Here is a 54643-nt window from a genome sequence, read left to right as displayed (position 1 = left end):
GCGTACCTGCTGATCGCCCTGCTGCTGCGGGTGCTGCCCCGCACCCCCGTCGGCCTCGGCGTGACGGCCTTCGTCTCGGCGCTGGTCAGCGTCGTGGTCGCGTCCCAGGGCTTCGTGCTCCAGTACTGGCTGGGCGGCACCACCGACCTGGGCGGCAACCTCGCCGGCCTGGCCGGCACGATGGCCGGCGTCCACCTCCTCATCGGCATCGGCGAGGGCCTGATCACCGCCACCACGGTGGTCACCGTCGCCAAGGTCCGCCCCGATCTGGTCTACGCGCTGCGCGCCCTCAGGCCGGCCGCGCCGGCCCCCGTCGTCCCGGCTGCCGGAGGTGCCCGATGAGCAAGCGTCCCTGGGGATTCGTCGTCGGCGGGCTGCTGGTCGCCCTGCTGCTGGCCGGCGTGGTGAGCAACTACGCCTCGGCGCACCCCGACGGGCTGGACTCGTCGCTGCTGCGGGGCTGCACGGTCGACGCGGAGGGGGAGATCACGGGCGGCAGCTGCCCCGCCCAGCAGGAGCGCGACCACGAGCTGGTTGACAGCCCGCTCGCCGACTACGGCGTCCGTGGCCTCGACAACGACTTCCTCTCCACCGGGCTGTCCGGGGTGCTCGGCGTGCTGCTCACGTTCGCCGTGGGCGGCGGCGTCTTCTGGCTGCTGCGCCGCCGCGGCCCGCAGCAGCCGGCCGCCGGCGCGGCGACGGCGGAGGCGGGCGGGCGGGCCGCCGGGAGCCCGGCCGACGACGCGTCGCGCGCCGCGCGGTCCCGGTAGGCGGCCCGACGATGGGGGCCGGTCACGCGCACGTGCTCTACCGGGAGGCGACCTCCCCGGTGCACCGCCTGCCGCCGGAGGTGAAGATCGCCGCGATGGTGCTGTTCACCCTCGCCGTGGTGGCCACCCCCCGCACGGCGTTCTGGGCGTTCGGCGGGTACGCCCTGCTGGTCGCCGCCGTGGCCGCGCTGGCCCGGGTCGGGCCGGGCTGGCTGCTCAGCCGGGCGGCGATCGAGCTGCCGTTCGTGCTCTTCGCCGTCGCGCTGCCGTTCCTCGGCGCGGGCGAGCGGGTCGAGGTGGCCGGGCTGGCCCTGTCCGTCGACGGGCTGCTCGGCGGCTGGAACATCGTCGCGAAGGGCACGCTGGGCGTGCTCGCGTCGCTCCTGTTGGCCGCGACCACGACGACGCGGGACCTGATCGTCGGCCTGGACCGGCTGCGCTGCCCGCAGATCGTCACCCAGATCGCCACGTTCATGCTCCGCTACCTGGACGTCCTGGTCGGCGAGGCCCGCCGGATGCGGGTGGCCCGGGTCTCCCGCGGCGACGACCCGCGCTTCCTGTGGCAGCTGCGCGGCTTCGCCGCCGGGATCGGCGCGCTGTTCCTGCGCGCGTTCGAGCGCGGCGAGCGGGTCTACCTGGCGATGCTGTCGCGCGGCTACGCCGGCCGGATGCCGGCGGTGTGGCAGGGCGCGGGCGCGGCGAGCGCAGGGCAGTGGCTGGTCGGGGCGACGGTGCCGCTGGTCGCGGCCGGGATCGCCGCGACCGCCGTCGCCCTGACATGATCGGTGGCGTGCAGAACCCGGCCCCCCCCTCCCTGGACGTGCGCGGCGTCCGGTACGCGTACCCGGACGGGCACGTCGCCCTGGACGGGGTGGACCTGACCGTGGCGCGCGGCGAGCGGGTGGCGCTGCTCGGGCCCAACGGCGCGGGCAAGACGACGCTGGTGCTGCACCTCAACGGCATCCTCACCGCCGCCGCGGGCACGGTGAGCGTCGGCGGGCTGACGGTGGGCCGCGACCGGGACACCCTCGCGGAGATCCGCCGCCGGGTCGGGATCGTCTTCCAGGACCCCGACGACCAGCTCTTCCTGCCCACGGTCGCCGAGGACGTGGCGTTCGGCCCGGCCAACCTGGGCCTGCGCGGGGCCGAGCTGGCCGCCCGGGTCGACGAGGCCCTCGCGGCGGTGGGGATGGGCGGGCACCGCGACCGGGCCCCGCACCACCTGTCGTTCGGGCAGCGCCGCCGGGTGGCGGTGGCCACCGTGCTGGCCATGCACCCGGAGATCCTGGTGCTGGACGAGCCGTCGTCCAACCTCGACCCGGCGGCCCGCCGGGAGCTGGCCGAGATCCTGCGCGACCTGCCGGTGACCCTGCTGATGGTCACGCACGACCTGCCGTACGCGCGGGAGCTGTGCGACCGCTCGGTGATCCTCGACGGCGGGCGCATCGTCGCCGACGCCGACACCCGGGAGCTGCTGGCCGACCGGGAGCTGCTGGCCGCGCACCGCCTGGAGCTGCCCTACGGCTTCACCCCCTGACCGGCTCCGCCGGGGCGGGGACGGCCCGGTGGGCGGCGGCGCGGAGGCGGAGCAGGCCCGCCGCGGTGGCGCCGGCCCCGGTGGCCAGGACCAGGACGAGCAGGACCCGGGCCACCCCGCCCGGCCAGGGCAGCGGGGGGACCGAGCGGGCCAGGACGGCGACGTTGGTGACCCCGGCGAACAGGGCGAGGCACGCCCCGGCCAGCGCGAGGGCGAAGTCGGCGGCGGGGCGGCGGGCCAGCGCGTAGCCGCCCGCCGCGAGCGCGCCGAGGCCGGTGAGCAGCGCCCAGACCTGCCCGCCGAGCAGGCCCAGCAGCACCCCGCCGACGCCCGTGGCGCCCGCGTCCAGCTCCCGGCCCACGGTGAACACGATCGCGGCGACCCCGCCCACGGCCAGCGCCGCGCCGGCCCCGGCGAGCGCCCGCGCCCCGAGCGGGGTGCCGGCCGCCAGCAGCCCGGCGGAGCCGACCAGCAGGAAGCCGAGCGTGGCCGCCACCCACCAGGGGTACGCGTCGGGCGGCGGCACCCAGTCGAGGGTGCCCCGGATCTCCAGCGGCTCGACGCCGTCGCGCAGCGGCACCGCCCAGTCCCGGACCCGCTGCTCCCGGGTTGGGTCGGCGCGGACCACCGCCGGCGGGGCCGACTCCTGCCAGCGGGCGCGCCGGTCGTGCCAGCGGGCCGTCGGCCCGTCGCCGACGCGCCGCCAGTCCGGCGCGGCGGCCGGGTCCGCCCGGGCGGGCAGGGCCGTGTCCCCGGCGAGGGTCCGGTTGAGGTACGTCGCCGGGGAGCGGCTGTTCTCGTAGACCCCGTCCGGCCCGACGCGCAGGTAGGGCTCGCCGGTGTAGCCGATCACCTCGATCGGCCGCCCGGTGCGGTTGACCAGCTCCAGCCGCGCCCCGCCCTCCACGACGCGGGCGGTCAGCCCGGGCCGGGCCGGCGCGACGCCGGTCACCTCGGCCCGGTAGTCCGTGCCGTCGGGCGACTCCCCGCCGTGCGCGGCGGCCGGCGTCGCCGTGGCGAGGACGGCGGCCAGCCCGGCGAGCACGCCGACCAGCCGCGCGGTGACGGCCGGCCGGCCCAACCGGGCGAGGAAGGCGGAAAGCGGCGCGGCGGGGGTCACTTGCCGGCCGCCGCCACCGCCGCCGTGAGGCCCGCGGGCGACCGGTCGGCGACCTCCGCGCCGTTGACCTTGACGGTGGGCGTGCCGGTGACGCCGGCCCGGCTCGCGTCCTCGGTGACGTGCTCGGTCCACGCCTTGTACGTCCCGTCGGAGACGCAGGAGGCGAAGTCGTCCCGGTTCAGCCCGACGCCCGCGCCGATGTCGACCAGCTCGTCGTCGCTCAGCCCCGCGCCGCCCTCCGGCGGCTGCTTGGCGAACAGCGCCTTCGCGTACTCCTGGAACTTGCCGCCCTTCGCGGCGCAGCCGGAGGCGGCGGAGGAGCGGGTGGAGTATTCGGTCGTGGAGAACCGGTTGAGGTAGGCGACGGGGTGGAACACCACCCGCGCCTTGCCCTCGCTGACGAGCTGGTCGATCGTCGCGCCGCTGGTCTGCTGGAACTGGTTGCAGGCGGGGCAGAGGAAGTCCTCGTACAGGTCGATGGTGACCGGGCCCGTCCCGTACGCGATGCCGGTGCCGGCCTCGGTCGCGCCCGGCGGGGCGGTGAAGGTGTCGGAGCGTTGGCTGGACCAGACGGCCCAGCCGATCCCGCCGGCGATGACGAGCACGGCGACCGCCACCAGCGACGTCCAGAGGGTGCGCTTGCGCCGGCGCTCCCGGGCGAGCTGCTCGCGGACCACGCGGGCGGCGTTCCGCTGCCCCTTGCGACTACTCATCATCGTCCTCCACCGGTGGGCCCGCGAGCCAGCCGTCGACGGAGACGGGGGTGCGGGGCCAGGTCAGCAGGAACCCGGCCAGGGCCAGGAATCCCAGGTCCCGGAGGATCTCCGGGAGGTAGCTCGGCGTCTGCCCGGCGGCGAGCTGCCCGCCGCTGCCGAAGCAGCCGCAGTCGATGGCCAGGCCGCGCGACCAGGCCGAGGCGATGCCGGCGACGAAGACCACCAGCAGGGCCGCCGAGATCCCGGCGGCCAGGCGGGTGGCCAGGCCGACCAGCAGCAGCGCACCGAGGGCCAGCTCGACGAAGGGCAGCGCCGCGCCGATCACGGTCGCGACGTCGTACGGCATGACCTGGTAGGCGTTGACGGCGCGCCCGGAGGCGGCCAGGTCGCCGACCTTGGCCCCGCCGGCGACCAGCCAGACGGCGGCCAGGCCGAGCCGGGCGGCGACGCCGAGCCAGGGCCGGACGGCGGCCCAGCGGGTGGCCCCGGTGTGCGATGCGGTCACGCTCATTGGTCGTCCCGGCCCCGGCTGCGGTTCCCTGATCATCCGGCGAGCGCGTCGCCGGCCGACTCGACCAGGTCGTGCCGGGCCCGGGCCACCCGGGAGCGGATGGTGCCGACGGGCACCCCCTCCACGGCGGCGGCCTCGGCGTACGACAGGCCGAGCAGTTGGGTGAGCACGAACGCCCCGCGTCGTTCGGCGGGCAACCGGCGCACCAGGTCGACGGCGCCGAGCTGCCCGGCGGGGTCCGGGTGCGGCAGGTCGGTGTGGGCGTGGCTGGCCAGCCGCTCGGCGAGCCGGCGGCGGCGGACCACGACGCGCAGGTGGTCGGCGCAGGCGCGGCGGGCGATGCCGAGCAGCCAGGTGCGGGCGCTGGACCGCCCCGCGAAGGCGGGCAGCGCCCGGAACGCCCGCAGGTAGGTCTCCTGGGTGAGGTCGTCGGCGGTGTCGGGGTCGACCAGCGCGGCGGCGAACCGCCACACCTCGGCCTGGGTGGCCCGGACGAACGCCGCCTGGGCCGCCGGGTCGCCGTCGCGGGCGGCCAGCGCCCAGCCGGTCGCCGGGTCGGCCCCGCGCGGGGCCGCCGGGTCGGGGACACGACCACCCGCCGGGTCGGTGGGACCGTCGGCGGCGGGCTCGCGCGGCGCGGGGATCACGTCAGACCACGGTACGCGGCGTGCCGGTGACCGGCAGGGTCCTTCGACCCTTCCGATGACGTGGCCCACTCCGGGAACTTTTCCGGTGCCCCGCCCGACCATCCCCTCATGACTTGCGACTACGTCCGCGTGGCGCTGTCGGCGCGGCCGGACGGCGGGCACCCGCAGGCGTCGGCGACCCCGGGAAGCGCCGGCGGCGCGCCCGACCGCCGGGTGGGGCTCGCCGATCGGTCCGTTCATCGGCGAGCATGGCCGGCATGACTGCTGCCACTCTCCGGCCCCCCCGCCGGCTCGCGCGCCTCGGCACGCTCGCCGGCCTGCTGGTCACCGTCGTCGCCCTGTTGTTGGCCCCGGCCACCCCCGCGAGCGCCCACGCGGTGCTGGTGAGCAGCAGCCCGGCCGCCTCCGCCGTGGTGCCGAGCGCGCCGTCCGAGGTGGTGCTGACGTTCAGCGAGCCGGTGCGCAAGGTGGCCGGGAAGATCCGGGTGATCGCCCCGGACGGGGCGCGGGCCGACCGGGGCGAGCCGTCGTTCTCCGACACCGTGGTGACCATCCCGGTGGACCCGTCGGCGGGGCGCGGGACGTACCTCATCAGCTACCGGGTGATCTCGGCGGACAACCACCCGATCTCCGGCGCGTTCACCTGGTCGGTGGGCGCGCCGTCGACCCCGCCGACGGACAGTGGGTCCGACACCCGGGCCGACCCGGTGGTGGAGACCGGGGTCAAGGTCGCCAAGTACCTGGGCTACGCCGGCCTGCTCCTGCTGGTCGGCCCCGCGCTGGTGCTCGGCGCGCTGTGGCCGCGCCGGCTCGACCGCCGCGGCCCGGCCCGGCTCGCCTGGGCGGGGGTCGGCGTGCTGGCGTTCGCCACCGTGGCCGAGCTGTGGCTCCAGGTGCCCTACACCGCCGGCGGCGGGCTGTTCGACGTGACCGGCGCGGGCTTCGCCGACGTGCTCGGCGGCACGTACGGCACGGCGCACCTGGTCCGGCTCGGCCTGCTCGCGGCGGCGGCGTTCCTGCTCCGCCCGCTCTTCGCCGGGCCGGTGGGGCGCACCGACGCGATCATCCTGGCGGTCCTCGGCGGCGCGGCGCTGTTCACCTGGCCGCTGGCCGGGCACCCGGCGGCCTCGCCCGCGCCGGCGGTGTCGGTGGTGGTCGACGCGGTGCACCTGGGCAGCATGGCCGTGTGGCTGGGCGGGCTGGTGATGCTCGGCGGTTTCCTGCTGCGCCTGGCCGACGAGCGGGAGCTGGGCGCGATCCTGCCCGTCTGGTCGCGCTGGGCGGCGCTGTCGGTCGCGGCGCTGCTGCTCGCCGGCACGGTGCAGGCGCTGATCGAGGTGGCCACCCCGGCGGCCCTGGTCGACACCACGTACGGGCGGCTGGTGCTGGCCAAGATCCTGCTGTTCGCGCTGGTGATCGGCGTGGCGGCGTACTCCCGGGCGTTGGTGCGCCGGCGCACCGCCGCGGCCCACCCGGCCCCGGTGCGCCGGGCGGTCTGGGTCGAGATGGCGATCACGGCCGTGGTGCTCGGCGTGACGGCGACCCTGGTGCAGACCCCGCCGGCCCGCAGCGCCGCCGAGGTGGCCGGCACGCCGGACAACTTCTTCACCACCACGCTGTCCAGCCCGCTCTACTCGCTCCAGGTGGAGCTGGACCCGGCCCGGCGGGGCAACAACTCGATGCACCTGTACGCGTACACGTCGGACAACCGGCCGCAGCCGGTGGCCGAGTGGAAGGCGACCGCCGCGCTGCCGTCGGCAGGGATCGAGCCGATCGAGATCCCGCTGCTGCCGCTGACCGACAACCACGCGTCCGGGGAGATCAACCTGCCCGCCTCGGGCGACTGGCAGTTCCGCTTCACCGTCCGCATCTCGGACATCGACCAGGCCACGGTGAGCGCCACCGTGCCGATCCGTTGACGAAAGGTAGTCCCCCATGCTCCGTCACCGCCGTTCCGTAACCGCCGCCGCCCTGGCCCTCGGCGCTGTCGCCGCCGTGGTGCTCGGCGTGGCCGCGCCCGCCTCGGCGCACGTCTCGGTCAACCCGAAGGAGGCGACGCAGGGCGGCTACGGCCGGTTCGCGTTCCGGGTGCCGAACGAGAGCGACGAGACGTCGACGACGAAGGTCGAGGTGGTGCTGCCGGAGAACGCGCCGGTCGGTTCGGTGTCGACGATGCCGGTGCCGGGGTGGACGGTGGCGGTGGAGAAGCGCAAGGTCGACCCGCCGGTGCAGGTGCACGGCAGCGAGGTCACCGAGGCGGTGGCGAAGATCACCTGGACGGCGACCGGCGACGCGGCGGTGAAGCCGGGCCAGTTCCAGGAGTTCCCGGTGTCGATGGGGCCGCTGCCGCAGGTGGACACGATGGTGTTCAAGGCGCTCCAGACCTACTCGGACGGCACGGTGGTGCGCTGGATCGAGGAGCCGGCCGCCGGGGCCGAGGAGCCGGAGAAGCCGGCCCCCGTGCTCACCCTCACCGCCGCCGCCCCGACGGAGGGCGCCCCGGCCCCGGCCGCGCCCGCCGCGGCGGCGGACGATGACGACGACTCCGAGGGCGGGGCGGGCCTCGCGTTCGGCGTCGCGGGGCTGGTCGCCGGCCTGGCCGGGCTGGTCCTCGGCGGGCTCGCGTTCGCCCGTACCCGGCGGGGGCCGGCCGCGACGAGCTGATCCGGGAGCCCCCCGCCCGTCGGCCCGCCGGTCCACCCGGCGGGCCGGCCCGTTTCCGGCCCCCGTCGTACGCCGTTGCTGCTGATATCGGGTCGATTGCGCCTTTTGCGCCGGTAAGGTCGGCCGAGTACCCAGGCCACGGAAGGAACGACACGGATGCGGATCGCTCGCGCGCTCGTCGGCATGCTGCTGCTCACCATCGGTATCCCGGCGCTCCTGGCCGCAGGCGTGTTCGGCGTCCTGTCCCGGCACCCCGACGCCGCCGGCGGGTTCACCGTCGGAGTCGGGGCGGTGGCCCTCCAGGCGCGCGTGGCCGCCGACTGGTTCCCGGCCGCCGCCTGGCTGCTGGCCACCCTCGGCGTCCTGCTGGTGGCCTCCGCCGCGCTGCTGCTGCGCCCGGCGCGACCGCGCGAGGTGGTCTTCGTGGTCGAGCCCGACCAGGTCCCGGTGCTCGCCGACCGGCTCGGGGTGACCTCGCTCAGTGGGCTGGGCGCGCGTCCCGCGCCGGACCCGGCCGTGCCCGCCGACCGGCAACTGGTCGCGGTGGGCGCGGCGGCCGGGCGGCTCCGGCCCGCGTTGGGCCCGGCCCCGGCCCGTCGCCCGGCCACCCTCGCGGACCTGGCCCCGCCGCCCTTCCCGCCCGGCCCGTCGGCCCGCCCGGCGTCGTCGGGGTCGTCGGCGCTTGCGGGCCCGCCGGCCTGGCCGCCGGCGGCGCCGGAGGCCACCACCCGGCCGGTACGCGTCGAGCCGCGCCGCATCCGCCCCGCCGCGCCCAGCGCCCGTCGCCGGCACCCCTGACCCGGCGCCCCTGACCCGGCGCCCCTGACCCGGCGCCCCTGACCCGGCGCCCCTGACCCGGCGCCCCTGACCCGGCGCCCGGCGGGGCGGCCCGGTGCCCTGCGGGGCGGTGAGCGGGGAGCCCCTCTCGACCGGAGGCGTTAAGCGGGGGCCCTTCCTTGCACGGCAGGCGAGCGGCCCTCCGTGCTGCCGACACGGAGGGCCGCCTGCACCGGGGGATCGGTGCCACGGGGGATGCCCGAGGTATGGGTAAGATTAGCCGGTAACGACGCTACTCGGGACAACTGTCCATTTGGTGCGATTTCTCGCCCTGATGGGCGGATGCCGGGGCGGGGCGGGCGACGGGCAGGGCCGCCACCAGCAGCAGGCTCAGCAGCACGTAGGCGTTGCGCGCCAGGAACTCGCCGGGCGAGTCGGTGGGCACCGGGGCCACCCCCCAGTCGTGGAACGACACCACCCCGTAGCCGATCAGCGCGCCGGTGCCGACGGCCAGGCCGGTCAGCCACCGTCGGCGTCGGGCCCCGGCCGGCGTCGTCGGATCCGTGCCGAGCGCCGCGTCGGCCAGCAGCACCACCGCCGGCACGAACCAGTAGATGTGGTGGGTCCAGGTGATCGGGCTGACCAGCGCCCCGACCAGGCCGGTCAGCGTCAGGCCGGTCAGCGCGTCCCCGGCGCGGGCGGCCCGGGCGGCCCGCCACAGCCCGTACCCGGCGACCAGCAGGGCCAGCGCCAGCCACAGCGCCCGGCTCGGCTCGGCGGGCGCGGTGAGCCGGCTGAGCAGCCCGAACAGCGACTGGTTGCCGGTGTAGTCGGTGCGCCCCACCCGGTCGGTCGCCCACAGTTCGTGGGTGAAGAACCGCCACGAGTCCGCCGGCGCGACGGCCGCGGCGAGCAGCGTGGCGCCGGCGGCGGTCGCCGAGGCCACGGCCGCGTCCCGCCACCGCCGCGTGGCCAGCAGGTAGACGATGAAGATGCCGGGGTAGAGCTTCAGCGCGGTGGCCAGCCCGACGCCCACGCCCGCCCAGCGCCGGTGCTGCGGCACGGCGAACAGGAGGTCGGCCAGGATCAGCACGACCAGCAGCATGTTGATCTGGCCGAAGGTGATCGTCTCCCGGGTGCTCTCCACGGCGAAGACCAGCAGCACCCCGACGGTGAGGGTGAACACCCGGGGCAGGCCGTGCCGGGCCACGACCGGGGCGAGCAGCCACCGCGTGGTCACCACCACGCCGAGCACGGTGAGGACCGTGAAGACCGCGATCGTCAGCCCCAGCGGCAGCAGCGCGAACGGGCGCAGCAGCAGCGCGCTCACCGGCGGGTAGGTGAAGTACAGTTCGCCCTGCACCCGGTCCGGCTGCACGTAGTCGTAGAGCGGGTGGCCGGCGGCCCACCAGTCCATCGCCCGCATGTAGATCTTGAGATCGAGGAAGTCGTGCTTCAGGCCCGGCAGGTACAGCGCGGGCAGCACGGCCGCCAGGGCCAGCACCGTGACCAGCCGGCGGACCCGGCGGCCGCCCGGCTCGTCGGCGGTCACGGAGGGTGGCGCGATCGGTTCAGCTGGCACGGGGAAACCCTAGCGGTCCATCCCGCGTACGCCGCCGAGGCGCGAGGGTGCGGGCTGCGCGTAGGCTGTGCGCGTGGCTGATCTCCTCGTCTGGATCGACTGTGAGATGACCGGGCTGGACCTCGGCAGGGACGCCCTGATCGAGGTCGCCGCGCTGGTCACCGACCCCGACCTCAACGTGCTCGGCGACGGGGTCGACGTGGTCGTCCACGCCGACGAGGCGGCGCTGGCGGCGATGCCGGAGATCGTGCGCACCATGCACGGCAAGTCCGGGCTGACCGAGGAGGTCCGGCGGTCCACCGTGACCCTCGCCGAGGCCGAGGACCTGGTGCTCGACTACGTCACCAGCCACGTGAAGGACGCCCGCTCCGCCCCGCTGTGCGGCAACTCGATCGCCACCGACCGGGGCTTCATCGCCCGGGACATGCCGCGCCTCGACGCCCACCTGCACTACCGGATGATCGACGTCTCCTCCATCAAGGAGCTGTGCCGGCGCTGGTATCCGCGGGTCTACTTCGGGCAGCCCAAGAAGGGGCTGGCCCACCGGGCGCTGGCCGACATCCGGGAGAGCATCCGCGAGCTGGAGTACTACCGGCGGACGGTCTTCGTCCCGCTGCCCGGCCCGGACGTGGACAGCGCGAAGGCCATCGCCGCGCAGCTCTGAGCCCACCCGGCCCCGCGTCGGTTCGGGTCAGCGGGCCGTCAGGCCGCGCCGGGTGGAGCAGCCGGCCGGCAGCCGGTTCAGCTCCGCCCAGGACAAGGCCGGCCGGGCGCCGCGCGCGTTGCGGGCCTCCCGGTATGCCGGCTGTGCCGGGAACCACCCGCGCGTGCCCCGCCGGCGCCGCTCGGCGTCCTGCTCGTGTCGGTCCTCAGGCAGATTCGGCATGACCTTACCGTCCCAGAGAAAGTTGTACATGTATGGAAATAGATATGACGTGGTCGGAGCGCCCCGGGTTCCCGCCGCCGGCGGTGTGACGGCGCGCCGCCCGTCGTCGGCGGCCCCGCTGCCCGGCCGCCCACCCCCGGGCCCCCACCAACCCGCGCACGGCTGCGCGCCCACCGGCGTACCGTGATCATGTCGGCGCCCCCGGCGGGCGCGGCGGAGGGAGGCGACCGGTGGGCGACCGGCGGCTGTACCTGCACCTCGTGACCTGGCTCGGGCGGTGGCCGCCGGGGCCGGGGCTGCACGTGGTCGGCTCGTACCGGCGTGACCTGCCCGCCTGGGACGGCCGGCTCCGCCCGGCGATCGCGGTCGGCGACGGGCACGGCACGGTGCTCTCGGTCGCGCCCCGGCACGTCCCGGCCGTCCGGGCGCTCGCCGCCCGGTCGCACCGGCGGCTGCTCGCCGGCCTGCCGGGTGCCGTCACCCACCCCCGCTGGGTGCCCAACGACGACGTGTTCCGGTGGACCCTGGCCCCGGCCCCGCTGCCGGAGGTGGGGGAGTGGGTCGCGCCGACCGAGCCGGGGCTGCCCCGGTGGCTGGGGCTGTTCGACCGCGAGGTGCTGGTGGTGCGGGACGCCGACGGGCGGTACCTGGCCGGCGTGGCGATCAAGCGGCACGACGCGCACGGTCACGAGCTGGCCGTCGGCACGGTGCGGGCCGCCCGGGGCCGGGGGCTGGCCCGGCGGCTGGTGGCCCAGGCCGCCCGGCGGGTGCTCGACGAGGGGGCCGTGCCCACCTACCGGCACGACCCGGCCAACGGCGCGTCGGCGCGGGTGGCGGAGGCCGCCGGCTTCCCGGACCGGGGCTGGCGGTCGTACGGGGTCTATCCGCCGTAGGCGGGCGTCCCGGCCCCGGCCGGCGTCCCCGGTCAGCCCAGTCGGGTCAACAGCCCTGTCGCCCGCTGCTGATCGTGTACCGGTAACCCTGCCAGTCGATGTAGCCGACCGCGGCGACGCAGTAGTTCGCGGTGCCCGTGACGCCTCGCGGCCCGGCGTAGTAGGCGTAGTTTCCGAAGTCCTCGCTGGAACTGGCCGCCACCGTGCATGGCTGCCCCTCGCCGGACTGCTGCGTGCATCGGTACGCGCGTACGTAGGTCGGTGCGGCGACGCCGTACGCCGCGCCCTTGTGGTAGAAGCAGGCGCTGTTCGTGCCGCCGTTGGAGGTGTTGTAGAAGATCGTCAATTCGCCGGGACCGTAGCTCTCGCTGTAGGTGACAGTCCCGGAACAGGACACGGCGGCCTGCGAGGGTGACGCGAGGGCGACAACGAATGCGCCGCTCATGGTCACCGTGGACAGGACGAGTGCAAGCACCCTGCGGACGTGACGCACGATGGCTCCCTTCGGTCTGTCTTGCCGGACGGGACGGACCGGCAGGCGGACAGGACGATGCCAAAGCCTGGCGGGCCGGGGCCCCTTCCTTCCGCTCGCCGGAAACCAGCGGGATCCTGCGATGGGGAAGGATCGGGAACCGATGGATCAGAGCGTGTCAATGACGCAAAGCATCCCAAAGGTCAGCTCTCGCGTCGATGCCGAAAAGCTGTCGAATCAACGACAGCTATCCATAAAGGGTGGCAAGTTGGGGCGGTAGGGCGCGGCGCGGATCGTGGATCCCGGGCCGGATCCACGATCCGCGCGGCCTCCCCCCAGGCCCTCCCCATGGGGCGGCCGGTCGCTCCGCCGGCCGCTGTTCCGCCCATGACGCTACGTAACGAGATTGGCGGTGGGCAAGGGGTGTCGGCGGGTCGGGGGTGTCGTCTAGTGGACTTGACCTGCGGATGAGCGAAACCTGACGCCCGAGGGTCAGTGACGCAGCGTGCGGATCAGGGTGATCGCCTGGCGGGTGGCCGGGCGCAGCACCCGGAGCCGGGACAGGCCGACGAGGCGGTCGACCAGCGGCACCGCCCCGTCGACGAGCTGCCGGGTCTTCGCCTGCCCGGGGGAGCGGTCGTGCACCCAGTAGAGGATCATCCCCAGGTACGCCAGCCAGAGCAGCTCGGGCAGCTCCGGGCGCAGCTCGGGGTCGACCTTCGCGGTCGAGCCGTCGAGCACCTCGCGGAACAGCGCCACCGACGCCTGCCGGGGCGCGGCGGACTCGGCGGAGAACGGGCTCAGCGGCGACGTCGGCTCGGCCGCGGTCTTGAAGAACGTCCCGGCGAACTCGTGGTACGGGGTGAGCACGTCGAGGCCCGCGTGCAGCACCCCGGCCAGCCGTTGCCCGAACCCGGACTCCCGCGCCAGCACCGCCGCCGCGGCGGCCCGGTGCTCCACCTGCGTGCCCGCGTAGAACTCCTGGATCAGGTGGTCCTTGGAGCCGAAGTAGTAGTACGCGTTGCCGACCGCGACGCCCGCCTCCTGGGCGATGGCCCGCATGGTGGTGCGGGCGTAGCCGCGCTCCCGGAACATCCGCAGCGCGGTGTCCAGGATGAGCCGCCGCGTCTGCTCACCCCGGACGGTCGCCGCCTCGCCCGCAGCGGTCGTCGGCGCAGTCTGCTCGGTCATCGTCGTCACCGTATCCCGGTTCGGGGCCGGCCGATCCGTCCCACTCCTCGCGGACCAGCGCACGGATCGACGAGGCGGTCGCCACCACCCGCCGGGCCAGCGGCATCAGGTGCGGCCGGGCCAGCCGCTCGGCCGTGGCCCGGTGGTCCGCCAGCGCCCACAGGCAGGCGAACCAGGCCCCGTCGCCCGCGTACACCTCGCCGGTGTCGGCCACCACGGTCAGGTCCCGCAGCGTGGCGTCGTGGTCGAGGCCCGGGAAGCGCCGCCGGGCCTCGACCGACCCGGCCGGCACGAACTCCAGGGGTACGAGCTGGGCGCGCGTGGCCAGCCAGCGCCGGGCGGCCCGGCACAGCGGGCAGTGCGCGTCGTAGAGGACGGTGAGGCCGCCGGTCCCACCGCCCCCGTGCGCGGTGGGACCGGCGTCGCCCGCCGGAACGGCCGGGTGTCCGCTCATCGCGCCGGCGGGACCGGCCCGGTGCCGGGCGCGCCACCGTGCGGGGCGGCCGGGGGCCCGGCGGGCTGCGGGCCGGTGGGCTGCGGGGCGACCGGGTACGGCACGTGCGGCGCGTGCGGGCCGGGCCGGGCGGGTGGCGGGGCGAGCCGGGCGACGGGTGCCACCGGGGGGTGCGTGGCGAGCTGGCGCAGCCGGCCCCGGCGGTAGCGGCCGAGCGCGAACACGTTGAAGAAGTGCAGCGCGCCGAGCACCAGCAGCACCAGCCCCACCTTCAGGGACAGCTCCTCCATCGCCTCGCTGGTGCCGGTGACCGGGTCGCGGTGTCGCATCGCCACCGTGACGTAGCCGAGGTTGAGCAGGTAGAAGCCGACGACCAGGAGGCTGTTCACGGCGCGGGCCAGCCGCTCGTCGGCGAAGACCTCCTCCAGGAAGACCAGCCCGTTGCGGGACAGCGACCGCGCCACCCAGACGGTCAGGCCGATGCTGACCGCGAGGTAGACCAGGTACATCCAGACCTTGACGTCCATCCCGGCACCTTTCTTGAACACGTTCAAAATCAGGTCGTGCTCAGCGTAGGGCACGACTTGAACGCGTTCAAGAGTGGGTCGGCGGCGGGGTGCGCCCCGGCCGGCCCGAAGGCGGGCGGCGGGCGGTCAGGAAGTCGGGCGGCCGGCCGTCAGCCGGTCAGGCCCAGCGCCCGGGCCGCCGCGTGGCCGTTGGCGTGGCTCGCGCCGTACGTGGTGACGAACGCGCGCGCCCCCGCCGGCCGCCACCGCCCCGGCCAGCCCATCTCGACCACGACCACCGGGTGCGCGGCGGCCAGCGCGTCCACCAGCGCCGCGCCGCCCGGCAGCCGGTGCAGGTGCCGGCCGACCAGCACGATCGGCCGCTCCCCGGCGTGGGCGCGCAGGGCCGCCGCGTCCGCCTCGGCGGCCACCACCCGGATCTCCTCCGACCCGGCCAGGTGCGGGCCGAGGCCCCACGGCACCCGCCCCTGCGCGATCGTGGTCGCGGCTTCCAGCCGTACGACGAGGGGCCGGCCCAGCCCGACGACGTCGCCCTCCACCCGGACGGCGCGCCGCGCGGCGGCGTACCCCAGGTCGGTGGGGGTGGGCGCCGGCGTTCCGGCGGCGGCGTGCGCGGCGGCCCGCGTTCCGGCGGCGGCGTGCGCGGCGGCCCGCGTTCCGGCGGCGAGCGTGGCGGCGCGGCCGGCGGCCTGCTCGACCCGGGCCCGGCCCAGCCGGCCGTCGCGCAGCGCGGCGACGATCTCGGCGGCGACCCGCTCGACCAGGCCGGCGTCGACCCGCGCGCCGATGCAGAGCAGGTCCGCCCCGGCGGCGAGCGCCAGGACGGCGGCCGGGCCGACGCCGCCGGCGGCCAGCGCCGCGCCCTTCATCTCCAGCGCGTCGGTGATCACCGCCCCGGTGAAGCCCAGCTCGCGGCGCAGCAGGTCGACCAGGACCGGGCGGCTGAAGGTGGCCGGGCCGTCGCCGGTGAGCGCGGGCACCCGGATGTGCGCGGTCATGATCGACCGGACCCCGGCGTCGACGACCGCCGCGAACGGGGGCAGGTCGCGCTCGCGCAGCAGCGCCGGGGACGCGTCGACGGTGGGCAGCTCGTGGTGGCTGTCGGCGACCGTCGCGCCGTGGCCGGGGAAGTGCTTGGCGCAGGCGGCCACGCCGGTCGACTGGAGGCCGGCGACGGCGGCGGCCGAGTGAGCGGCCACCCGGGCCGGGTCCGCGCCGAAGGAGCGGGTGCCGATCACCGGGTTCTCGTCGGCGGTGTTCACGTCCACGGTCGGGGCGAGGTCCACGGTGATCCCCAGGGCGGCCAGCTCGCCGCCGATCGCCGCGTAGACCTGCCCGGTCAGCGCCGGGTCGTCGACCGCGCCGAGGGCGGCGTTGCCCGGGTACGGGCTGCCGGTCGCGTGGGCGAGGCGGGTCACGTCCCCGCCCTCCTCGTCGATCGCGACCAGCACGTCGGGCCGGGCGGCGCGCAGCGCGGCGGTGCTCGCCGCCACCTGGGCCGGGTCGTGCACGTTCGTGCCGAACAGGGTGTGCCCGGCGAGCCCCTCGGCGACCAGCTCGACGGCCCAGTCCGGCGGGACCGGCCCCGGGTACGCGGCCAGCAGCGTGCCCAGCGCGAGCCGGCGCAGTCCAGGATCGGTCGCCACGGAGGTCTCCCCTCTGCCGTGCCCGGTCGGGCGCGGTCGTCGTACCGGAGGCGTCGGCGGGTGCCGGGTCGTCCGAGTACCCAGGTCCGGGGCGGCCGTTACGCTACGGTCACCCGCGTGTCGGTTTGGTTAGCAAAGTTTACGAAAATTTGAGGACGTGGCATGAGTGCGACCCGCCTGCCCGGCACCCCCCGCCTGTTGCGGGCGCTCAACGACCGCGCGGCGCTGGAGCTGCTGCTGGAGCAGGGGCCGCTGACCCGGGCCCGGCTCGGCGAGCTGACCGGGCTGTCCAAGGTCACCGCCTCCCAGCTCGTCGAGCGGCTGGAGGAACGCGGCCTGGTCGCCCGGGTCGGCGAGCAGGCCGGCGGGCGGGGCCCGAACGCCCAGCTGTACGCCGTCCGGCCGGGCTCGGCGTACGTGGTGGGGGTGGACGTCGGCGCCGAGCGGGTGGTGGCCGCCTGCGCGGACATCACCGGTGCGGTCGTCTCCCGGGTGGAGCAGTCCACCCGGGACACCGACGACCCGGTCGGGGTGGTGCACAACGCCGTCGTCCAAGCCGCGAGCGGCGCGGGCGCGGAGCTGTCCAGCGTGCGCCGGGTGGTGCTGGGCACCCCCGGCCTGGTCGACCCGGCCAGCGGCGACATCACGTTCGCGTTCAACCTGCCGCGCTGGCACCGGGGCCTGCTCGCCGCGCTGCGCGAGGACCTGGCCACCCCGGTGGTCTTCGAGAACGACGTCAACCTGGCCGCCGTGGCCGAGGCGCAGTCCGGGGCGGCCCGGGAGAACCGCGACTTCGTGCTGGTCTGGGTGGGCGCGGGCGTCGGCCTGGCGATCATGCTCGGCGGCCGGCTGCACCACGGCAGCAGCGGCGCGGCCGGCGAGATCGGCTACCTGCCGGTGCCCGGCGTGCCCATCCCGCGCGACGTGTCGCGCCGCGCCAAGCCGGCGTTCCAGCAGCTCGCCGGGGCCGACGCGGTGCTCGCCGTGGCCCGGGAGCACGGGCTGCCGGCCGACTCGGCGGCCGACGCGGTGCGCGCGGCGATCGCCGTCGGCGGCCCGCTGCTCGACGAGCTGGCCCGCCGGCTGGCCCTGGGCGTGGCGAGCACCTGCGTGGTGCTCGACCCGCCGCTGGTGGTGCTCGCGGGCGAGGTCGGCCAGGCCGGCGGGGCGGCGCTCGCCGAGCGGGTGCAGCACGAGGTGGCCGCGATCACCCTGGTCCGGCCCCGGGTGGTGCCGACCGGGCTGACCGAGGAGCCGATCCTGCACGGCGCGCTGCGCACGGCCCTGGACGCGGTGCGCGACGAGGTCTTCGGCAGCACCGTGGGCTGACCCCGCGCGGCTCATGTGAAGGAATTCTTCACCACCGCGCGGGGTGCTGCAAGGTGTCGCCGTCCTGGCGGGCGGCCAGGCGAGGTGTGGCGCCCGGCGGTCGGCTCAGCTGAGGTCGCGGCGGTGGAACGCGCCGAACGCCGCCGCCGTCAGCGCGCCGACGAGCACCAGCAGCACCACCAGCCCGAGCCCCCAGCCGATCTGGTAGCTGCCGTCGCAGTAGCCGCCCACCCCCCGGCAGGCGGTCGCGTCGGAGAGCCGGGCCTGGCCCGTCAGCCAGGCGTCGAGATACGTGGAGAGCATCCAGTCCTCGCCGCGCGGCAGGCCCACCACCTCCACCACCACCCGCAGGCCCAGCTCCCACACCACCGCGTACGCGGTCACCGCGCCGAGCGCCGCCGCCGTCCGCCGGCCCAGCGTGGCCAGGGCGAAGCCGGCCGTCGTGACGAGCAGCACCAGCACCAGCCCGCGCAGCCAGACCAGCCCCAGCGACGGCCAGAAGTCCCCGCCCGTCGCCCCGGGCAGCCCGGCGCCCTGCCCGATCAGCCAGAACACCCCCAGGTACGCCGCCGACGCCAGCACCGACAGCAGCGTCACCGCCCCCAGCAGGGTGCCCAGCTTCGCGCCGAGCACGGCGAGCCGCCGGGGCCGCCAGATCAACAGGTTCACCACCCCGCCGGTGGACAGGTCCGCCCCGATGTACGACGCACCCACCAGGAACCCGAACAGCACCAGGAACAAGACGAGGAAGTAGAGCAGCGGCCGGGCCTGGTCGGCGAAGGTGAACACCCCGTGGAGATAGTCGGCGGTCACCGGCAGCCGGTCGCGCTGCCCCGGGTCGAACACCGAACAGTCCGGCGGGTAGTCCTGGGCCTCCTCCGGCGGCAGCGTCCCGCGTACGGCCGCCAAGCACTGCTGGAACGTCTCCTCCAACGCCTGCCGCTCCGCGGCGGCGCTCTGTCGCGCAGCGGCGATCTCGGTGAACGACGGCCGGTGCGAACCCACCAGCGCGGTCGCCGCCGTGATCGCGAACGCCAGCACCAGCAGCGCCAGCATGAGCCGCACGAACCGGCGCGCCGCCAGCCGTTCCCACTCGGCCCGGACCAGGTTCATGCCCCTGCCTCCCCGTCGTGCGTGCCGCCGTCGGTCAGCTCCAGGAAGACGCTCTCCAGGTCCGGCCGCAGCGGGACCAGCTCGCGCACCCACAGCCCCTGCTCGCCGAGCAGCCGGCTGACCTCGCCGGCGTCGGACACCCCGCCGACCACCAGGTGGTCGGGGCGCTCGTCCACCATCAGGTCGGCGGCGCGCAGCAGCTCCGCCGCCCGCTCGGGCTCCGGCACGCGCACCAGCCACTCGTGTCGGTCGTGGCCGGCCAGGACCTCCGCGACCGGGCCGGAGGCCACCCGCCGCCCCGCCGAGACGATCGTCACGTGGTCGCAGATCAGCTGGATCTCGCCGAGGATGTGGCTGGACAGCAGGACGGTCATCCCCGCGTCGGCCAGCGACCGCATCAGGTCCCGCATCTCCCGGATGCCGGCCGGGTCCAGCCCGTTCGCCGGCTCGTCGAGAATCAGCAACTCCGGCTCCTTGAGCAGCGCCGAGGCCACCGCGAGCCGCTGCCGCATGCCCAGCGAGTAGCCCCGCACGTCGTCCTCGCCCCGGTCGAGCAGCCCCACCTGCGCCAGCACCTCGTCGACCCGCCGGGTCGGCACCCCGCCGGCCAGGGCGAGCAGCCGCAGCGTGCGGTGCCCGGTGAAGTTGCCGAAGAACTGCGGGGTCTCCACGATCGCGCCGACCTTGGCGGCCACCCGCGCCTGCGCGCGCGGGACGTCCTCGCCGAACAGCCGCATCCTGCCGGAGTCGGCGCGGACCAGGCCGAGCAGGGCGCGCAGCGTGGTGGTCTTACCCGAGCCGTTCGGCCCGAGGAAGCCGTGCACCTCGCCCCGCCCCACCAGCAGGTCGAAGCCGTCCACGGCGACGTGCCGGCTCCGGTACGGGCCGTGGAACGTCTTGCGCAGCCCCTCGATCTCGATGACCGCGCTCATCCGACGTGCTCCCGGTGTGACATCCGCGCCTCCCCCGTGCGGTGACCAACGACACGGCGCCCCACCCTAGGGCGTGGACGCCGCCCGTGGGGGGCGGTGCGGAGGTGCGTGGTTGGATGGGCGGGTGACTGGTGACCTGATCCCCGGCGCCCCCGCCGCCGCCCCCGCCGCCAGCCCCGTGGACGCGGATCTGGTGGTCAGCCTGGACGGCGTCGCCGTACGCCGGTCCGGCGCCGCGCTGCTGCACGACGTGCACTGGCGGGTCGAGCTGGACGAACGCTGGGTCGTGCTGGGCCCCAACGGGGCCGGCAAGACCACCCTGCTGAACCTGGCCGCCGGCCGGCTGCACCCGACGACCGGCGTCGCCCACGTGCTGGGCGAGCGCATCGGCCGCACCGACATCAACGAGCTGCGCACCCGCATCGGCCTGTCGACCGCGGCCCTCGCCGGGCAGGTGCCCGCCGAGGAGCTGGTCACCGACGCGGTGGTCACCGCCGCCTGGTCGGTGGTCGGGCGCTGGCGGGAGAGCTACGACCCCGCCGACGAGGCGCGGGCCCGCGCCCTGCTCGGCCAGCTCGGCGTCGGGCACCTCGCCGACCGGGCCTTCGGCACCCTGTCCGAAGGGGAGCGCAAGCGGGTGCAGATCGCCCGCGCGCTGATGACCGACCCCGAGCTGCTGCTGCTCGACGAGCCCGCCGCCGGCCTCGACCTGGGCGGGCGCGAGGACCTGGTGGCCCGGCTGGCCGAGCTGGCGGCCGACCCCGACGCCCCGGCGCTGGTCCTGGTCACCCACCACGTCGAGGAGATCCCGCCCGGGTTCACCCACGCGCTGCTGCTGCGCGAGGGCGTCGTGGTGGCCCAGGGGCTGCTCGGCGACACCCTCACCGCCGACAATCTCGCCAAGACCTTCGGCCTGCCGCTGACGGTCGAGCGCCACGGCGACCGCTGGACGGCCCGCTCCGCCTGAGCCGCGTCCGTGCGGCCGCAGTGGCCGGAGCAAGGGAGGCAACCGTGCGGCAGACCCGCGTCGCCGTCGTGGGCAGCGCCAACATGGACCTGGTGGCCACCGCCGGGGCCCTGCCCCGCCCCGGCGAGACGGTGCTCGGCAGCGACTTCGTCATGGTGCCCGGCGGCAAGGGGGCCAACCAGGCGGTCGCCGCCACGCGGGCCGGGGCGTCCTGCGCCTTCCTCGGCGCGATCGGCTCCGACGCGTTCGGGGTGACCCTGCGGGCGCGGATCACGGCGGCGGGCGTCGACACCGGACATCTCCGGGTGGTCTACGGGGCGTCCGGCGTCGCCCTGGTGATGGTCAGCGCCGACGGCGAGAACGCCATTCTGGTCACCCCCGGCGCGAACGCCGCGTTCACCGGCCTCACCGAGGCCGAGCTTTCCGCCGTACGCGACGCGGACGTCCTGGTCGCCCAGCTGGAGATCCCCGTGGCGACGGTGACCGAGGCGGCGCTGGCCGCCCGGGCCGCCGGCACCCGGGTGATCCTCAACGCCGCGCCCGCCCGGCACGTGCCGGCGGAGCTGCTCGACGCCGTGGACCTGCTGGTGGTCAACGAGACCGAGGCGCGCATGCTCACCGGCGCCGGGCGCGACGACCCGGGCGCGCTGCTCGCGCTGGTGCCCCGCGCGGTGCTGACCCTCGGCGGCGCGGGCGCCTGGTACGTCGCGCGCGACGCCGCGCCGGTGCACGTCCCGGCGGTGCGGGTGGAGGTGGTCGACTCGACCGCCGCCGGGGACGCGTTCACGGCCGCGCTCGCGGTGGCCTGGGGCGAGGGGCGGGACCTGCGGGCGGCGGTGCACTGGGCGGCGGCGGCCGGCGCGGCCTGCGTACGCCGGCTCGGCGCGTCCGTGGCCCTGCCCAGCCGGGCCGAGATCGACCAGCTCTACGCCCCGCCGGCCTGACCCGTCCCGGCCTGACCCGTCCCGGCCTGACCCGTCCCGGTCGGCCCCACCCGCCGGGTCGGCTCACTCGTCGGTCAGCTTCTCGCCCCGGCGGCGGAGCATGCCGAGGCCGGGGATGCCGGCCACGGCGAGCTTCAGGTCGCGGGTGACGTCGAGCAGGTCGTGCAGGTCGGGGCCCACCCGGTCCAGCGTCGCCAGGATCGGCAGCACGTCGGCGGTCAGGTGCTCCCTGAGCTTGGGCAGCTCGTCGACGAGGCGGATGGCCGCGGTCACCTCCTCGTGGCTGAGCTGCTCGACGAACCGGGCCGCCATCGGCGCGCCCCGGCGCAGCGCCGGCTCGTACGCGGCCAGCAGTTCGGCCGCGGTGCCGGCCGCCGCGGCGGCGGCGGTCACGGTCCCCGCGGCGTGGTGGGCCACCGCGCCGGCCTCGGCGACCACGGTGCCGGCGGCGGCGGAGACCCGCTCGGCCTCGCCGACGACCACGGCCGCGGCGGCGGCGACCTCGGTGGCGGTGTCGATCGCGGTGGTCGCGGCGGCACTGATCACGGCGACCTCCCGGACGGCGCTCTCGGCGTCGTCGAGCACCCGGTCGGTGCGGTCCAGCGTCCCCTCGATCCGGTCCACCACCCCGTTGACCCGGTGCAGCAGCGCCTCCACCCCGTCGAGCAGCGCGAAGGCGCGGGCCGGCAGGGCGGCGACGGAGGCCGCCGAGCCGAGCGCCTGGTCGAGTGCGGAGCGGGTGAGGCCGACGACGGCGGACGGCCGGGGGAGGGGAAGCACCATGCCCTCCAGTGTGCGCGGGGCGGGCCAGTGCCGCCCGGTCAGCCCCGGTCGCCCTGCTGCTCCACGGCCCGCTGCACGGCGCGGTAGATCTGCCCGAACCGCAGCGCGTCCGGCATGCTCAGCAGCATCACCTCCCGCCCGTGGTGCTGCACCCACAGCTCGTTGACCCGGTTGCCCCGCTCGTACGAGCGGTCGAGCCAGCCGAGCGGCACCTCCAGGAACGGGACCAGGGCCAGCGCGCCGACCGCGCAGGCGGCCAGGATGATCAGGGCGAGGGTCCAGTTGCCCCGGTCCTGCGCGGACCAGGCGAGCGACACCACGCAGACCAGCGCCACCAGCGGCGGGAGCGACAGCAGGAGCACCAGCACGCCCCGACCGATCACCCGGCCGCGCACGGCGAGGGTCGTGCGCCCGCGCGCGTGCCAGACGTAGGTGACGTCGGTGAGCAGGATGGTGTGGCCACCCACCCGGATCGACTCGGAGGTCACCTGCACCGCGTCGTCCTGGTAATAGATGGCCATCACCAAGCCTAACCGCCGCCGGGCGTGCCCGCCCAGCCCGGCGAGGGATGTTCGGCGCGCTAGGGAGCTGAGTCAGCTACGACATCGCCCGCCCCGGGCACGGCGTCCCCGCCCCGGTCCGGCCCCGCACCGGGCCCTCTCCCGGCTGGTCACTGCACCGGCCGCGCCGGGCCGGGCCGCGCCGGGCCGGGCCGGGCCGGAGCCTGATCCAGCTACGACATCAGCTCCCTAGTCTGGCTGAAGCCCTTGCTGGGCGGGGCCGCGCGGGATCCGCCTCCCTCGGGTCGCCGCGCACGGGCCGCCTTCCTCGGGCCGCCGCGCACGGCCGCCGGGCACGGGCCCGCCGCGCACGGGCCGGGGCGGGCCGGGGCGCCGGGCGGGGTCCGCGCCGGGGCGCTACGGCCTGACGGCGCTTCCCGGCGGGCGGCCGCCGGTCCGGCCGAACCGCTCCGCCTGCCCTGTCTCCGCCTGCCCCGCCTCCACCGCCCGCTGCACCGCCCGGTAGATCTGCCCGAAGCGCAGCGCGTCGCCCGTCTGCACCAGCCGCACCGGCTGGCCCCGCCAACGGGCCCACAGCTCCCACTGGCGGCTGCCCCGGGCGTACGAGCGGTCCAGGCGCTCGAAGAGGAAGTCGGCGACCGGCCCGACGGCGAGCCCGACCAGCACGGAGGCCCCCACGATGGCGATCGTGACCGTCAACGAGCGGTGCAGCCACAGGGCGAGCGCCACCCCCAGCGCGGCGGCGACCAGCGGGGCGGCGAGCGCCGCGCCGATCGCGCCCCGGCCGGCGAGGACCCGCCAGGACCGGCTGCCGCGCAGGTGCCAGACCACGCTGATCTCGGCCAGCGGGTACGTCCGGCCGTCCGCCCGCACCGCCGTGGAGGTGACCTGCACCGACCTGTCGTCGTAGTACGTGACCATGGCGGCCTCCGGTGGGGCAGGGGCGGACATCAGACTATCTGCCCCAACGATCCGGGCCGTAAGGTTGGCACGCGACTTCGACGAGGAAGTGAGGGCAGCGTGAGCGAGTTCGTGCGGCTGGAGACCAAGGACGGCATCGGCACCATCCGGTTGGACCGGCCGCCGATGAACGCGCTGAACAAGCAGGTCCAGGAGGAGTTGCGCGCCGCCGCTGCGGAGGCCACCGCGGACCCCGGGGTCCGCGCCGTCATCGTGTACGGCGGCGAGAAGGTCTTCGCGGCCGGCGCGGACATCAAGGAGATGGCCGTCATGTCCTACGTGGACATGGCGGAGCGGGCGGCGGACCTGTCCGGCGCGCTGGGCGCGTTCGCCCGGATCCCCAAGCCGGTGGTCGCCGCGATCACCGGGTACGCCCTCGGCGGCGGCTGCGAGCTGGCCCTGGCGTGCGACTGGCGGGTGGTGGCCGAGGACGCGAAGCTCGGCCAGCCGGAGATCAAGCTGGGCGTCATCCCCGGCGCGGGCGGCACGCAGCGGCTGGCCCGGCTCGTCGGCCCGGCCCGCGCGAAGGACCTGATCATGTCGGGTCGGATGGTGGACGCCCAGGAGGCGCTGCGGATCGGCCTGGCCGACCGGGTCGTGCCGGCCGCCGACGTGTACGCCGCCGCCGTCGAGCTGGTCACCCCGTACCTGAACGGGCCGGTGCAGGCGCTGCGGGCGGCGAAGCTGGCGGTCGACGCCGGCCTGGACATGGACCTCACCTCGGGCCTGGCCTGGGAGACCCAGCTCTTCGCGGCGCTGTTCGCCACCGACGACCGGCGCGAGGGGATGGCCGCCTTCGTCGAGAAGCGCAAGCCCGACTTCACCGGCCGCTGACCCGAGCCTGGTTCACATTCCGCCTACCGGCCAGTAGCGTGTGACTCCGGCCACGGCGAGGGGAGCGGCGATGACGGAGCGGGTCGAGGGTCACGGCGGACAGTTGGCGCTCGCGGCGCTGCGCGCGCACGGCGTACGCGAGATGTTCACCCTCTCCGGCGGGCACGTCTTCCCGCTCTACGACGCGGCGCACACCGCCGGCTTTCCGCTCTACGACGTGCGGCACGAGCAGTCGGCGGTGTTCGCGGCCGAGGCGGTGGCCAAGCTCAACCGCCGCCCCGGCCTCGCCGTGCTCACCGCCGGGCCCGGCGTCACCAACGGCGTCTCCGGGCTGACCAGCGCCTTCTTCAACGCCTCGCCGGTGCTGGTGCTCGGGGGCCGGGCCCCGCAGTTCCGCTGGGGCTCCGGCAGCCTCCAGGAGATGGACCACCTGCCGCTGGTCGCCCCCGTCACCAAGCACGCCGAGACGGTCTTCGGCGCCGACGACATCCCGCGCGCGGTGAGCGCGGCGCTGACCACCGCGCTCACCCCGCACCGGGGCCCGGTCTTCCTCGACTTCCCGCTGGAGGCGATCTTCTCCGTCGGCGACGCGGAGCTGCCCGAGGCGGTCGCGCCCGCCCCGATCGAGGCCGACCCGGAGGAGGTGGCCCGGGCCGCCGGGCTGATCGCCGCCGCCCACCGCCCGGTGCTCATCGCCGGCTCCGACGTGTACGCCGGGGACGCCGTCGACGCCCTGCGTGCCGCCGCCGAGGCGCTGCGGGTGCCCGTGTTCACCAACGGGATGGGGCGCGGCGCGCTGCCCCCGTCGCATCCGCTGGCCTTCGCCAAGGCCCGCCGGGCCGCCCTGTCCGGCGCCGACGTCGTCGTCGTGGTCGGCACCCCGCTGGACTTCCGGCTCGCCTTCGGCGACTTCGGCGACGCGCGGGTCGTGCACGTGGTCGACGCGCCCAGCCAGCGGGCCACCCATGTCACCCCGGCCGCCTCGCCCGCCGGTGACCTGCGGCTGATCCTCACCGCGTTCGCCGAGCACCCCGGCGACCGGGCCGACCACGACGACTGGATCGCGCGGCTGCGCGAGGCCGAGGACGCCGCGAAGGCCCGCGACGCCGAGGCGATGGCCGCCGAGACCGACCCGATCCGCCCCGCCCGCGTCTACGGCGAGCTGCGCCGGGTGCTCGCCCCCGACGCCATCACCATCGGCGACGGCGGCGACTTCGTCTCGTACGCGGGGAAGTACCTGGAGCCCGCCCAGCCCGGCACCTGGCTCGACCCGGGCCCGTACGGCTGCCTCGGCACCGGGATGGGCTACGCGATGGGGGCCCGGGTCAGCCACCCCGACCGGCAGGTCTGCGTGCTGATGGGCGACGGCGCGGCCGGCTTCTCGCTGCTGGACGTCGAGTCCCTGGTGCGCCAGAAGCTCCCCGTCGTGATCGTGGTCGGCAACAACGGCATCTGGGGGCTGGAGAAGCACCCGATGCGCGCCATGTACGGCTACGACGTCGCCGCCGACCTCCAGCCCGGCCTGCGCTACGACAAGGTCGTCGAGGCCCTCGGCGGGGCGGGCGAGACGGTCGAGAAGGCCGGCGACCTCGCCCCGGCCCTGGAGCGGGCCTTCGCCTCGGGCGTGCCCTACCTGGTCAACGTGCTCACCGACCCGGCCGACGCGTACCCCCGCTCGTCGAACCTGGCCTGAGCGCCACCGCTTAATTCGGGGGACTCGCGGCGTCTGTCGTCGTAACGTCAGCCGAGGCTCGGCAGTTTGTCAGTGCCGTCGGCCAGTTGGCGTGACACATGCACAGACGACAGGAGTTTCCATGACGTACGCGATCCGGGCGGAGGGCCTGGTGCGACGCTTCGGCGCCACCACGGCCCTCGCCGGAGTCGACCTCGCGGTCCACAGCGGGACCGTGTACGGGCTGCTCGGGCCCAACGGGGCCGGGAAGACCACCACCGTGCGGGTGCTCGCCACCCTGCTCGCCGCCGACGAGGGTCACGCCACCGTCGGCGGGTACGACGTGCGCCGCGACGCCCACCGGGTGCGCCAGCTCATCGGCTTGACCGGCCAGTACGCCTCGGTCGACGAGGCGCTCACCGGCACGGAGAACCTGCTGCTCATCGGCCGGTTGCTCGGCCTCTCCCGGGCGGACGCCCGGGCCCGGGCCCGGGAGCTGCTCGCCCGGTTCCAGCTCGCCGACGCCGCCGACCGGGCGGCGAAGACCTACTCCGGCGGCATGCGCCGCCGCCTCGACCTGGCCGCCAGCCTGGTCGGCCGGCCGCAGGTGCTGTTCCTCGACGAGCCGACCACCGGGCTCGACCCGCGCAGCCGCAACGACCTGTGGGACACCGTGCGCGGCCTGGTCACCGACGGGGTGACGGTGCTGCTGACCACGCAGTACCTGGAGGAGGCCGACCAACTGGCCAGCGAGATCGCCGTGGTCGACCACGGCCGGGTGATCGCCCACGGCACCCCGGAGGAGCTGAAGGCCAAGACCGGCGGCCAGGTCCTCACGGTCCGCCCGGTGGACCCGGCCGACCTGGCGACCGTGGTGGCCATCGCGGGGGAGGCCGCCGCCGCCAGCCCGGAGGTCGCCCAGAGCACCGTCACCGTCGCGGTCAACGGCCCCGGGGTGCTGCCCGCCATGGTCCGCCGCCTCGACGACGCCGAGATCCCCGTGGCCGAGCTGGCCCTGCGGGGCGCCAGCCTCGACGAGGTGTTCCTGCACCTCACCGGCCACCGCGCCGAGCCCGACAGCCCGTCCGGGGCCGACCTGGAGAGGACGCCGGCATGACCGCCGCCACCGTCAACACCCCGCTCGCCCCGGCCCGTCGCATCGGCGTGGGGGCCGGGCTGCGGCACACCCTCACCCTGGCCTGGCGCAGCCTGGTGCAGATCAAGCACAACCCGATGGAGCTGCTCGACCTCAGCATCCAGCCGGTGATGTTCGTGCTGCTCTTCACGTACGTCTTCGGCACGGCGATCTCCGGCTCGCCGGGGGAGTACCTCACCTTCGCCCTGCCCGGCATCATCGTGCAGAACGCCCTGTTCGCCACGATGACCACCGGGTTCGGGCTCAACACCGACCTCACCAAGGGGGTGTTCGACCGGCTGCGCGCCCTGCCGATCGCCCGCTGGTCCCCGCTGGCCGGACGGATCCTCGCCGACACCGTCAAGCAGGCCTGGTCGGTGTCGCTGCTGATCGGCGTCGGGGCGATCCTCGGCTTCCGGCTCGGCAACGGGCTGCTCGGGCTGCTCGGCGCGTTCGCCCTGCTGCTCGCGTTCTCGCTGGCCGCGGCGTGGATCTCGGTGCTGGTCGGGGTGCTGGTCAGCGAGCCCGACAAGGTGCAGATCTTCGGGTTCACGGTGATCTTCCCGCTCACCTTCACCAGCAACGTCTTCGTCCCCACCGACCGGATGCCGGGCTGGCTCCAGCACTGGGTCGAGGTCAACCCGGTGACGATCCTGGCCGACGCCCTGCGCGGCCTGCTGGTGGGCGGCCCGGTGGTCGGCCCGGCGATCCAGGCGATGATCTGGGCCGTCGTGCTCGCCGCCGTCTTCGCGCCGTTGGCGGTCCGGGCGCTGCGGCGTCGCGTCTGACGCCCGCCGGGGCGGCCCGGTCACACCTCGGGGCGGTTCTCCTCCCGGGGCGGGTCGCCCTCGCGGTGGCGCAGGTCGTCCTCGCGCCGGCGCAGGTCCTCCTCCCAGCGGCGGAACAGCTCGGCGTCCTGCCGCCGGGCGCGTTCGGCCAGGGAGTCGAGGAACTCCGGGTCGTCGTCCGGGGCGAGCGGCCGGCGCGGACCGCCGGCGGCCGACCGGGGCGTGCCCGGCCCTCCGGCGGGGCGCTGCCGGCCGGCGAGGAACCAGGCGATCGCGCCGACCAGCGGGAAGAACAGGATGACCAGCACCCAGGCGAACCGGGGCAGCCCCCGGATCGCCCCCTCCTCGGCGGAGAGGCAGCTGATCAGCGCGCACACCGCGAGCGCGATCTGGACCAGGAAGAGCAGGACGTACAGGCGGGCCATCTCCCCATCATGGCGCACCCGCGCCCGTCAACCCAGTCCGCGCAGGACCAGCAGCACGCCCAGCGTGGCCTGCCACGCGGCGGCGAGGGCCAGCGCCGGCATGGTGCGGGAGGTGGCGCGGACCGGGCCCGACCCGACGGCCCGGCCCCAGCACAGGGCGAGGGCGGCCGCCCAGCCGGCGACCGCCGCGCCGGCCAGCACCGCCCCCGTGGCGTCCCCGGTGAGCGCCAGCCGGACGGTCAGCACGGTGACGGCGGTGAGCGCGAGCAGGCTGCGCCGCCAGGCGAGGCGGGTGCGTTCGGGTTGCAGCCCCGGGTCGCCGGCCGGGGCGCGGCCGACGGTCACCGGCCGCCGACCGCGCGGGCCAGCACCGCGATCACCAGCAGCACCGCGCCCAGCCCCACGGCGAGGGCGAGCACGGCGGGGAAGCGGGACGCCGGCAGTTCCTCGCCGAGCCGGATGGCGCGTTCGGTGCGGGCCCAGTGGTCCACGGCCCGCACGGCGACGGTGCCGCCGAGCAGCAGCAGCGCGATGGCGATCGCCTCGCGCAGGTGCGCCAGCGGCAGCGGCGGGAGGAACTGGGCGGCGGCCAGCCCGCCGGCCACCAGGGCCAGCCCGGTGCGCAGCCAGGCCAGGAAGGTCCGCTCGTTGGCCAGGGAGAAGCGGTAGTCGGGCGTGCTGCCCACCGACCGCAGCTCCCGCGGGTCGAACCACCGCCGTACCGTCTCCCACACGCCGCCGATTATCCGCTTTGTCCAGGGCCTAGGTTGGACGGGTGACTGATCTTGATGCGATGACGCTGCGCGAGGCGTACGACAACCAGCTCAAGGCGTGGGCCCCGGACCCGCTGCCGGCGGGCGTGACGGTGGAGCGGGACGGGCCGCTGGTGCGCATCCTCGGCCTGGACCACGGGGGCTTCCTGACGTACCGCGACCTGGACGGCCTGACCGGGGCGGCGCTGGACGCGCTGATCACCCGCCAGGTGGAGCTCTTCCGCGCGCGGGGCGAGTCGGTGGAGTGGAAGCTGCACGGCCACGACGAGCCCGCCGACCTGCCGGACCGGCTGCGGGCCGCCGGGTTCGTGCCGCAGGAGCGGGAGACCGTCGTGATCGGCCCGGTCGTGCCGCTGGCGGCCACGCTCCCGGTGACCCCCGAGGGGGTACGCCTGCGCGAGGTGACCGCCCGCGCCGACCTGGAGCGCATCGTGGCCATGGAGGAGGAGGTCTGGGGCGAGTCCCGGGGCCACCTTGCCGACGGGCTGGAGAAGGAGATCGCCGCCGACCCGCAGTCGATCACGGTGGTGGTCGCCGAGGCGGGGGAGACGGTGGTCAGCGCCGGCTGGGTGCGCTACGTGGCGGGCACCGGCTTCGCGACGCTGTGGGGCGGCTCGACGCTCGCGCAGTGGCGTCGCCGGGGCATCTACCGGGCGCTGGTCGGCTACCGGGCGCGGCTGGCCGCCCAGCGGGGCCGGACGCTGTTGCAGGTGGACGCCTCCGAGGACAGCCGGCCGATCCTCCAGCGGTTGGGTCTCGTCCCGGTCACCACCACCACGCCCTACATCTACACTCCGTGACCATGGGGCAGCCGCTGACGGACGAGGAACGACTCACCCTGAAGACGGGCGCGTTCGGCGCGGTCTTCCTGGTGTCGAACGCCGACCCGGGCATGTTCGCGATGCTGCGGGAGAGCTTCGCCGCGTCGGGGGCGATGGCGGGGGCGAGTGGCCCGGTGAAGGAGGCGCTGACCACCGGCCCGCTGCCGAGGCTGCCCCGGGACTCGGCCCTGGAGGTCGAGGCGGTGGTGCTGCCGGCGCTGGGTCGGGCGGTGGGGATCCTGCGCGCGAAGTCGCCGGGGGACGTGGCGGCGTACCGGTCGCTGGTGCTGGCCGCCGCCGACCGGGTGGCGCGGGCGCACCGGGGGGTGACGCCGGCCGAGGCCGAGGTGATCGACCGGATCCGGGGCGCGTTGGCCGAGCCGGCCTGACCCCGTGCGGCGGCGCGCCCCGGCGGCCGGGCGCGCGGTGAGCTGTGTCACCCTGAGGCCCCCGGGGGTCGATGCTACTTGTGGGTAACATTGGCGCGTGGGCAAGTGCACAGCAGCCCGTGGTTGACCGATCGTTAAGTTTCGCGGGAGGCTGCGCCCGTGACCTGGCGAGGGATCGCCACACCAACAGGAGGGGTCGTCGAAGCGCGATGAACATCGTCGTACTCGTCAAGCAGGTGCCCGATTCGGGCGCGGACCGCAACCTGCGTCCTGACGACAACACCGTCGACCGCGGTTCGGCGAACAACGTCATCAACGAGATGGACGAGTACGCCATCGAGGAGGCGTTGAAGATCAAGGAGGCGCACGGGGGCGAGGTGACGATCCTGACCATGGGTCCGGACCGGGCGACCGAGTCGATCCGCAAGGCGCTGTCGATGGGGCCGGACGCCGCCGTGCACGTCGTCGACGACGCCCTGCACGGCTCCTGCGCCGTGGCCACCTCGAAGGTGCTCGCCGCCGCCCTCGGTCAACTCGCCGCCGACCTGGTGATCTGCGGCGCCGAGTCGACCGACGGCCGGGTCCAGGTCATGCCGCACATGATCGCCGAACGGCTCGGCGTCGCCGCGCTGACCGGCGCGCGCAAGCTCACCGTCGACGGGTCCACCCTGACCGTGGAGCGGCAGACCGAGGAGGGCTACGAGGTGGTCACCGCCTCGACCCCGGCCGTCGTCTCCGTCTGGGACACCATCAACGAGCCGCGCTACCCCTCGTTCAAGGGCATCATGGCCGCCAAGAAGAAGCCGGTGCGCACCCTCTCCCTGGCCGACCTCGGCGTCGCCCCGGCCGAGGTGGGCTTCGACGGCGCGACCAGCACGGTGCTGGAGCACAGCAAGCGCCCGCCGCGCTCCGGCGGCGCGAAGGTCACCGACGAGGGCTCCGGCGGCGCGCAGCTGGTCGAGTTCCTCGCCACCGAGAAGTTCGTGTGAGGGGTGCAGGTCATGTCTGAGGTTCTCGTCGTCGTCGAAGCCACCCGCGAGTTCGGCGTCAAGAAGGTCACCCTGGAGATGCTCACCCTCGCCCGCGAGCTCGGCACGCCCGCCGCGGTCGTGCTCGGCGGCCCCGGCGCGGCCGAGGCGCTGAGCGCGAAGCTGGGCGAGTACGGCGCGGAGAAGATCTACGCCGCCGAGAGCGAGGAGATCGACGGCTACCTGGTGGCCCCGAAGGCCACCGTGCTGGCCGACCTCGTCAAGCGGGTCCAGCCGGCCGCCGTGCTGCTCGCCTCCGCCCAGGAGGGCAAGGAGATCGCCGCCCGGTTGGCCGTCAAGCTGGACAACGGCATCCTGACCGACGTGGTCGCCCTCGCGGCCGACGGCACCGCCACGCAGGTCGCGTTCGCCGGCTCGACCATCGTCACGTCGAAGGTCACCCGGGGCCTGCCGCTGGTCACCGTGCGGCCGAACTCGCTGACCCCGGCCCCGGCCCCCGCCACGCCCGCCGTCGAGCAGCTCACCGTGACGGTGGGCGACGCCGACAAGCTGGCCAGGGTCGTCGACCGGGTCGCCGAGCAGAAGGGCTCCCGCCCCGAGCTGACCGAGGCGTCCGTGGTGGTCTCCGGCGGGCGCGGCGTCGGCAACGCCGACAACTTCAAGCTGGTCGAGGAGTTGGCCGACCTGCTCGGCGGGGCCGTCGGCGCGTCCCGCGCGGCCGTCGACTCCGGTTTCTACCCGCACCAGTTCCAGGTGGGCCAGACGGGCAAGACGGTCTCCCCGCAGCTCTACGTGGCGCTGGGCATCTCCGGGGCGATCCAGCACCGGGCCGGCATGCAGACCTCGAAGACCATCGTCGCGGTGAACAAGGACGGCGAGGCGCCCATCTTCGAGCTGGCCGACTTCGGCGTGGTGGGCGACCTGTTCAAGGTCGTGCCGCAGGCCGCCGAGGAGATCCGCAAGCGCAAGTGAGCCGCTCCCCGGGGCGACCCGGGCGAGACGCCGAAGGGGGCCACCCGGGATCGGGTGGCCCCCTTCCGCCGTTGTCGACGGGGAGCTGATCGGCGGGCCGGGGAGCTGATCCGGCCCGCCGATCAGCCCGTCAGGGTGCCCCTCAGCAGGCTGTCGCCGGAGTGGGCGGGCTTGTTGTCGTATTGCTCGGCGGAGACGTCCACCACCGAGTAGGTCCGGAGGTCGACGTTCGGCGGCAACGGTAGCAGCGCGTCCCCCGTGCCGGAGTTCAGCACGCCGACCGAGAACATCCGCATGGTCGCCGGGTCGATGAGCCAGACCTCGTAGTACCCCGGTACCGCCGGGAGATTCGCCACGTGCAGGTGCAGTTGGTTGTCGGTGAACACCCGGGCGTCCCCGTTGGCGTCGCGCGGCGTCGTCCCGTACGCGGACAGGGTCCCGCTGGCCAGCACCACGCGCTCCGGCGCCCGGGGCTCGTCGGCCCGGCCCGACAGCACGGCGAAGGTGCCCACCACGCCTACCGCTGCGGCGGCGGCCGCCGTGACCGCCGTGACCGCCCAGCGGGGCAGCCGGCGACGCCGCCCACCGGCCCGCCCGGGCCGCGCCGCGCCGCTTTCCGCTCCTGCGCCGCTTTCCGCTCCTGCGCCGCTGCCCGGCGTCGGGGCGGTCGCCGGCGGCCCGGCGGCGCGCCGGTCGCCGAGCGAGGGCAGCGCCTCGGCCGCCGCGACCTGCGCGACGATCCCCTGCCACACGTGCTCGGGCGGGTCGGGCAGGTCGCCCAGGCCCTGCGTGCCGGCACCGAGGCCGGCGACGTGCCGCAGGCCGTCCACCTCGGCCCGGCAGTGCGCGCAGGCGTCGAGGTGGCGGGCCTCACCGTCGTCCGCCTCGCTCTCACCGAGCGCCAGGAAGACCAGCCGGTCGTGGTCCAGGTGCTGCACCGTCCACCTCCCATCTGCGTTTCAGGCTCGCCATACCTCGGCGGATGTGGCTCTTGACCGTCCCCAGGGGCACCCCGGTCACCGTCGCGATCTGCTGGTGGGTCAGGTCGTCGTAGAACGCCAACTCCAGCATCCGGCGTTGCTCGTCGGGGAGCCGGGCCAGCTCGTCGGCCACCACCAGCCGGTCGACGACCGTGTCCGGGTCCGGGCCGGTCGGGGCCGGGTCGGGCAGTTGCCGCACCGTCTCCACCACGCGGGTCTCCCGCGCCGAGGAGCGCAGCCGGTCGACCACCTTGCGCCGGCCGATGCCGAGCAGCCAGCCGATCAGCGACCCCCGGGTCGGGTCGAAGGTGTCCCGCCCCAGCCAGGCCGCCACGAAGGTCGCCTGGGTCACGTCCTCCGCGTCGCTGCGGTTGGCCAGCGTGCTGGTGGCCAGGTGCAGCACCGCCCGGCCGTACCGGTCGTACGCCTGGCGCAGGGCGGCCTCGTCACCCGCGCGGAACCGCTCGGCGAGGTCGTCCTGGGGTGGTGGCTCGGGTTCCTGTTGCACCGCTGTCACCGGGCGGTTCGCCTTCCGTGGAGCATGCCCGACTGTAACTCCCGCGGTCATCGCGCCCACACTGTGACGAATCGAGGTTCCTGAAGGCCTCAGGTGGTGCAGGACCTGCCTCGCACCACCGCCCGCGCCCCGGGGCCTCCCCGCCCCGGGGCGCGGGCGACCTCCGGGGTCGGGCCGGCGCGGGGCCGGTCAGTAGGCTGAACGGCGATGGCATACCTGGATCACGCGGCGACGACTCCGATGCTCGACGAGGCACTGGAGGCGTACGTGGCCGCCGCTCGCGAGGTCGGCAACGCGTCGTCACTGCACGCGGCGGGCCGGCGTGCCCGCCGCCGGGTCGAAGAGTCCCGCGAGCGGGTGGCCGCCGCGCTGGGCGCCCGCCCCTCCGAGGTGATCTTCACGGGCGGCGGCACGGAGAGCGACAACCTGGCGGTCAAGGGCATCTTCTGGGCCCGCCGGGCCGCCTCCCCGGCCCGCCGCCGGGTGGTCTCCAGCGCCGTCGAGCACCACGCGGTCCTCGACGCGGTCGACTGGCTGGCCGGGCACGAGGACGCCGAGGTGGGCTGGCTCCCGGTGGACCCCGCCGGCCGGCTCGACCCGGAGGCGCTGCGCGCCGAGCTGGCCGAGCACGGCGACGCCGTCGCCGTGGTCACCGCGATGTGGGCCAACAACGAGGTCGGCACCCTCCAGCCCGTGACGGCGCTGGCCGCCGTGGCCGCCGAGCACGGGGTGCCGTTCCACACCGACGCGATCCAGGCGGTCGGCCAGGTGCCCGTCGACTTCGCCGCCAGCGGCGTCTCCGCACTGACGGTCACCGGGCACAAGCTCGGCGGCCCGGCGGGGGTGGGCGCGCTGCTGCTCGCCCGCGACGTCGCGGCCACCCCGCTGCTGCACGGCGGCGGCCAGGAACGCGACGTGCGCTCCGGCACCCTCGACACCGCCGGCATCGTCGCCTTCGCGGTCGCCGTCGAGGCGGCGGTGAAGGGCCAGCAGGAGTACGCGGCCCGCGTCGCCGCCCTCCGCGACGACCTCGTGCGGCGGGTCCGGCACGCCGTGCCCGAGGTCGTCTTCAACGGCGACCCCGACGACCGGCTGCCCGGCAACGCGCACTTCTCCTTCCCCGGCTGCGAGGGCGACGCGCTGCTGCTGCTGCTCGACGCCCAGGGCATCGCCTGCTCCACGGGCTCGGCCTGCTCGGCCGGGGTGGCCCAGCCCTCGCACGTGCTGATCGCGATGGGCGCCGACGACGACCGGGCCCGCTCCTCGCTGCGCTTCAGCCTCGGCCACACCAGCGGCCAGGCCGACGTCGACGCGCTCGTGGCGGCCCTGCCGGCGGCGGTGGAGCGGGCCCGCCGCGCCGCCGCCCTGCGCGCGCCCCGCTGACCGCGCCCGCTGCCCCGGGGCCGCCGCGCCGGGCCCGGTAGGCTCGGAGCGGGGAAGGGAGCGTGACGGGGTGAGGGTGTTGGCGGCCATGTCCGGCGGGGTCGACTCCGCCGTGGCGGCGGCGCGGGCCGTGGAGGCCGGGCACGATGTCACCGGCGTGCACCTGGCGCTGGCCCGCAACCCGCAGACCTATCGCACCGGGGCGCGCGGGTGCTGCACGCTGGAGGACTCGCGGGACGCCCGCCGCGCCGCCGACGTGCTCGGCATCCCGTTCTACGTGTGGGACATGGCCGACCGGTTCCACGCCGACGTGGTCGACGACTTCGTCGCCGAGTACGCGGCCGGCCGCACCCCCAACCCCTGCCTGCGCTGCAACGAGAAGATCAAGTTCGCGGCGGTGCTGGACCGGGCCGTGGCGCTGGGCTTCGACGCGGTGGTCACCGGCCACCACGCCCGGCTCGGCCCCGACGGGCTGCTGCGCCGCAGCGTCGACGCGGCCAAGGACCAGTCGTACGTGCTCGCGGTGCTGACCCGCGCCCAGCTCGACCGGTCGGTCTTCCCGCTCGGCGACTCGACCAAGGCCCAGGTCCGCGAGGAGGCGGCCCGGCGTGGCCTGGCCGTCGCCGACAAGCCCGACTCGCACGACATCTGCTTCATCGCCGACGGCGACACCCGGGGCTTCCTCGCCGGCCGGCTCGGCGAGGCGCCGGGCCAGGTGGTCGACGCGCTCACCGGAGCGGTGGTCGGCAGCCACACCGGCGCGTACGCGTACACGGTGGGGCAGCGCCGCGGCCTGCACCTGGACCGGCCCGCCCCCGACGGCCGTCCCCGCTACGTGCTCTCCATCACCCCGAAGACCAACACCGTCACCGTCGGCCCGGCCGAGGCGCTGGAGGTCTCCACGGTGCGCGCCGAGCGTCCCGTGTGGACCGGCGGCGAGCGCCCCGGCGGACCGATCGAGTGCGAGGTGCAGCTGCGCGCCCACGGCGACGTGGTCCCCGCCACGGTCGAGCTGACCGGCGACACGCTGCACGCCGAGCTGCGCCGCCCGGTGCGCGGCGTCGCCGCTGGCCAGGCCGTCGTCGCGTACCGGCCGGACCCGGCCGGCGACGTGGTGCTCGGCTCGGCCACCATCGCCGGCTGACGCGCCGCCCGACTCGACCAGCGCCGCGTGCGCGGTGCCTAGCTATGCGACCAGCGCCGTGGGCGCGGTGCCCGGCTGTGCGACCATCGCCGCGTGCCGCCGGCCGCCGACCGGTACCCTTCGCCCGTGACAGCTAGCGCATGGCCCTGGCCCCTCGGCGCGGCGACCGGCATCGGCTCGCTGCCCGGCACCGACATCGCCGAGGCGCAGCGGATCGTCCTCGGGGAGCTGCCCGCCCTGCCCCACCTGCCCGAGCTGCCGGCGCGCGGCCCCGGCGCGGACCTGATCGGCCGCACCGGCGGCCTGCTGGTGGAGCTGCCCGTCGAGCTGTACGCGGCCCGCTGGCGGATCGCCCCCCGCCCGGGGCGGGACCTGCGCCGGGCCCGGGACCTGATGGAACGCGACCTCGACCAGCTCGCCGAGCAGGCCGAGGAGTACGCCGGCCCGGTCAAGGTGCAGGCCGCCGGCCCCTACACCCTGGCCGCCGGCATCGACCTGCCGATCGGCGGCCGGATGCTGCGCGACCCGGGCGCGGTGCGGGACCTCACCGGCTCCCTCGCCGAAGGGCTGCGTGCCCACCTCGCGGCGGTCGCCCGCCGGCTGCCCCGGGCTTCGGTGCTGCTCCAGCTCGACGAGCCGTCCCTGCCGACCGTGCTGGCCGGGCGGGTGCCCACCGAGAGCGGCTTCGGCACGTACCGGCCGGTGGCGCAGCCCGACGCGGCGGACCTGCTGCGCACGGTGGTCGAGGCCGTCGGGGTGCCGGTCGTGGTGCACTGCTGCGCGCCGGACGTCCCGCTGGAGCTGATCCGCTCGGCCGGCGCGGCGGCGGTCGCGCTCGACCTCGCCCTGGTGCAGGATCTGGACCCGCTCGGCGAGGCGATCGACGCCGGGCTCGGGCTGCTGGCCGGCGCCGCGCCGGCCACCCCGCCGCCCGGCGGTCGCGCGCCGACCTCCGCCCAGGTCGCCGACCGGGTACGCCAGCTCTGGGACCGCCTCGGCTTCCCGCGTCGCCGGCTGCCCGAGCAGGTGGTGGTCACCCCTGCCTGCGGCCTGGCCGGGGCGACGCCGCAGCACGTCCGGGCGGTGCTCGCGGCGTGCCGGGACGCGGGCCGGCGGCTCGCCGAGGACTGAGGTTTCCTGTCGCACCCCGTGGGCAGGATGACGCACATGATCGGACAACTGCGCACCACGGTCGTCGACTGCCCCGACCCCCGTGCCCTCGCGGCGTTCTACGCCGAGCTGACGGGCCTGCCGCTGGCGGAGGGTGACTCCGACGGCGACGAGTGGGTGGTGCTCGGCGGCCCGGTGGGGCAACACCCCCGGCTGGCCTTCCAGCGCGCCCCCGACCTGCGCCCGCCGACCTGGCCCGACCCGGAGCGGCCGCAGCAGCTCCACCTCGACGTCACCGTCACCGACATTGAGGCGGCCGAGCGGGCGGTGCTGGCGCTGGGCGCGCGCCGGCTCGACGGCGAGGGGGAGGGGTTCCGGGTCTACGCCGACCCGGCCGGCCACCCGTTCTGCCTCTGCTGGGACTGACCGGCCCGGTTGTGTCCCGCCACATGGCGGGGACCGCCGGGGCGCGGCATGATCACACGGGTGATCGACTCCTCGCTCCGGCGGGCCTCCGGCTCGCTGCTCGGCCTGGCCTACGGTGACGCGCTGGGCCGCCCGACCGAGTTCCTGACCGTCGCCGAGATCCACCGCCGGTACGGCCCGTCCGGCCCCCGGGAGCTGGCGGGCGACCCGGCGCTGGTCACCGACGACACCCAGATGGCGCTCGCGGTGGGCTGGGCGCTGCACGACGCGCCCGCGTACACCCCGGCGGCGGTCGAGCCGCTGCTGCGCGAGCGCTTCCTGGCCTGGGCGGTCAGCCCCGACAACAACCGCGCGCCGGGCATGACCTGCCTGCGGGCCTGCGCGGAGCTGTCCCGGGGGGTGCGCTGGCAGGAGGCGACCGTGGCCGGCTCGAAGGGCTGCGGGGCCAACATGCGGGTCACCCCGGTCGGGCTGCTCGCCGTCGACCTGGACACCCTGGCCGGCCTCGCCCAGCTCCAGGCGGGCCTGACCCACGGCCACCCGACTGGGCTGGCCGCGAGCGAGCTGACGGCGTACGCGGTGCGCCTGCTGCGCGACGGCGCGGCGCTGGCCGAGCTGCCGGCGCTGCTCACCGACCGGGCCCGGGAGCAGCGCCGGGTCTACCGGTCGGACTGGCTCGGCGACCTGTGGCAGCGCCCCGGCGTCGACTCGCCGCAGGAGTTCATCGCCCGGGGCTGGGACGAGTGCCTGGGCGCGCTGGGCCGCCTGACCACCACCCTGACCCGCCCCGACGACGGCGACGACCCCTGCCGGCGTACCGGCGAGGGGTGGGTGGCCGAGGAGGCGCTGGCGACCGCGTTGCTCTGCGCGCTGTGGCACGCCGACGACCCGGTCGGCGCGCTGGCGCGCGGCGCGACCACCGCCGGCGACTCCGACTCCATCGCGGCCCTGGCCGGCGCGTTCGTCGGCGCGGCGTACGGCCTGCCGGCCTGGCCGACCGACTGGGCCGCCCGCATCGAGTACGCCGACCAGCTCGCCGCCCTCGCCGCCGCCCTCGACTGACTGCCCGCGTGGTCCAGCCGTGCCGGGGCGTGGACGACTCCCGCCGGCGCATAGGGAGCTGAGTCGGATACGACATCAGCGTCCTGCGGGGCAGCCCGGCTGCCGGGTGGCGACGCGCCCGACGGTGCGCCATCGGCCGGGCGGGGCGTGGGGCGGGTCGGCGGTCGGCGGCGGGCGGTGATGTCGTATCCGACTCAGCTCCCTAGCTGCCGCACGCACCCGTGTTCCCTCGCGTGACGTCGGCTGCGCCGCCCAGGCCGCGGATTGTCCCACCGTCCCGATACGGTGCGGGGGTAGCGTGAACAGGGAGGTCGACGCGGTGTCCGAAGCCGGCAGCATGTCCGAGGAAGCCGTTCCACAGCAGGTGAGCCCGGCGCAGGAGGCGGCGGCGGGCCCCGAGCCGACCCCCGAGGCGCGGGAGCGGCACGCCACCCTCAGCCAGGAGCTGACCGAACACCAGTACCGCTACTACGTGCTGGACGCCCCCACCGTCTCCGACGCCGACTTCGACCGGCAGCTGCGTGAGCTGGAGGCCCTGGAGGCCGAGTTCCCCGCCCTACGCACCCCCGACTCGCCGACCCAGCGGGTCGGCGGCACCTTCTCCACCGACTTCACGCCGGTCACCCACGCCGAGCGGATGCTCTCGCTCGACAACGCGTTCGCCGACGAGGAGCTGGCGGCCTGGGCCGAGCGGGTGGAGCGGGACGCGGGCGGCCCGGTGCCCTACCTCTGTGAGCTCAAGGTCGACGGGCTGGCGATCAACCTCACCTACGAGAAGGGCCGGCTGGTCCGGGCCGCCACCCGGGGCGACGGGCGCACCGGCGAGGACGTCACGGCCAACGTCCGCAGCATCCGCGACGTGCCGGCCCGGCTGACGCCGTCCGACGAGTTTCCCGAGGTGCCCGAGTTCGTCGAGGTGCGCGGCGAGATCTACTTCCCGATCGCCGGCTTCGCCGACCTCAACGCGAGCCTCGTCGAGCAGGGCAAGGCGCCCTTCGCCAACCCGCGCAACGCCGCCGCCGGCAGCCTGCGGCAGAAGGACCCCCGGGTCACGGCGTCCCGGCCGCTGCGGCTGGTGGTGCACGGCATCGGCGCCCGGCGCGGCTACACGCCGACCGCGCAGTCCGAGTCCTATGCGGCGCTGCGCGCGTGGGGGCTGCCCACCAGCGACCGCTGGCGGGTCGTGCCCGACCTGGCCGGCGTCGCCGGGTTCATCGCCTACTACGCCGAGCACCGGCACGACGTCGAGCACGAGATCGACGGGGTCGTGGTCAAGGTGGACCCGGTCTCCATCCAGGGCCGGCTCGGCTCGACCAGCCGGGCCCCCCGCTGGGCGATCGCCTTCAAATACCCGCCGGAGGAGGTCAACACCAAGCTGCTCGACATCGCCGTCAACGTCGGGCGCACCGGCCGGGTCACGCCCTACGCGATCCTGGAGCCGGTCCTGGTCGCCGGGTCCACGGTGGCCCAGGCCACCCTGCACAACGCGCACGAGGTCGAGCGCAAGGGGGTGCTCATCGGCGACACGGTGGTGATCCGCAAGGCCGGCGACGTGATCCCCGAGGTGCTCGGCCCGGTGGTCGACCTGCGCCCCGTCGACGCCCGCCCGTTCGTCATGCCGACCACCTGCCCCTCCTGCGGCACCGCCCTGCGGCCCGAGAAGGAGGCGGACGTCGACATCCGCTGCCCCAACAGCCGAAGCTGCCCCGCGCAGCTGCGCGAGCGGGTGTTCCACCTGGCCGGCCGGGGCGCGTTCGACATCGAGGTGCTCGGCTACAAGGGCGCGGCGGCGCTGCTCGACGCGCAGGTCATCACCGACGAGGGCGACCTGTTCGGCCTCGACGCGCAGCAGCTGGCCCAGTCGCCGTTCTTCGTCAACAAGGACGGCAGCCTCGGCAGCAACGCCACCAAGCTCCTCGACAACCTCGCCGTGGCCCGGGAACGCGACCTGTGGCGGGTGCTGGTCGGGCTCTCCATCCGGCACGTCGGCCCGACCGCCGCCCAGGCCCTCGCCCGGCACTTCCGGTCGATGGCGGCGATCCAGGCCGCCAGCGAGGAGGAGCTCTCCTCGGTCGACGGCGTGGGCCCGACGATCGCGGCCAGCATCGTCGAGTGGTTCACCGTCGACTGGCACCGCGAGGTGGTGCGCAAGTGGGCCGAGGCGGGCGTACGGATGGCCGAGGAGGCCGTCGACGAGGGGCCGCGCCCGCTGGAGGGGCTCACGGTCGTGGTGACCGGCACCCTCGGCGGGTTTTCCCGCGACCAGGCCGCCGAGGCGATCCAGGTCCGGGGCGGCAAGGTCACCGGCTCGGTCTCCAAGAAGACCGGCTTCGTGGTGGTGGGCGACAACCCGGGCTCCAAGGCCGACAAGGCGGCCACCCTGAAGGTGCCGGTGCTCGACGAGGACGGCTTCCGGGTCCTGCTCGACCAGGGGCCGGACGCGGCCCGGGAGGTGGCCCGGGTCGGCGAGTGACCCGAGCGGGAGCGCGGCGGCCCGCGACGGGCGGCCGCTCGTACACCTTGACCGGACCTGGCCGCGTATACCAAGTTAGTTACGACTAGGACCGATTCGCGGCTGTCATCTCTGAAAAGCGGCACCCAGAGCGTTTCATGGTGGTCACGGCGGGCGCAGGGCCCGCCGTGACCGCTGCCCGGGAGGTGCGATGGAGGCCGCCGATCCGCGAAACTCCGTCCCGCCGGGACGGGCGACGTCCTTCTTCGGCTTCGTCGCCGCCGTCGCCGCGCTGGCGGCGCTGCTCACCGTCGGGCCGCTGGCCGCGCTGGCGGGCCGGCTCAACGAGCTGCCGGCGGCGTTCTGGACGATGGCGGCGCTCGCCGTCGTCTGCGACGCGCGGCCGTTCGTGCCGCCCGGGCGGCGGCAGTCGTCGGCGGTCTTCCCGTCCACCTGCTTCACGTTCGCGATCCTGCTCGGCTGGGGGCTCGGGCCCGCGGTGGCCGTGCAGACCGTGGCGGTGGTCGTCTCCGGCTGGCGGATGGGGCACGCCGGATGGCGCTCCGGCTTCAACGCCGCCCAGTACGCCTGCGCCCTCGCCGCCGCCTCGGCGGTCACCGCGCTCGGGCCGGGGAGCATCTTCGCCGGCGGGCGGCTGCGCGCGGTCGACGTGCTCGCGGTGGGCGGGGCGACCGCCGTCTGGTTCGCGGTCAACTACGGCCTGGTCAGCACCGCCATCCGGCTGCGCTTCGCGGACCGCTGGTGGCCCGGTGTCCGGTCCGGCCTGGGCTACGAGCTGATCTCCACCGGGTCGCTGCTGCTGCTCGCCCCCGTGCTGGTGGCCGCCGCCCGGGCCAGCGCCGCGCTGATCCCGCTGGTGCTGGTGCCGCTGTTCGCGGTGTACCGGATGGCCCGGCTCGCCGCCGAGCAGGAACAACTCGGCGCGCTCGACCCGCTCACCGGCCTGCCCAACCGCAAGGCGCTGCTGGCCGAGGTCGCCGAGCAGGTCCACCTGCACGCCGAGCGGTCCGCGCGCAACGAACCGGACGCCCACCTCGCGCTGCTGCTGATCGACCTGGACCGGTTCAAGAACGTCAACGACGCGCTCGGCCACGCCGTCGGCGACCGCCTGCTGATCGAGGTCAGCGCCCGGCTGGCCGGCGCGGTGGGGGAGCGGGACCTGCTCGCCCGCCTCGGCGGGGACGAGTTCGCCATCGTCAGCACCGGGCTCACCGGCGTGGACGCCGCCCGCGCCACGGCCGAGCGGCTGGTCGCCGCGCTCGCCGAGCCGGTGTCGCTGGACGGGCTGCCGCTGGACGTCGGGGGCTCCATCGGCATCGCCATGTATCCCGAACACGGCGAGGACTTCGCCACCCTGATGCGCCACGCCGACGTCGCCATGTACGACGCCAAGCACCGCAACGACACCATCGCCGTGTATGCCGCCGAGTCCGACCACAACTCGGCCGAGCGGCTGGGGCTCCTGGCCGACCTGCGGCGCGTACTCGAGGCGGGGCCGGCCGGGGCGGCGGAGCGCGACGCGCCGGTCGGTGCGCGCGGCGGCGACGGGGCCGCGCTGCCGGCGGCCCTCCCCGCGGCGGCGGGCGGCCCGGTCGACGCGGGGCGGCCGACGCCCGCCGGGCCGGGCCGGTGGCGGGCCCGCCGGCACCGGCAACGCGCGGAGCCGGACCACCCCGACGACCTGATCAACCGGATCGTCACCGCCGCCGACCCGATCCGGCGGCGGGCCGCCGGGCCCGACGCCGAGCCGGGCGGGGCGGACGCCGTGGGGCCGGCGCCGCAGGCCGGGCCGGCGTGCGGCGACGTCGAGGGCGTCGGGCGGATCACCATGTACTACCAGCCGCAGGTCGCCATCGCCACGGGCGAGGTGGTGGGCGTCGAGGCGCTGCTGCGCTGGCGGCACCCGCGCCGGGGCATGGTCGACCCGGAGGAGCTGATCCGGGTCGCCGAGCAGAGCGCCGTGATGCGGCTGCTCACCCGCCGGGTCGTCGACGACGTGGTGGAGCAGCTGGCCAAGTGGGCGGCGGCCGGGATCACCCTGCGGGCCGCGCTCAACGTCAGCGTCCGGGACCTGCACACCGGCGAGATCGCCGACCAGATCGCCGACCGGCTGGCCCGCTACGGCGTCCGGCCCGACCGGCTGCAACTGGAGATCACCGAGGGCGCGCTGATGGCCGACCCCCGGCGGGTGCTGGCCACCATCTCGCGGCTGCACGCCATCGGCGTCGCCATCGCCCTGGACGACTTCGGCACCGGCTACTCCAGCATGCAGCACCTGCGCCGGCTGCCCCTGTCGGAGGTCAAGGTGGACCGGTCGTTCGTGCTCGGGATGGCCGACGACGCCGACGACGCCGCGATCGTCCGGTCGATGATCGAGCTGGCCGGGGCGCTCGGGCTGCGGGTCGTCGCCGAGGGCGTCGAGGACGAGCGCACCTGGCGGCTGCTGCACGCCGCCGGCTGCGACGTGGCGCAGGGCTGGTTCTACGCCCGGCCGATGCCCGCCGGGGAGCTGACCGACTGGCTGGCCCGCTACCGGCCGCTGCGGCCGGCGGCCCGCGAGGCGGAGAGCCGCCCCCCGCAGGCCCGCTGACCCCGCCGCCGCGCCGGCCGCAGGGGGAGTCGGGGACGCCCGGCCCGTGCCGGGCAATAGACTCGCTGCGGTCACCGCGCGTCATCGTCGTTGCCGGCGCGCGGCAAGCCACCGCCAGATGCAGCAGGACAGACAGCCAGAAGGGGGCACTGATGGCCGCCATCTCCCGCGAGGAGGTCGCGCACCTGGCGCGACTGTCGCGGCTCGCCGTCACGGAGGAGGAGCTGGACACCTTCGCCGGCCAGCTCGACACGATCCTCCAGGCGGTCGCCCAGGTCGGCGAGGTCGCCGCGGCGGACATCCCGCCGACGTCCCACTCCGTGCCGTTGACCAACGTGCTGCGTGAGGACGTGGTGGTGCCCGGCCTGACCCCGGCCGAGGCCCTGTCGGGCGCGCCCGACGCCGAGGAGCAGCGGTTCCGCGTCCCGCGGATCCTGGACGAGGATGTGGCGTCATGACCGACCTGACCAAGCTGACCGCCGTCGAGCTCGCCGGCCTCGTCGCCGACGGCCAGACCTCGGCGGTCGAGGTGACCCGGGCCCACCTGGACCGCATCGCCGCCGTCGACGACCGGGTCAACGCCTTCCTGCACGTCGACGCCGACGGCGCGCTCGCCGCCGCCCGCGCCGTCGACGAGCGCCGGGCCGCCGGCGAGGAACTCGGCCCGCTCGCGGGCGTGCCGGTCGCCGTCAAGGACGTGCTCACCACCAAGGGCGTGCCGACCACCGTCGGGTCGAAGATCCTCGAAGGCTGGCGTCCGCCGTACGACGCGACGATCGTGCAGCGGCTGCGCGCCGCCGGCACGGTGCTGCTCGGCAAGACCAACATGGACGAGTTCGCGATGGGCTCCTCCACGGAATACTCGGCGTACGGGCCGACCCGCAACCCGTGGGACACCGATCGCATCCCCGGCGGCTCCGGTGGCGGCAGCGCCGCCGCCCTCGCCGCGTACGAGGCGCCCCTGGCCATCGGCTCGGACACCGGCGGCTCGATCCGCCAGCCGGGCGCGGTGACCGGCACCGTCGGCGCGAAGCCCACCTACGGCGGCACCTCCCGCTACGGCCTGGTGGCGTTCTCCTCCTCGCTGGACACCCCCGGCCCGTGCGCGCGTACGGTGCTCGACGCGGCGCTGCTGCACGCGGCCATCGGCGGCCACGACCCGCGCGACTCCACCTCCGTCCCGCAGCCGGTGCCCGACGTGGTCGCCGCCGCCCGGCTCGGCGCGACCGGCGACCTGACCGGCGTGAAGCTGGGCGTGGTCTCCGAGTTCTCCGGCGAGGGCGCGGAGCCGGGCGTCGCGGCGGCGTTCCGCGACTCCGTCGACGCCCTGGCCAAGCTCGGCGCGGAGATCGTCGAGGTGTCCTGCCCCCACTTCACGTACGCGCTGCCGGCGTACTACCTGATCGCCCCGAGCGAGTGCTCCTCCAACCTGGCCCGCTTCGACGGCGTCCGGTTCGGCCTGCGCGAGGGCGACGACGGCAACCGGTCCCTCGAAGAGGTCATGTCGCTGACCCGGGACGCCGGCTTCGGCCCCGAGGTCAAGCGCCGGATCATGCTCGGCACGTACGCGCTCTCCTCGGGCTACTACGACGCCTACTACGGGCAGGCGCAGAAGGTCCGCACCCTGATCACCCGCGACTTCACCGCCGCGTTCGAGCGGGTCGACGCGCTGATCTCGCCGACCACCCCGTTCGTGGCGTTCCCGATCGGCGCGCGCACCTCCGACCCGTACCAGATGTACCTGGCCGATCTCTACACCATCCCCACCAACCTGTACGGCGGGCCGGGCATCTCGGTGCCGTGCGGGCTCTCCGAGGGGCTGCCCGTCGGCCTCCAGGTCATGGCCCCGACGATGGCCGACGACCGGATGTACCGGGTCGCCGCCGCGCTGGAGTCCGCGGTCGGCACGTTCACCCCACCGGCACTGTGAGGGGCGGGCGGGATGCTCACGCGAATCGAGATCGACGGCTTCAAGTCGTTCCGCGAGTTCTCGCTGGACATCCCGCCCTTCCTTGTGATCATCGGACGGAACGCGGCGGGCAAGTCGAACCTATTCGACGCGATTCAGTTCCTGAGCAGGCTGGCGGGTGACCCGGTCCTAGAGGCAGCCCAGCACATGCGGGGTGACGTCGTGGATCTCTTCCACAAGCACACCGATGGCACGGTGGTCGGCGAGATGTCCTTCGCTGTCGAGGTGTTGCTGGGCCGCTCGGTCACCGACGCGTTCGGCGACACGGCGGAGGTCAACCATTCCCGGCTCCGCTACGAGCTGAGGATCGAGCTGCGATCCACCGGTACCAGCGGGATGCAGCGCCCGTACGTCATCCACGAGGCGGTACGCCGGATCCGGCGCACGGACGACAAGTGGATGGACGACCGGTTCGCCATCGAGCAACGGAAGCGGCTGGCCGCCTACCGACCTGGTGCCGATCCGCTGGAGACCGAACGCGACGACCAGGGGCGGCCGGTCTTCAGCATCCGGCAGCAGGGCAACCAGGGGCGGAAGCGAAGGCTGCCTGCCACCGCCGCCACGGCGACGGTGCTGTCGAGCCTGGCGACCGCCACAGACTTCCCGTTGCTCTACGCGCTCAAGCGCGAGATGCAGTCGTGGCGTCTGCTGCATCTCGACCCCAGTGCGCTGCGAACCCCGGACTCGTACGACGATCCGGACAGCCTGGCAGCCAACGGCGGGCACCTGGCGAACACCCTCCGCCGGCTGGCGGACGAGACAGGCAGCGCGGAGCGGCTCGAGGGCGTTCTGAATGATCTCTCAGCCGACCTGGCGGCCGTCATTCCCGGTGTCGTCCGGGTCCGTCTGGCCGAGGACGATTCGCGTCGGCAACGACAGGTCGAGGTGGTCACCCGGGAGGAAGCACCCTTTTCGGCGAGGGTGGCCTCGGACGGCACGCTTCGTGCGATCGCTCTGTTGGCAGCTCTCTACGATCCACGAGGCGCGGGACTCATCTGCTTCGAAGAACCGGAGAACGGCATCTTTCCCCAGCGTCTCGCGCAGTTCGTGAGGTATCTCCGGAGCCTTGTCGACCGGGCCCTGTCAGCCGGTGCCGGCGACATCGCTCTGACCCAACTTGTTCTGAGCAGTCATTCCCCGGCAATCCTCCGTGCGCTGGAACCCGTGCAGGCGAGCCGGCGCGCCGACGCGGTATTCATGGACGTGGTGAGTCGCGTGCAACGCGGCAGACCGGGCAGCCGGGTCAGCCGATGGCGGTGGATCGCAGGTGCTCAGCAGATGACCATCGATGATGGGCTGGACGTCGGCTCCGTGGTGAGTCCTCGGGAGATCGCTGAGTTCGAGGTGATGGCGGAGTTGGACAACTGATGCGGTATCTCACCTCCGCGCTGGTGTCCGAGGGCGTCACCGATGATCAGTTCCTGCCGAGGCTGCTGGCCAGGGCACTGACCGAGCTGTGCCAGACGGAGTTCGAGGACGCGGTCGAGGTCGCCGATGTGCAGCCTCTGCGGGACCGCAAGGGCCCTTGCTCGACGGCGGATGTGATCAGGCTGGTCGAGCAGAACCGGGCCAGTTTCTCGCTCGTGTTCTTTCACCACGACCACGGTGCCAACGCCGACCGGGTCGTCGCCGAATGGCTGAATCCGCTGCGGCAGATGTGGGGAGAACGAGCGGAGCAACTGATCGCCGTAGTGCCGGTCCGCGAGACGGAAGCATGGCTGCTGACCGACGGCGACGCGTTGCGAAGCGCGCTCGGCGTCCGCTGGACTGACAGGGAGATGGGGCTGCCTACCCAGCCGCGACGTGTGGAGCGCATCGCCGACCCCAAGAAACTGCTCAACGACATCATGGGGCGGGTCAGCCGCTCCACGACTGATCATTTCGGGCAGTTGGGGGAGCTGGTCTCGCTGGCCAAGCTCGACGATGTTCCCGCGTACCGTCAGTGGTGGTCCGACACGCGGGACGCGCTGGCGCGGCTGGGCTACCGGCCGGCCTGATCTTCTCGGGCGGGCGCTTCTCGACCATCCCGCTCCGCCGCTCCGACAGCCGGCCGGCGGCGGGTCTGCAGCGCGGCACGGCGGTTCGCGATGGCCGCCACGAACATGGCGACGGCGAGCACCGCGCCGGTCGTCTGCGTCACGGCGCGCTGGCCGAAGAACAGCAGCGCGAGCCCGGCCACCATCGCGGTGAGCAGCGGCCACGCCAGCCAGCCTTGGCGAGCCTGCTCCCCGGTCTCCGCCCGCCTCGATGCGACCCCATCGCCGTGTACCGATCGGTCGTCCCTCGTATTCGTCATGGTCTACTCCTTCCCCGCAGCCGCCTGGCGAACGCCTTGCCGACGGGCCAGGATGGCGAAACCCGGGGAAGGGGCGGCCCGGCAACCCATTAGGCTGGACCGGTTCTGTCCGGATCGCGCCTGGAGCGTCTCAATGACCACGACGACCTTGCCCGCGTACGACGACGTCGTCGCCCGCTACGAGCCGGTGATCGGCCTGGAGACCCACGTCGAGCTGGGCACGAACACCAAGATGTTCTGCGGCTGCCCGACGGACTTCGGCGGCGAGCCGAACACCCGGGTCTGCCCGGTCTGCCTGGGCCTGCCCGGCTCGCTGCCGGTGGCCAACAAGGCGGCGATCGAGGCGACGATCCGGATCGGCCTGGCGCTCAACTGCTCGATCGCCTCGTGGTGCCGGTTCGCCCGGAAGAACTACTTCTACCCGGACATGCCGAAGAACTTCCAGATCAGCCAGTACGACGAGCCGCTCTGCGTCGACGGCTACCTCGACGTCGAGGTGGGCGGCGAACTGGTGCGCATCGGCATCGAGCGGGTGCACCTGGAGGAGGACACCGGCAAGACCCTGCACGTCGGCGGGGCCACCGGCCGCATCCACGGCGCGACGGAGTCGCTGGTCGACTACAACCGGGCCGGCATCCCGCTCGTGGAGATCGTCACCAAGCCGGTCCCCGGCACGGGGGCGCTGGCCCCCGAGGTGGCCCGCGCGTACGTCACCGAGCTGCGCGACGTGATCCGCTCGCTGGGCGTCTCCGACGTGCGGATGGAGGAGGGGTCGCTGCGCTGCGACGTCAACACCTCCCTCAACCTGCCCGGTCAGGAGTGGGGCACCCGCACCGAGACCAAGAACGTCAACTCGCTGCGCTCGGTGGAGCGGGCGGTCCGCTCGGAGATGCTGCGGCAGGCGTCGGTGCTCGACGCGGGCGGCCGGATCACCCAGGAGACGCGGCACTTCCACGAGGACACCGGCGACACCACCCCGGGCCGGTCCAAGGAGACCGCGACGGACTACCGCTACTTCCCGGAGCCGGACCTGGTGCCGCTCGCCCCGGACGCCGCCTGGGTGGCCGAGCTGAAGGCGGCCCTGCCGGAGCTGCCCCGGCTGCACCGCCGCCGCCTCCAAGAGCAGTGGGGCCTCTCCGACGCCGACATGCAGTCGGTGCTCAACGCGGGCGCGGTCGAGCTGATCGAGGCGACCGTCGCCGCCGGGGCGACCCCCGCCGCCGCCCGCAAGTGGTGGCTGGGCGAGCTGTCCCGCCGGGCCAACGAGACGGGCGTGGAGCTGGCCGACGTCGGGGCCACCCCGGCGCAGGTCGCGGAGCTCCAGGGCCTCGTCGACGCGGGCAAGCTCAACGACAAGCTGGCCCGGGGCGTCCTGGAGGGCGTGGTGGCCGGCGAGGGCTCGCCGACGGAGATCATGACCGCCCGGGGCCTGGAGGTCGTTTCCGACACCGGAGCGCTCACCGCCGCCGTGGACGAGGCGATCTCCGCCAACCCGGACATCGCCGAGAAGATCCGCAGCGGCAAGGTCGCGGCGGCGGGTGCGCTGGTCGGCGCGGTCATGAAGACCACCCGCGGCCAGGCCGACGCGAAGACGGTCCGCGAGCTGATCCTCTCCCGCCTCGGCGCCTGAGACGAAGGAAGGGCCCCTTCCTATACAGAAAGCGTTAGGAAGGGGCCCTTCCTAACACCCACACCCACCCCCACACCCCGCGCGGGGCGTCAACGGCGACGCCCGGATGGAGCAACCCCGTGAACCAGCACGACCTCGACGTCCTCGACGAGATCCAGCGGCGGGTGCTCTGGCTCGCCACCCGTATCGTCGACGCGGCCAACCACGACCGGGACACCGGCGACGGGGTGAAGGTCGGCGGGCACCAGGCGTCCAGCGCGTCGCTGGTCACGGCCATGACCGCGCTGTGGTTCGCCCACCTCGACGCCGCCGACCGGGTCGCGGTGAAGCCGCACGCCTCGCCGGTGTTCCACGCGATCCAATACCTGCTGGGCAACCTCGACCGGTCCTACCTGACGCGGCTGCGCGCCCGGGGCGGCCTCCAGTCGTACCCGTCGCGCACGAAGGACCCCGACGGCGTCGACTTCTCCACCGGCTCCGTCGGCCTCGGCGCCGCCGCGCCGCTGTTCGCCGCCGTCACCCGCCGGTACGTCGACGCGCACTTCGGCGCGCGCCCCCGCTCCCGGTTCGTGGCGCTGATCGGCGACGCCGAGCTGGACGAGGGCAACATCTGGGAGGCCGTCGCCGACCCCGCCACCACGGGCCTGGGCAACGTGATGTGGCTGGTCGACTTCAACCGGCAGTCCCTCGACCGGGTCGTCCCCGGCGTGCGGATCAACCAGTGGCGCGGCCAGTTCGAGGCCGCCGGCTGGCACGTCGTCGAGGTCAAGTACGGCCGCCGGCTCGCGCGGGCGTACGCCCGGCCGGGCGGGGAGGCGCTGCGCGACTGGATCGACGCGATGCCCAACGAGCAGTACCAGTCGCTGTTCGGGCTGGCCGGGCCGGCGCTGCGGGAGCGGTTCTGCGACGGCGCGCCGGCCGGCATCGCCGGGCTGATCGCCGACGTCGCCGACGACGAGCTGGCCCCGCTGGTCACCGACCTGGGCGGGCACGACCTGCAGGCGATGCTCGACGCGTACGCCCAGTGCGACGCGGTCACCGACCGGCCCAGCGTCGTCTTCGCGTACACCGTGAAGGGTTGGGGGTTGCCCATCGCCGGCAATCCCCGCAACCATTCGGCGCTGCTCACCACCGCGCAGGTCGACGCGCTGCGCGCCGCCCACGGCCTGACCCCCGCCACCGAGTGGGACCGCCTCGACCCGGCGTCGCCGGCCGGCATCCGGGCCGGCGCGCGCCGGGAGGCGCTGTCCCGACCGCCGGCCGGGCGGGCACTGCCGGTCGCCGTGCCGGAAACCACGAGGGTACGCGCGAGCAAGCCCGTCTCCACCCAGGAGGTCTTCGGTCGGGTGCTGGTGGAGCTGGCCCGCGACGAGGCCGTCGCCCCCTACCTGGTGACCACCGCGCCCGACGTGGCCACCTCGACGAACCTCGCCGGGTTCATCAACAAGACGGGGGTGTTCGCCCCGACCGAGCAGCGGTCCTGGACGGAGGACCGGATGCTGCGCTGGACCGAGAGCCCCGCCGGGCAGCACATCGAGCTGGGCATCTCGGAGATGAACCTGTTCCTGCTGCTCGGCCAGCTCGGCCTGTCGTGGGACCTGTCGGGGCAGCCGCTGCTGCCGGTCGGCACGGTCTACGACCCGTTCGTGCTGCGCGGCCTCGACGCGTTCCTCTACGGCACCTACTCGGGCTCCCGGTTCGTGGTCGCCGGCACCCCGTCGGGCGTCACCCTCGCTCCCGAGGGCGGCGCGCACCAGTCCACGATCACCGCGTCGGTGGGGCTGGAGCTGCCCGGGGTGACGTTCGTCGAGCCCGCGTACGCGGCCACCCTCGACTGGCTGCTCTGCGACGCCCTCGGGCAGATCGCCGCGGGTGGCACGCCGGCCAGCACGGCCGCGCCGGTGGAGGACGGGGCGTACTACTTCCGGCTCAGCACCCGCCCGATCGACCAGGCGCCCTTCGAGGCGGCCCGGGCCCGGCTGGGCGACGCGGTGCTGCGCCGGCAGGCGGTCGCCGGGGCGTACCGGCTGGTCGACGCGCACGCGGCGCACCCGGAGCTGGCCGACGCGCCGGTGGTGCAGCTCGCCGCCTCCGGCGCGGTGCTGCCGGAGGTGCTGGCCGCCGCCGCCGAGCTGGCCGAGGAGGGCGTGGCCGCGCACGTGGTGGACGTGACCAGCCTGGACCGCCTCTACCGGGCGTGGCAGCGCACGCTGCGCCAGGGGGTGCGGACGGCCACCGTGCCGAGCGTGCCGGGGGCGCTGCGGTCGGCGTTCGTCGACCGGGTGCCGGTGGTGACGGTGCACGACGCCGCGTCGCACGCGATGGCCTGGCTCGGCTCGGCCGTGGGCGCCCCGGCGGTGCCGCTGGGCGTGGACGAGTTCGGCCAGTCGGGCAGCGTCCGCGAGCTGTACGAGCTGCACGACCTGCTGCCCGGCAGCATCGTCAACGCGGCCCTGGCCGCCCTGTCGCTGCGCTGACCCCGCCCCCCGCCGCCCGCCCCGACCCGGGCCCGCCCTCAGCGGGTCGGGGTCGGGGTGACCGGCACCGGGTCGCCGGCCTTCGGGTTCTGCACCACGTGCCGTTCCAGGTTGACCTGCGCCTGCCCGGTCCCCCCGACGGTGATGTCGTCGTACGCCTGGAGCAGCTTGTCCTTGTCGAAGTAGAGCACCGTCATCGAGAGCGGGGTGGGCTTCTCACCCTCCAGGCCGCGCAGCCCCGCGCCGCCGGTGGACCCCTCCACCATCAGCTGCGTCGGCATCTGGCCCGGCACCTGCGGCAGCTTGGAGATCTGCCGGGCGTGGGTGTGCCCGGCGAGCACCAGCGGGCAGGTGCCCGACAGGGGGCCGGCCGACGCCGGGTCGTGCACCAGTGCGATGTTCACCGGCCTCGGCGACTTGCGCACGGTGGCGGCGAGCTGGTCGCCGGCCCCGATCACCTGGTTGGCGACCTCGCTGGTCAGGCCGCTGCCGGCCGGGGAGGTCTCCTTGTCGGGGGTGAACCGCGGGTCGCCGATGCCGGCGATGGTCAGCCCGGCGACGGTGGTGGTCGAGTTGTTCAGCACGATCGCGTTGGGCTGCTGGGCCACCGCCGCGGCCGTCTTGCCCGAGTCGTGGTTGCCCCGGATGTAGACGTACGGCTTCTTGAGCAGGCCGATCGAGCCGACGAACGACGCCTCGGGCTCGCTGCCCCAGTCGGTGATGTCGCCGGTGTCGATCACCACGTCGATGCCGAACTGCTCCACGACCGTGCGGATGAGCTGCCAGCCCGTCGGGTTGAGGTGCATGTCGGAGACGTGCAGGACCCGGGTGGTGCCGGGGGCTGGCTCGTACACCGGCAGCGCGGAGACGGTGGTGTAGAGCTGGCTGACGTTGCCGACGAGGCGCTGGAGCTGCTCGGCGTACTTGGTGTAGTCGTTGGCGATCCGCCGGGCGTCACCGACGATCGCGGGCGCGTTGACCAGCAGCCCCTCGTACCGGGGCTCCTCGATCGCCTGCGGCCGGATGGTGGAGGCGGCCAGGCCGAGACTGCCGGCGGTGACCAGCAGCGACAGCCCGCCCGCCCAGGCGGTGCGCCGGGTGTCGCGGAACACCAGCCCGGCGAGGACGAGGGTGACCAGCACCGCCGCGCCGACGGTGCGCAGCCCGAGGCGCAGCACCCCGTTGCGGACGTCGGTGACGGCGGACTGGCTGGCCCGGCTGATGCTCGCCGGGTCGTCGATCAGCGCCTCGGTGCGCCGCTGGTCGAGGGCCCCCAGGCCGACGGTGAGGTGGGTGGGCCCGTCGTGGCTGTCGAGCTGGAGCGCGCCCAGCGGCGGGATGTCGACGGTGGTGCCGCCCTCCAGCGAAGGCGTGATGCTCAGCTCCGCGCGGAACGGCCCGATGTCGGTGTGCACCCGCCCGCCGGCGAGGGTGCCGATGACCGCCCCGGCCAGGGCGATCACCAGGACGGCGAGGACCACCCCCGCCCGGCGGACCCGGCCGCGCCCGGCCCTGCGGGGCACGGCTTCGCCGGCGCTGCGCTCTTCGTTCTCCTGCCCGTCCATGCTGAGATTCTGACCTGCCCAGTGAAGGATCTTGGCAAACCCGGGATTCCGGCCCTGCTGGCGGCGGCGGGTCAGCTGCGGCCCGCGCCGCCGTCGGTGAAGACGAGCCGCAGGATCCGGTCGTCCTCGGGGGCCGGCTGGCCCCGCCCGTCGTGGTTGGAGGTGGTGACCCAGATCGACCCGTCCGGGGCGGCGATCGCGCCGCGCAGCCGGCCGTACCGGCGGGTCAGCAGCTCCCGGGGCTGGCCGAGCACGGCGCCGGTGTCGGTCAGCTCGACCAG

The 54643-nt window shown here is 75.1% G+C and carries 57 protein-coding genes (2 of these 57 cut by a window edge); 33 read left to right on the top strand and 24 right to left on the bottom strand.

Features of this window, described 5'->3' with window-relative positions; genetic code table 11:
* The 4 genes in view from HDA31_RS22575 to HDA31_RS22560 are tightly spaced (at most 11 nt apart) and all read left to right on the top strand, a layout consistent with a single transcriptional unit that may run on beyond the window.
* Positions 1–342 carry the 3' end of an energy-coupling factor ABC transporter permease gene (locus HDA31_RS22575; RefSeq protein WP_074473681.1) on the top strand. Its footprint begins 378 nt before the window's first position, so the window shows 342 of its 720 coding nt (coding positions 379–720); its start codon lies beyond the left edge, outside the window; the stop codon is at positions 340–342.
* On the top strand, positions 339–770 hold the full coding sequence (locus tag HDA31_RS22570) for a PDGLE domain-containing protein (RefSeq protein WP_178063681.1): 432 nt from the start codon (positions 339–341) through the stop codon (positions 768–770). The genes HDA31_RS22575 and HDA31_RS22570 overlap by 4 nt, the downstream gene beginning before the upstream one ends.
* 11 nt (positions 771–781) lie before the next feature.
* Positions 782–1552 (top strand): cobalt ECF transporter T component CbiQ, encoded by a 771-nt coding sequence (gene cbiQ, locus HDA31_RS22565; RefSeq protein WP_074473684.1) that lies wholly within the window; start codon positions 782–784, stop codon positions 1550–1552.
* Positions 1549–2307 (top strand): energy-coupling factor ABC transporter ATP-binding protein, encoded by a 759-nt coding sequence (locus HDA31_RS22560; protein ID WP_178063682.1) that lies wholly within the window; start codon positions 1549–1551, stop codon positions 2305–2307. The genes cbiQ and HDA31_RS22560 overlap by 4 nt, the downstream gene beginning before the upstream one ends.
* Here HDA31_RS22560 and HDA31_RS22555 read toward each other — a convergent pair.
* From HDA31_RS22555 to HDA31_RS22540, 4 genes are read right to left on the bottom strand one after another with little or no spacing between them, the layout of a single operon-like run.
* A complete protein-coding gene (locus HDA31_RS22555) occupies positions 2297–3427 on the bottom strand; it encodes a hypothetical protein (RefSeq protein WP_246384462.1) in 1131 nt (376 codons plus the stop codon). The genes HDA31_RS22560 and HDA31_RS22555 overlap by 11 nt on opposite strands.
* Complete coding sequence (locus HDA31_RS22550; protein ID WP_178063683.1) at positions 3424–4140, bottom strand: DsbA family protein; 717 nt, start codon at positions 4138–4140, stop codon at positions 3424–3426. Before HDA31_RS22550 ends, HDA31_RS22555 begins: the two co-directional genes overlap by 4 nt.
* Complete coding sequence (locus HDA31_RS22545; protein ID WP_178063684.1) at positions 4133–4654, bottom strand: MauE/DoxX family redox-associated membrane protein; 522 nt, start codon at positions 4652–4654, stop codon at positions 4133–4135. The genes HDA31_RS22550 and HDA31_RS22545 overlap by 8 nt, the downstream gene beginning before the upstream one ends.
* A gap of 32 nt (positions 4655–4686) precedes the next feature.
* Positions 4687–5301, bottom strand: a complete 615-nt coding sequence (locus HDA31_RS22540) for a sigma-70 family RNA polymerase sigma factor (protein ID WP_376701407.1) — start codon at positions 5299–5301, stop codon at positions 4687–4689.
* Positions 5302–5558: 257 nt separating this feature from the next.
* Between HDA31_RS22540 and HDA31_RS22535 the strand changes: the two genes are divergently transcribed.
* The 3 genes from HDA31_RS22535 (at position 5559) to HDA31_RS22525 (ending at position 8763) form a co-directional block, all read left to right on the top strand.
* Positions 5559–7220 carry a copper resistance CopC/CopD family protein gene (locus tag HDA31_RS22535; RefSeq protein WP_178063685.1) on the top strand — a complete coding sequence of 554 codons (1662 nt, stop codon included), beginning with the start codon at positions 5559–5561 and terminating at the stop codon, positions 7218–7220.
* 16 nt (positions 7221–7236) lie between these two features.
* Positions 7237–7965 carry a YcnI family copper-binding membrane protein gene (locus HDA31_RS22530; protein ID WP_178063686.1) on the top strand — a complete coding sequence of 243 codons (729 nt, stop codon included), beginning with the start codon at positions 7237–7239 and terminating at the stop codon, positions 7963–7965.
* Between the two features lie 156 nt (positions 7966–8121).
* Positions 8122–8763, top strand: coding sequence for a hypothetical protein (locus HDA31_RS22525; protein WP_178063687.1), 642 nt, complete (start codon positions 8122–8124; stop codon positions 8761–8763).
* A gap of 271 nt (positions 8764–9034) precedes the next feature.
* Here HDA31_RS22525 and HDA31_RS22520 read toward each other — a convergent pair whose 3' ends face one another.
* Complete coding sequence (locus HDA31_RS22520) at positions 9035–10324, bottom strand: glycosyltransferase 87 family protein (protein WP_178063688.1); 1290 nt, start codon at positions 10322–10324, stop codon at positions 9035–9037.
* A 67-nt stretch (positions 10325–10391) separates the two neighbouring features.
* On the opposite strand from HDA31_RS22520, the gene orn reads away from it, so the two are divergent.
* Positions 10392–10988 carry an oligoribonuclease gene (gene orn, locus HDA31_RS22515; RefSeq protein ID WP_178063689.1) on the top strand — a complete coding sequence of 199 codons (597 nt, stop codon included), beginning with the start codon at positions 10392–10394 and terminating at the stop codon, positions 10986–10988.
* 27 nt (positions 10989–11015) lie between these two features.
* On the opposite strand, the gene HDA31_RS22510 is transcribed toward orn, so the two are convergent.
* Complete coding sequence (locus HDA31_RS22510; protein ID WP_074473701.1) at positions 11016–11210, bottom strand: hypothetical protein; 195 nt, start codon at positions 11208–11210, stop codon at positions 11016–11018.
* A gap of 230 nt (positions 11211–11440) precedes the next feature.
* On the opposite strand from HDA31_RS22510, the gene HDA31_RS22505 reads away from it, so the two are divergent.
* Entirely contained in the window at positions 11441–12103 is a 663-nt protein-coding gene (locus tag HDA31_RS22505) for a GNAT family N-acetyltransferase (RefSeq protein ID WP_074473702.1), read from the top strand.
* Positions 12104–12149: 46 nt separating this feature from the next.
* Here HDA31_RS22505 and HDA31_RS22500 read toward each other — a convergent pair whose 3' ends face one another.
* The 5 genes from HDA31_RS22500 to HDA31_RS22480 form a co-directional block, all read right to left on the bottom strand.
* Positions 12150–12578, bottom strand: coding sequence for a hypothetical protein (locus tag HDA31_RS22500; protein ID WP_246384463.1), 429 nt, complete (start codon positions 12576–12578; stop codon positions 12150–12152).
* Between the two features lie 489 nt (positions 12579–13067).
* Complete coding sequence (locus HDA31_RS22495) at positions 13068–13766, bottom strand: TetR family transcriptional regulator (RefSeq protein WP_178063690.1); 699 nt, start codon at positions 13764–13766, stop codon at positions 13068–13070.
* Entirely contained in the window at positions 13708–14220 is a 513-nt protein-coding gene (locus HDA31_RS22490) for a thiol-disulfide oxidoreductase DCC family protein (protein WP_178063691.1), read from the bottom strand. Before HDA31_RS22490 ends, HDA31_RS22495 begins: the two co-directional genes overlap by 59 nt.
* The gene (locus HDA31_RS22485) at positions 14217–14747 is read right to left on the bottom strand and encodes a hypothetical protein (protein ID WP_178063692.1); all 531 of its coding nucleotides are present in this window, start codon (positions 14745–14747) and stop codon (positions 14217–14219) included. The genes HDA31_RS22490 and HDA31_RS22485 overlap by 4 nt, the downstream gene beginning before the upstream one ends.
* A gap of 149 nt (positions 14748–14896) precedes the next feature.
* Positions 14897–16393, bottom strand: coding sequence for a glycoside hydrolase family 3 N-terminal domain-containing protein (locus HDA31_RS22480; RefSeq protein WP_178063693.1), 1497 nt, complete (start codon positions 16391–16393; stop codon positions 14897–14899).
* Positions 16394–16555: 162 nt separating this feature from the next.
* Between HDA31_RS22480 and HDA31_RS22475 the strand changes: the two genes are divergently transcribed.
* On the top strand, positions 16556–17722 hold the full coding sequence (locus HDA31_RS22475) for an ROK family transcriptional regulator (RefSeq protein ID WP_178063694.1): 1167 nt from the start codon (positions 16556–16558) through the stop codon (positions 17720–17722).
* 105 nt (positions 17723–17827) lie between these two features.
* Here the strand turns inward: HDA31_RS22475 and HDA31_RS22470 are convergent, their stop codons facing one another.
* The gene (locus HDA31_RS22470; protein ID WP_178063695.1) at positions 17828–18835 is read right to left on the bottom strand and encodes an ABC transporter permease subunit; all 1008 of its coding nucleotides are present in this window, start codon (positions 18833–18835) and stop codon (positions 17828–17830) included.
* Positions 18832–19767 (bottom strand): ABC transporter ATP-binding protein, encoded by a 936-nt coding sequence (locus HDA31_RS22465; protein ID WP_178063696.1) that lies wholly within the window; start codon positions 19765–19767, stop codon positions 18832–18834. Before HDA31_RS22465 ends, HDA31_RS22470 begins: the two co-directional genes overlap by 4 nt.
* A gap of 124 nt (positions 19768–19891) precedes the next feature.
* Between HDA31_RS22465 and HDA31_RS22460 the strand changes: the two genes are divergently transcribed.
* Together HDA31_RS22460 and HDA31_RS22455 are read left to right on the top strand one after the other, a co-directional pair.
* Entirely contained in the window at positions 19892–20734 is an 843-nt protein-coding gene (locus tag HDA31_RS22460) for an ABC transporter ATP-binding protein (protein ID WP_246384464.1), read from the top strand.
* A 44-nt stretch (positions 20735–20778) separates the two neighbouring features.
* Positions 20779–21678, top strand: a complete 900-nt coding sequence (locus HDA31_RS22455; protein ID WP_074473715.1) for a ribokinase — start codon at positions 20779–20781, stop codon at positions 21676–21678.
* Positions 21679–21741: 63 nt separating this feature from the next.
* Here the strand turns inward: HDA31_RS22455 and HDA31_RS22450 are convergent, their stop codons facing one another.
* The 3 genes from HDA31_RS22450 to HDA31_RS22440 all read right to left on the bottom strand — a co-directional run bounded on the left by HDA31_RS22450 (position 21742) and on the right by HDA31_RS22440 (position 23903).
* Positions 21742–22461 carry a hypothetical protein gene (locus HDA31_RS22450; RefSeq protein ID WP_178063698.1) on the bottom strand — a complete coding sequence of 240 codons (720 nt, stop codon included), beginning with the start codon at positions 22459–22461 and terminating at the stop codon, positions 21742–21744.
* A 38-nt stretch (positions 22462–22499) separates the two neighbouring features.
* Positions 22500–22982 carry a DUF6232 family protein gene (locus HDA31_RS22445; RefSeq protein ID WP_178063699.1) on the bottom strand — a complete coding sequence of 161 codons (483 nt, stop codon included), beginning with the start codon at positions 22980–22982 and terminating at the stop codon, positions 22500–22502.
* Positions 22983–23378: 396 nt separating this feature from the next.
* The gene (locus tag HDA31_RS22440) at positions 23379–23903 is read right to left on the bottom strand and encodes a DUF6232 family protein (protein WP_178067145.1); all 525 of its coding nucleotides are present in this window, start codon (positions 23901–23903) and stop codon (positions 23379–23381) included.
* 99 nt (positions 23904–24002) lie between these two features.
* On the opposite strand from HDA31_RS22440, the gene HDA31_RS22435 reads away from it, so the two are divergent.
* The 4 genes from HDA31_RS22435 to HDA31_RS22420 all read left to right on the top strand — a co-directional run bounded on the left by HDA31_RS22435 (position 24003) and on the right by HDA31_RS22420 (position 28371).
* Positions 24003–24776 carry an enoyl-CoA hydratase-related protein gene (locus HDA31_RS22435; protein ID WP_074473722.1) on the top strand — a complete coding sequence of 258 codons (774 nt, stop codon included), beginning with the start codon at positions 24003–24005 and terminating at the stop codon, positions 24774–24776.
* 70 nt (positions 24777–24846) lie between these two features.
* Positions 24847–26469 (top strand): acetolactate synthase, encoded by a 1623-nt coding sequence (locus HDA31_RS22430; protein WP_178063700.1) that lies wholly within the window; start codon positions 24847–24849, stop codon positions 26467–26469.
* A 121-nt stretch (positions 26470–26590) separates the two neighbouring features.
* Positions 26591–27565, top strand: a complete 975-nt coding sequence (locus HDA31_RS22425; RefSeq protein ID WP_178063701.1) for an efflux ABC transporter ATPase subunit, DrrA-related — start codon at positions 26591–26593, stop codon at positions 27563–27565.
* Positions 27562–28371, top strand: coding sequence for an ABC transporter permease (locus tag HDA31_RS22420; RefSeq protein ID WP_178063702.1), 810 nt, complete (start codon positions 27562–27564; stop codon positions 28369–28371). The genes HDA31_RS22425 and HDA31_RS22420 overlap by 4 nt, the downstream gene beginning before the upstream one ends.
* Before the next feature lie 20 nt (positions 28372–28391).
* On the opposite strand, the gene HDA31_RS22415 is transcribed toward HDA31_RS22420, so the two are convergent.
* Genes HDA31_RS22415 through HDA31_RS22405 form a run of 3 tightly spaced genes read right to left on the bottom strand, consistent with a single transcriptional unit; the run spans position 28392 to position 29530 of the window.
* Positions 28392–28796: a PLD nuclease N-terminal domain-containing protein gene (locus tag HDA31_RS22415; RefSeq protein ID WP_178063703.1), complete on the bottom strand. Its 405-nt coding sequence runs from the start codon at positions 28794–28796 to the stop codon at positions 28392–28394.
* Positions 28797–28823: 27 nt separating this feature from the next.
* A complete protein-coding gene (locus HDA31_RS22410) occupies positions 28824–29141 on the bottom strand; it encodes a DUF202 domain-containing protein (protein WP_074473729.1) in 318 nt (105 codons plus the stop codon).
* Positions 29138–29530 (bottom strand): YidH family protein, encoded by a 393-nt coding sequence (locus HDA31_RS22405; RefSeq protein WP_178063704.1) that lies wholly within the window; start codon positions 29528–29530, stop codon positions 29138–29140. Before HDA31_RS22405 ends, HDA31_RS22410 begins: the two co-directional genes overlap by 4 nt.
* Positions 29531–29571: 41 nt before the next feature.
* Here HDA31_RS22405 and HDA31_RS22400 point away from each other — a divergent pair, with 41 nt between their 5' ends.
* The 4 genes from HDA31_RS22400 (at position 29572) to HDA31_RS22385 (ending at position 32740) form a co-directional block, all read left to right on the top strand.
* Positions 29572–30369: a GNAT family N-acetyltransferase gene (locus HDA31_RS22400; protein WP_178063705.1), complete on the top strand. Its 798-nt coding sequence runs from the start codon at positions 29572–29574 to the stop codon at positions 30367–30369.
* Positions 30366–30779 (top strand): hypothetical protein, encoded by a 414-nt coding sequence (locus HDA31_RS22395; protein WP_178063706.1) that lies wholly within the window; start codon positions 30366–30368, stop codon positions 30777–30779. Before HDA31_RS22400 ends, HDA31_RS22395 begins: the two co-directional genes overlap by 4 nt.
* A 209-nt stretch (positions 30780–30988) precedes the next feature.
* A complete protein-coding gene (locus tag HDA31_RS22390; RefSeq protein WP_178063707.1) occupies positions 30989–31768 on the top strand; it encodes an electron transfer flavoprotein subunit beta/FixA family protein in 780 nt (259 codons plus the stop codon).
* Between the two features lie 12 nt (positions 31769–31780).
* Positions 31781–32740 (top strand): electron transfer flavoprotein subunit alpha/FixB family protein, encoded by a 960-nt coding sequence (locus HDA31_RS22385; protein WP_178063708.1) that lies wholly within the window; start codon positions 31781–31783, stop codon positions 32738–32740.
* A 122-nt stretch (positions 32741–32862) separates the two neighbouring features.
* Here the strand turns inward: HDA31_RS22385 and HDA31_RS22380 are convergent, their stop codons facing one another.
* Complete coding sequence (locus tag HDA31_RS22380) at positions 32863–33678, bottom strand: anti-sigma factor (RefSeq protein WP_178063709.1); 816 nt, start codon at positions 33676–33678, stop codon at positions 32863–32865.
* Positions 33632–34288 (bottom strand): RNA polymerase sigma factor, encoded by a 657-nt coding sequence (locus HDA31_RS22375; RefSeq protein ID WP_178063710.1) that lies wholly within the window; start codon positions 34286–34288, stop codon positions 33632–33634. Before HDA31_RS22375 ends, HDA31_RS22380 begins: the two co-directional genes overlap by 47 nt.
* Positions 34289–34444: 156 nt before the next feature.
* Here HDA31_RS22375 and HDA31_RS22370 point away from each other — a divergent pair, with 156 nt between their 5' ends.
* The 11 genes from HDA31_RS22370 to HDA31_RS22320 all read left to right on the top strand — a co-directional run bounded on the left by HDA31_RS22370 (position 34445) and on the right by HDA31_RS22320 (position 48391).
* A complete protein-coding gene (locus HDA31_RS22370; RefSeq protein ID WP_178063711.1) occupies positions 34445–35620 on the top strand; it encodes a cysteine desulfurase family protein in 1176 nt (391 codons plus the stop codon).
* Positions 35621–35690: 70 nt separating this feature from the next.
* Positions 35691–36764 (top strand): tRNA 2-thiouridine(34) synthase MnmA, encoded by a 1074-nt coding sequence (gene mnmA / locus HDA31_RS22365; protein WP_074473737.1) that lies wholly within the window; start codon positions 35691–35693, stop codon positions 36762–36764.
* Between the two features lie 126 nt (positions 36765–36890).
* Positions 36891–37895, top strand: coding sequence for a uroporphyrinogen decarboxylase/cobalamine-independent methonine synthase family protein (locus HDA31_RS22360; RefSeq protein ID WP_178063712.1), 1005 nt, complete (start codon positions 36891–36893; stop codon positions 37893–37895).
* Positions 37896–37931: 36 nt separating this feature from the next.
* Positions 37932–38300 (top strand): VOC family protein, encoded by a 369-nt coding sequence (locus tag HDA31_RS22355; protein WP_178063713.1) that lies wholly within the window; start codon positions 37932–37934, stop codon positions 38298–38300.
* Positions 38301–38348: 48 nt separating this feature from the next.
* The gene (locus HDA31_RS22350; protein WP_178063714.1) at positions 38349–39362 is read left to right on the top strand and encodes an ADP-ribosylglycohydrolase family protein; all 1014 of its coding nucleotides are present in this window, start codon (positions 38349–38351) and stop codon (positions 39360–39362) included.
* Positions 39363–39699: 337 nt separating this feature from the next.
* Entirely contained in the window at positions 39700–41835 is a 2136-nt protein-coding gene (gene ligA, locus HDA31_RS22345; RefSeq protein ID WP_178067146.1) for an NAD-dependent DNA ligase LigA, read from the top strand.
* Positions 41836–42025: 190 nt separating this feature from the next.
* Positions 42026–44425 carry an EAL domain-containing protein gene (locus tag HDA31_RS22340; RefSeq protein ID WP_178063715.1) on the top strand — a complete coding sequence of 800 codons (2400 nt, stop codon included), beginning with the start codon at positions 42026–42028 and terminating at the stop codon, positions 44423–44425.
* A gap of 152 nt (positions 44426–44577) precedes the next feature.
* Entirely contained in the window at positions 44578–44883 is a 306-nt protein-coding gene (gatC, locus tag HDA31_RS22335) for an Asp-tRNA(Asn)/Glu-tRNA(Gln) amidotransferase subunit GatC (RefSeq protein ID WP_007075103.1), read from the top strand.
* Positions 44880–46355: an Asp-tRNA(Asn)/Glu-tRNA(Gln) amidotransferase subunit GatA gene (gatA, locus tag HDA31_RS22330; RefSeq protein ID WP_178063716.1), complete on the top strand. Its 1476-nt coding sequence runs from the start codon at positions 44880–44882 to the stop codon at positions 46353–46355. The genes gatC and gatA overlap by 4 nt, the downstream gene beginning before the upstream one ends.
* A gap of 12 nt (positions 46356–46367) precedes the next feature.
* Positions 46368–47762: an AAA family ATPase gene (locus HDA31_RS22325; RefSeq protein WP_178063717.1), complete on the top strand. Its 1395-nt coding sequence runs from the start codon at positions 46368–46370 to the stop codon at positions 47760–47762.
* Complete coding sequence (locus tag HDA31_RS22320; protein WP_178063718.1) at positions 47762–48391, top strand: DUF4276 family protein; 630 nt, start codon at positions 47762–47764, stop codon at positions 48389–48391. Before HDA31_RS22325 ends, HDA31_RS22320 begins: the two co-directional genes overlap by 1 nt.
* On the opposite strand, the gene HDA31_RS22315 is transcribed toward HDA31_RS22320, so the two are convergent.
* Positions 48376–48690, bottom strand: coding sequence for a hypothetical protein (locus HDA31_RS22315; RefSeq protein ID WP_178063719.1), 315 nt, complete (start codon positions 48688–48690; stop codon positions 48376–48378). The two genes, HDA31_RS22320 and HDA31_RS22315, sit on opposite strands and share 16 nt — an antisense overlap.
* 133 nt (positions 48691–48823) lie before the next feature.
* On the opposite strand from HDA31_RS22315, the gene gatB reads away from it, so the two are divergent.
* Together gatB and HDA31_RS22305 are read left to right on the top strand one after the other, a co-directional pair.
* Positions 48824–50320, top strand: a complete 1497-nt coding sequence (gatB, locus tag HDA31_RS22310; protein ID WP_178063720.1) for an Asp-tRNA(Asn)/Glu-tRNA(Gln) amidotransferase subunit GatB — start codon at positions 48824–48826, stop codon at positions 50318–50320.
* Positions 50321–50439: 119 nt separating this feature from the next.
* Complete coding sequence (locus HDA31_RS22305) at positions 50440–52797, top strand: thiamine pyrophosphate-binding protein (protein ID WP_178063721.1); 2358 nt, start codon at positions 50440–50442, stop codon at positions 52795–52797.
* Positions 52798–52835: 38 nt separating this feature from the next.
* Here HDA31_RS22305 and HDA31_RS22300 read toward each other — a convergent pair whose 3' ends face one another.
* Together HDA31_RS22300 and HDA31_RS22295 are read right to left on the bottom strand one after the other, a co-directional pair.
* Positions 52836–54362, bottom strand: coding sequence for a metallophosphoesterase (locus HDA31_RS22300; RefSeq protein WP_178063722.1), 1527 nt, complete (start codon positions 54360–54362; stop codon positions 52836–52838).
* A gap of 71 nt (positions 54363–54433) precedes the next feature.
* Positions 54434–54643 carry the end of a PQQ-dependent sugar dehydrogenase gene (locus tag HDA31_RS22295; RefSeq protein WP_376701461.1) on the bottom strand. The gene runs 972 nt beyond the window's last position, so the window shows 210 of its 1182 coding nt (coding positions 973–1182); the start codon falls outside the window, past its right edge; its stop codon occupies positions 54434–54436.

It is taken from the genome of Micromonospora carbonacea (assembly GCF_014205165.1).
In the GTDB taxonomy this organism is placed as follows: Bacteria; Actinomycetota; Actinomycetes; order Mycobacteriales; family Micromonosporaceae; genus Micromonospora; species Micromonospora carbonacea.
Note: the sequence above shows the minus strand (reverse complement) of the source record. Positions and strands in the feature narration are given on the sequence as shown.

Bases quoted from the DNA above. Each gene is read 5' to 3' on its own strand.
- HDA31_RS22370 (WP_178063711.1), top strand. From the start codon at position 34,445: ATGGCATACCTGGATCACGCGGCGACGACTCCGATGCTCGACGAGGCA.
- HDA31_RS22545 (WP_178063684.1), bottom strand. From the start codon at position 4,654: ATGAGCGTGACCGCATCGCACACCGGGGCCACCCGCTGGGCCGCCGTC.
- ligA (WP_178067146.1), top strand. From the start codon at position 39,700: ATGTCCGAGGAAGCCGTTCCACAGCAGGTGAGCCCGGCGCAGGAGGCG.
- HDA31_RS22425 (WP_178063701.1), top strand. From the start codon at position 26,591: ATGACGTACGCGATCCGGGCGGAGGGCCTGGTGCGACGCTTCGGCGCC.
- HDA31_RS22490 (WP_178063691.1), bottom strand. From the start codon at position 14,220: ATGAGCGGACACCCGGCCGTTCCGGCGGGCGACGCCGGTCCCACCGCG.
- HDA31_RS22530 (WP_178063686.1), top strand. From the start codon at position 7,237: ATGCTCCGTCACCGCCGTTCCGTAACCGCCGCCGCCCTGGCCCTCGGC.
- gatA (WP_178063716.1), top strand. From the start codon at position 44,880: ATGACCGACCTGACCAAGCTGACCGCCGTCGAGCTCGCCGGCCTCGTC.
- HDA31_RS22315 (WP_178063719.1), bottom strand. From the start codon at position 48,690: ATGACGAATACGAGGGACGACCGATCGGTACACGGCGATGGGGTCGCA.
- HDA31_RS22535 (WP_178063685.1), top strand. From the start codon at position 5,559: ATGACTGCTGCCACTCTCCGGCCCCCCCGCCGGCTCGCGCGCCTCGGC.
- HDA31_RS22430 (WP_178063700.1), top strand. From the start codon at position 24,847: ATGACGGAGCGGGTCGAGGGTCACGGCGGACAGTTGGCGCTCGCGGCG.
- HDA31_RS22340 (WP_178063715.1), top strand. From the start codon at position 42,026: ATGGAGGCCGCCGATCCGCGAAACTCCGTCCCGCCGGGACGGGCGACG.
- HDA31_RS22465 (WP_178063696.1), bottom strand. From the start codon at position 19,767: ATGAGCGCGGTCATCGAGATCGAGGGGCTGCGCAAGACGTTCCACGGC.
- HDA31_RS22420 (WP_178063702.1), top strand. From the start codon at position 27,562: ATGACCGCCGCCACCGTCAACACCCCGCTCGCCCCGGCCCGTCGCATC.
- HDA31_RS22450 (WP_178063698.1), bottom strand. From the start codon at position 22,461: ATGGTGCTTCCCCTCCCCCGGCCGTCCGCCGTCGTCGGCCTCACCCGC.
- HDA31_RS22550 (WP_178063683.1), bottom strand. From the start codon at position 4,140: ATGAGTAGTCGCAAGGGGCAGCGGAACGCCGCCCGCGTGGTCCGCGAG.
- HDA31_RS22525 (WP_178063687.1), top strand. From the start codon at position 8,122: ATGCGGATCGCTCGCGCGCTCGTCGGCATGCTGCTGCTCACCATCGGT.
- HDA31_RS22350 (WP_178063714.1), top strand. From the start codon at position 38,349: ATGATCACACGGGTGATCGACTCCTCGCTCCGGCGGGCCTCCGGCTCG.
- HDA31_RS22445 (WP_178063699.1), bottom strand. From the start codon at position 22,982: ATGGCCATCTATTACCAGGACGACGCGGTGCAGGTGACCTCCGAGTCG.
- HDA31_RS22485 (WP_178063692.1), bottom strand. From the start codon at position 14,747: ATGGACGTCAAGGTCTGGATGTACCTGGTCTACCTCGCGGTCAGCATC.
- HDA31_RS22560 (WP_178063682.1), top strand. From the start codon at position 1,549: ATGATCGGTGGCGTGCAGAACCCGGCCCCCCCCTCCCTGGACGTGCGC.
- HDA31_RS22325 (WP_178063717.1), top strand. From the start codon at position 46,368: ATGCTCACGCGAATCGAGATCGACGGCTTCAAGTCGTTCCGCGAGTTC.
- HDA31_RS22510 (WP_074473701.1), bottom strand. From the start codon at position 11,210: ATGCCGAATCTGCCTGAGGACCGACACGAGCAGGACGCCGAGCGGCGC.
- HDA31_RS22495 (WP_178063690.1), bottom strand. From the start codon at position 13,766: ATGACCGAGCAGACTGCGCCGACGACCGCTGCGGGCGAGGCGGCGACC.
- HDA31_RS22390 (WP_178063707.1), top strand. From the start codon at position 30,989: ATGAACATCGTCGTACTCGTCAAGCAGGTGCCCGATTCGGGCGCGGAC.
- HDA31_RS22385 (WP_178063708.1), top strand. From the start codon at position 31,781: ATGTCTGAGGTTCTCGTCGTCGTCGAAGCCACCCGCGAGTTCGGCGTC.
- HDA31_RS22355 (WP_178063713.1), top strand. From the start codon at position 37,932: ATGATCGGACAACTGCGCACCACGGTCGTCGACTGCCCCGACCCCCGT.
- HDA31_RS22440 (WP_178067145.1), bottom strand. From the start codon at position 23,903: ATGGTCACGTACTACGACGACAGGTCGGTGCAGGTCACCTCCACGGCG.
- gatB (WP_178063720.1), top strand. From the start codon at position 48,824: ATGACCACGACGACCTTGCCCGCGTACGACGACGTCGTCGCCCGCTAC.
- gatC (WP_007075103.1), top strand. From the start codon at position 44,578: ATGGCCGCCATCTCCCGCGAGGAGGTCGCGCACCTGGCGCGACTGTCG.
- HDA31_RS22570 (WP_178063681.1), top strand. From the start codon at position 339: ATGAGCAAGCGTCCCTGGGGATTCGTCGTCGGCGGGCTGCTGGTCGCC.
- HDA31_RS22320 (WP_178063718.1), top strand. From the start codon at position 47,762: ATGCGGTATCTCACCTCCGCGCTGGTGTCCGAGGGCGTCACCGATGAT.
- HDA31_RS22375 (WP_178063710.1), bottom strand. From the start codon at position 34,288: ATGACCGCGGGAGTTACAGTCGGGCATGCTCCACGGAAGGCGAACCGC.
- HDA31_RS22475 (WP_178063694.1), top strand. From the start codon at position 16,556: ATGAGTGCGACCCGCCTGCCCGGCACCCCCCGCCTGTTGCGGGCGCTC.
- HDA31_RS22300 (WP_178063722.1), bottom strand. From the start codon at position 54,362: ATGGACGGGCAGGAGAACGAAGAGCGCAGCGCCGGCGAAGCCGTGCCC.
- HDA31_RS22415 (WP_178063703.1), bottom strand. From the start codon at position 28,796: ATGGCCCGCCTGTACGTCCTGCTCTTCCTGGTCCAGATCGCGCTCGCG.
- cbiQ (WP_074473684.1), top strand. From the start codon at position 782: ATGGGGGCCGGTCACGCGCACGTGCTCTACCGGGAGGCGACCTCCCCG.
- HDA31_RS22470 (WP_178063695.1), bottom strand. From the start codon at position 18,835: ATGAACCTGGTCCGGGCCGAGTGGGAACGGCTGGCGGCGCGCCGGTTC.